A 56,925-nucleotide genomic window follows, 5' to 3' on the forward strand; every position below is an offset into this window, starting at 1 on the left:
CGTAGGCGAGGCCGAACAGCGCTGCGGTCAGCAGGGGGAAGGCGAGCAGGACGAGCACGCTGGTGACGGCGATGTTCCAGGTGAAGATCGGCATCCGGAACATGGTCATACCGGGGGCACGCAGGCAGACGACGGTGGTCAGCATGTTGACGCCACCGAGGATGGTACCGAGGCCCGACACCGCGAGGCCGAGGATCCACAGGTCGGCGCCGACACCCGGCGAATGCAGAATATCGGTCAGCGGGGTGTAGGCGGTCCAGCCGAAGTCCGCGGCGCCACCCGGGGTGATGAAGCCCGCGGTCGCCATGGTGCCGCCGAACAGGTACAGCCAGTAGCTGAACGCGTTCAGCCGCGGGAAGGCGACGTCGGGTGCACCGATCTGCAGCGGCAGCACGATGTTGGCGAAGCCGAACACGATCGCGGTCGCATAGAACAGCAGCATGATGGTGCCGTGCATGGTGAACAGCTGGTTGAACTGCTCCGGCGAGAGGAACTGCAGGCCGGGACGCGCCAGCTCGGCGCGCATCATCAGCGCCATCAGACCGCCGACAAGGAAGAAGCTCATCGCCGTCACCAAGTACATGGTGCCGAGGACCTTGGGGTCAGTGGTGGTGACCATCTTGTAGAGGAACGAGCCCTTCGGCCCGGTCCGAGCCGGATACGGCCGAGTCGCTTCCAACTGAGGGACTGGCTTTGGCTCTACGGCAGTCACTGATCCTCCTGAAAGGTGCCTTTAGGTCGCTCCGCAGGCTCCGCTTCATGCGCCGATCTCGGTACCGAGACAGACGACGGTTCGCTTGCGCTCATGGAATCGTAAACGGTGCTGCCGCAGCCGTCCGCACGGGTCCTACTCTCTGTCGTATTTCGTTGATCCGCCCACGCGCTGCCCTGCGCCGGAATCTCGCTCTACCCGCACTGCCGCGCCGATGAATTACGGATGCGGCGCACGTCTGCATCAGTGACAGGTGTTCCTACCCGCTGGCCAGGAGATCACTCATGACAGACAACGCGACCACCAAGCCCGGCGACCCGACCTGGGTCGACCTGGACTCGCCCTATGAACGCATGGTCGGGGTCGCCGATCCGACCGGCGCTCGATTCAGCATCGGCGGCGAAACGGCCTGAGCGCGAGACACTCGGCCCCCGGCCGTAGGAATCCGTGCCGCGGTTTCCTGCGGCCGCGTCGCGTGGTGGCCTTCGCACCGCACCGACGCCGACGCATGTACCCTCACCCGCATGCCGGTGAGCGCCCTTGTTCGCACCCGAAACCACATGGACTCGACCCGATACGGCACACTCGGTCGCCGAAGTGCGGCCGTCGCCGCGCTGTGCACAGCCGTCCTCGTGGCAGGTTGTAGCAGCCAAACCGACGATGCCGCCTCGATCGTGCGCACCACGACGAACATTGCGGGCGCGGGTGTGGTGGGGCTGGAGCGCGACACCACCATGGCCTGTCCACTGCCGAGCGCGCCGGATACGGCGAGCGGTACCCGCACCGTCACCCATGCCGCGGGCATCTCCGAGGTGCCCGCGGACCCGCAACGCATAGTGGTGCTCACCACCTCGGCCCTGGACGCGACCTGCGCACTCGGTCTGTGGGAGCGCGTCGTCGGTGCGACCACGGATGACGGACCGACCCCGCACCCGGCCTATCTCGGCTACGGCGTCAACAAGATTCCCAGCGTCGGCACCGCCGCGCAGCCAGATCTCGCCAAGATCGCCGAGCTGCGCCCCGACGTGATCATCGGCGACCTGCTTTCGGGCACAGCCGGTTTCGACGCATTGCAGGCCATCGCACCCACCGTCCTGGCCGGCACCACCAGCGGCTGGCAGGCCGAATTCACCGGGCTCGCAGCGGGTCTCGGCCGTAGCAACGCCGCGAACATCGCGTTGGAGAACTACCGCACCGAGGCCGTCGACACCGGTAAAGCGGTCATCGCCAACCAGACTCAGGCCTCGGTCGTCCGGTTCACCGCCGACCAGGACCAGGTCCAAGGCGCCAACAGCTTCGCGGGCGGAGTCCTCGCCGACGCGGGTGTGCAGCGCCCGACCGTGCAGCGCGGCCCCTCCTTCGACATCGGCGCCGCCGATCTCGACAAGGTCGAAGGCGATCTCATCTACGTGATCTTCGCGGGCGAAGCAGGCAAGAAGCACGGGGAAACCGTGTTGCGCGGCGACGCGTGGAAAGAACTCGGGGCCGCCACCGACCACCGTGTCTTCGCCGTCGAGGACTCCGTCTGGTACGGCAGGGGCCTGAGCGCCGCCCGCGCGCTGCTCACCGACATCCGCGGCACGCTCAACGGATTCGTCACCGACTGACCGAGCCCGACTCGATCTCGCTCAGACTCGATCGCCGAACAATCGCCGTATCGCGGACACGAGCTAGTGACGGTGCCGAATCCTCGTTGCACGCAAGTCAATACGCTAACCGAGTAACTCAATCCATCTCCGCCCGGTGAATATCGAACTCGATCCGATGCTCACCGGGGGCCACACACCGCGCCGAATGAATATCCCCAACCTCGAGAAGTTTTGCGGGAATCGGCTCCGGCACACTGGATGCCTGGCGTGGGTCGCCACCGAAAAGAGTCCCCAGACATGAAAAAGGGGGCATCGGCATGGGTAATATCTCTCCGGCCACCGACGAGCTCCTGGAGGTAGTGGCCCGACTCGGAAAGGCCACGGAGTCTGCGGCACATGGCGTCAGCGACCGCTTGAGACGAACCGGCGACCATGCACAATCGGCTGCCGTGAATACGGTGTGGGGGGATGCGGCCGGCATAGGGCCGATAGGTTCGCATCACTTCGACGGCGACCGTGCAGATTCCGGTTCGCACGGTCAGTTGTTCGGCCTGGACTTGACCGGCCAGTGGCGGCGATTCGAAGCCGATGATGTGCACTCGGTGCAGCTGAACGATGCCGAGGGCAATCCAATCGGCGTGAGTTTTCCGTTGGAGGCCGACGATGCCGTGAAGATTACCGACTGGGCAAAAGCCGAGCACCGGGACGACTGGCGGGTCTATGCCGCGGAAAGATCGGGTACGGATTGGCGACATTCACGCGAACAGGAGGCGCCGTGGGCGAAGGACGTCGAAGCCGGCAGGCCGCCCATTTACGTCAATGCCCACTCCAGTGAGGAATATTTCGTGGTCCAGGCCACGATCGGGCCACCAGGGTCGAAGAAGACAATCCTCGTATTGAACGGCGAGACCTACGGCAAGCTCGTCGCAGCCAATAGAAATTTCAGGAGGGCGGCCGACCTACAACCGGAGAGCCCGCTTGTCATGATCTCGTGCAATGCGGCCGCCCACGGAGCTGACGCGGCACGCACCGCCGCGCGCTCGCTGCATGAGGCCGGCCACGCGAACCGAGACATCCATGCGCCGACCGCAGGCTTCAATACCAATACATCAGCGGATGGTCGCTCATCCAAAATAGGGATACTCCCCACCTACGACGCGGCGGGAAACGAGCAACCACGATTCAAGACCTTTCCGGCGCCATCCCGATCAACTACCGCGCCCGATTCGGCAGCGCCGCCCTGATCCCCCCGGCCAGGAAGCCGATTCGCGCGTCACTCCGTGCGGGCGGGCAGGCGAACCGACGAAGTACGGACCCCGCGCTCCCTCAATCGGTGCCGCGCAGCGCGGCACCGACCAGACGGAACTGTGCTCGACCTCCGGGGTTGATCAGGATGTCAGTACCCTCCGGCACGATCTCCGACAGCTTGCTGCCGACCACCGGCCACGAACGATCGGTGGTCAATCGAGACCGGTGCACCTCGGCAGTCACTATTTGCACACATGGAACCCCGTCGGGCGACAACACGATCACTGGGTCGTCGTTCTCGTCGCATCCGATCTGCACAACGGTGTCGCGGATGGTGGGAACGATCTGATCGCCGACATCTTCTCCCCGAGCCGCCAGCCGCAACAGCGCGTCGAGCGGATCAGTAGGGGTCGACTGGTTGCGTGGCACATAATTCGGATTCGGCTCGAAAGGCCCGACTGCACCGTCGGCATCGAGCATCCAACCGCCGACGATGACCTCTGGTGGCGGCACGCTGTCCGGAGTGCCTGCCGTCCAGCCAGGATCGAGTAGTACGAACCAGTTGCCCTGTCGGACCGCACCCGGCATCGGCTCCGGCATCAGCACTCCCTCTCTTCGGGTTTCGATTATCGCACCGGCTCGCAGATCTCGAGATCCACCGACCTGCTGATCGCACTTGCGGCCGAAACCCGGGACATTCCGCAAGCCGACGGTCCGCTCCTTTTCGTCCGGGGTCAGGTGCTGAACAAGTCTTGAATAGCGGCAGGAGATTCCCCCGACTTCGTAGTTGGTCATATCCCCCGCATCACACCCGAAACGGGCGAGTAGACCGTCTCACAGCGGACTCCCAGCAGGAACCCAGACACTCCCGAGCACCCCTCCATAACCTCGCACTGGACAACATGTTGTGACGATGGAAGGACACTCAGTGAGCGCACACCATCCGCGCCGCGGCGACGGCGTCGAAGTGCACGAGCACGATCTCGGGCTTGGGCACGATATGAAGGTGATGTCGCGCCGCAAAGCACTGACGTTCTTCGGTGTCGCAGGAGCGGCGACGGTCGCGGCGGGGTGCGCGTCGACAACCACTCACACGACCGCTGTCGGCACTGCGTCCACGACCGTCGCGGCAACCGGGACCGCGTCCGCGATTCCGCAGGAGACGGCGGGCCCATATCCGGGCGACGGATCCAACGGGCCCAATGTGCTCGTTGAGTCCGGTGTTGTGCGCCGCGATATCACCGGCAGCTTCGGATCGTATTCTGGTGTCGCCCATGGTGTTCCGATGACGCTCGAGTTGACGTTTCAAGACCTGGCAAAGAACGGCGCGGCGGGCGACGGCATGGCCGTGTATCTGTGGCACTGCGACCGGGACGGCAAGTACTCGTTGTACAGCGACGGCGTCACCACGCAGAACTATCTACGCGGTGTCCAAGTGGCGGACGCTACCGGCAAGGTTACCTTCGAATCCGTCTTCCCCGGTTGCTATTCCGGTCGGTGGACCCATATCCATTTCGAAGTCTACGACTCGCTCGCGGTGGCCGTCGCTGGCGATAATGCCCGCCTCACCTCGCAGATCGCTCTCCCCCAGGACGCCTGCGCCGCAGTGTACGCCTACGACTCCGGCTATGCGAAGAGCATTCCCAACCTCGCCAACACCTCGCTGGCCTCGGATAACGTCTTCGGTGACGGCTGGGACGCCGAACTTGCCACCGTGTCCGGTACACCCTCGTCCGGGATGTCGGTCGCGCTCACCGTGGGTGTCGCCGAGAAGTCGCAGAGCACTCGGTCCGACAACGGCCCGGGTCGGCCACCGGGCGGCCCTGGTGGCCCACCGCCAGGAGGTAGGTGAGAGACGACTCGGCCCCTGGGTCCCGTACTGGATAGGACTCAGGGGCCGAGGCCGCGAAACCGGGCGGCGTCTGTATCAGTCGGCGCCGAGCTGGCGGGCCAGCGCCCAGATCACCAGGATGTCGATGGCGATGATCACCAATGCCCAGAACGGGTAGATAGGGGCGAACAGGAAGTTGTCCAGAATGCTGACCGACGCCATCCCGATGCCTGCGAGGTAACCCCAGGTCTTACCGGTGACGACGCCGACGCCCGCGACGATGATCAGCGCCGCGATCACCAGGTGGACCCATCCCCATGTGGAGACGTCGACCAGGAACACTTGGTCTTCGGTCACCACGAAGATGCCGCGCCCAGCGATGGCAGCGATCGCTGTCAGCAGGTGCAGCAGGCCGGTGATCAGGATCAGGGTGCCAGCGAAAATCGTCATGTCATTGAGCACCGGACGTATCGGGGTCGAGGTGGGACTGGTCATAACACACACTCCTTCCGAAACGCGTGGCAATCGCCTATCCGCCACAACGTATCCGGTGCGCGGCCGAAATCTGCGCAGGCCATGAGGCGAGTTCGGCGCGAGCGACCCAGCTGTGCGGCTACTTGCCGACGCTGACCACCGATTCGGCCACCGTTTCTGTTCGCGGACGTGCCAGGGCGCTCGGCCACCAGATGCGGTCGCCGATATCCAGGGTCAGCGCGGTCACCAGGATCGAGCGGACGATCACCGTGTCGAGCAGAACACCGACGGCGATGACGATGCCCATCTCGGCGAACGTCACCACCGGCATGGTCGCGAAGACCGCGAACGTGCCGGCCAGCACGAGCCCGGCCGAGGTGATCACCCCGCCGGTCGCCGACAAACCGATCAGCGCACCGTGGCGCGTGCCGTGCTTCTTCGCCTCTTCGTGGACCCGCGACATCAGAAATATGTTGTAGTCGATGCCGAGGGCCACCAGGAACACGAACGCGAGCAATGGCAGCCCGGCATCGGTGCCCACGAACCCGACCAGGTCGAAGATCCAGCGGCTCGACCCGAGTGCCGCGAAGTACGACAGCACCACGGTCGCGGTCAGCACGATCGGTGCCAGGACCGCGCGCAGCAGCACCATCAAGATCACCATCACGATGGCGAGCACCACCGGCACGATGACCCGATTATCATGGGCCACTGCACGTTTGATATCCAGCACCACTGCGGTGCCACCGCCGATCTTGGCCTGGTCGTCCACCGTGTGCACGGCGGCGCGCACGCGGTCGACAGTCGCGTCGGCGGCCTTGGTGTCCGGCGGGTCGGACAGCGTGCCTTCCAGATAGACCAGATCGTCCTTGACCATCGGCGGCGTCGGCGCGGCGATGCCCGGTGTAGCGCGCACCGCGGCGGCGACGGCGTCGGCCCGCGCGGATTGCGCGATGACGATGACCGGCTGACCGGTGCCCGCGTCGAAATGGCGTTCCAAGACTTCGGTTCCGGTGACCGCATTGGACGAGCCGACGAACGAATCCTTGTTCGCGATGCCGTTGGACTGCAGGCCTACGACACCGAATGCGAGCCCGACGAGCGCCAGCGCGGTGACAATCCAGACCGGACGCGGTCGATCCGTGATGAACAGCCCGATACGCGCCCAGAGACCGGATTCGGTGTGGTCGGCGGTGCCGAAATCGGGGTGGCGCGGCCAGAAGATCCACCGGCCGACGATGACCAGCAGTGCGGGCAGCAGCGTCAGCATCGCCGCGAGCGCGACCGCGACGCCGATCGCGCAGACCGGACCGATGCCCTTGGTGGAGTTCATTTCCGCGACCAGCAGCGCCAGCATCGCGATGATCACGGTGGAACCGCTGGCGAGCACCGCGGGCCCGGCCCGATGAAGAGCGACGGCCATCGCCGCGTGTTTGTCCGCGTGCCTGCGCAGTTCCTCGCGATAGCGCGCGACCAGCAATAGGGCGTAGTCGGTGCCCGCGCCGAATACCAGGACGGTGAGGATGCCCTGGCTCTGCGCATTGACGGTCAGGCCGAGTTGGGTCGCGCCGTACACGGCGCTCTGCGCGATCGTCAGCGCGAACCCCGCGGCGATCAGCGGCAGCGCCCACAGCATCGGCCCGTAGGTCAGCAGCAGAATGACGATGACGACCGCCGCGGCGGAGTACAGCAGCAGGCCGTCGATGCCCTTGAACGCCGCACCGAATTCCGCCGCGTATCCGGCGGGCCCGGTGACGTAGAAGGACAATCCCTCCGGCCGATCACCCGCGCCGTCCTTGATCTCGGTGACCACGTCGGTCAGCCGGGTCCAGCCTTCGGTGCCCATGTCGATCGGCAGCAGGATCTCTACGGCCTGGCCGTCTCCGGAGGGGATCGGGCCGAGCACATTATCGACGACGACGTGCTCGAGTCGCTTGAATCGTGCCGCGTCCGCGCCGACCGCGACCCGGTCCGCATCGGTGATACCGCTGGTCCGCTCATAGACCAGCACGACTGGCACATGCTCGCTGTTGCCGAATTTTTCGGCCAGCTTGAATGCCTGTGTCGATTCGGCGCTGTCGGGCAGCCAGGTGACGCTGTCGTTCTTCTGCGCGCCGGTGAGCTTTCCCGCGAAGGAGCCCAACGCGATCAGTGCGATGATCCAGACCCCGAGGACCACCCACTTGCCGCGGCGACCGCTCGGTATTCGCGCAAGCTTCCCGACCAGGTCGGTCATATCGGGATCATTCGGTGCAGACGGTGTCGGTGCGGACATCGGGCCCCCTCGGTCACCACACGTTGGCACCGATGCTACTGCCGGGGTATTCCGGAGTCCATGGCGCCGGGCGTGATCGGCGATCGGCGAATGCGGCACCGGCGTTCGCCGATCGAAGGACAGCTAACCGCACGACCGGGGCGCAGACCATGCGATCCGTCACGACTCGGCACCGGAACACTGCGGTAGGCAAACCACCGGCGATCGATCGGAACGCGCCGGGTCCGATGCGCTCGAATCACGAGTCATGACGGACAATGGGTCGCGCATGCGGTGGTCATGGGCGTATCTGCGCCGCAGTGACATGCACCGCTGCGACACAAGGTGTTGTGCTGCATGGACTTGTCACCCACTAGGAGTAGTGTTCAATGGGTAGCAATTCTGTGACGGCAGCGTGCTCGGGAAGGGTGTGGAGGCAGGATGAAACTGATCGATCGGGTGTCGGCGATCAACTGGAATCGGGTGCCCGACGAGAAGGATGCCGAGGTCTGGGATCGACTGACCGGCAACTTCTGGCTGCCCGAAAAGGTGCCGGTGTCCAACGACATTCCGTCGTGGAACACCCTCACCGCCGATGAGAAGCAATTGACCATGCGCGTGTTCACCGGTCTCACACTGCTGGACACCATTCAGGGCACCGTCGGCGCGGTGAGCCTGATTCCGGACGCACTGACCCCGCACGAGGAGGCGGTGTACACCAATATCGCGTTCATGGAGTCGGTGCACGCCAAGAGCTACAGCTCCATCTTCTCCACGCTGTGCTCCACGCGTGAAATCGACGACGCGTTCCGCTGGTCGGAGGAGAACCGAAACCTGCAGCGCAAGGCCGAGATCGTGCTGGAGTACTACAACGGCGACGATCCGCTCAAGCGCAAGGTGGCCTCCACTCTGCTGGAGAGCTTCCTGTTCTACTCCGGCTTCTACCTGCCGATGTACTGGTCCTCGCGGGCCAAGCTCACCAACACCGCCGACCTGATCCGGCTCATCATCCGCGATGAGGCCGTGCACGGCTACTACATCGGCTACAAGTACCAGAAGGGCCTCGAGCTCGTCGGCCAGGCCGAGCGCGACGAGCTGAAGAATTACACGTTCGAGCTGCTCTTCGAGCTGTACGACAACGAGGTCGAGTACACCCAGGACCTCTACGACGAGGTGGGGCTCACCGAGGACGTCAAGAAGTTCCTGCGCTACAACGCCAACAAGGCCCTGATGAACCTGGGCTACGAAGGTCTGTTCCCCAAGGACGAGACGGACGTGAATCCCGCTATCCTGTCGGCACTTTCGCCCAATGCCGACGAGAACCACGACTTCTTCTCCGGCTCCGGTTCCAGCTACGTCATCGGCAAGGCTGTCAACACCGAAGACGCCGACTGGGAGTTCTGACCGCTACCCTGCCGCTGCGATTCCAGCAGCGGCAGGGCGCCGGCACACTCGATCCCTGAATTACGTGTCGCCGTTGGGCTTCTGCAGAATTCGCAGAATTTGAGCAACGTCGGTCTTCAACCCACCGACATCAACCTTGATAGTGCTGACATCTGCCTCTACCGATATCAGCCTGCGATCCATCGCGTCTTGGCGCAACGCCATCGCCTCCAAACCGGAAGCCATCACGTCTTGACGCGACGCCATCACTTCCAAACCGGAAGCCATCTCATCCTGACGCAACGCCATCGCCTCCAAACCGGAAGCCATCTCATCCTGACGCAACGCCATCACTTCCAAACCGGAAGCCATCTCATCCTGACGCAACGCCATCTCATCCTGACGAGATGCGATACTGCCGATGTCGACGCCCATCGAAATAAGCCGTGAGGCGACCGAGCGTCCATCCAGATCACCGATATCGGTGTGGATGTCGGCGATGCCGGTGTGGATCGCGGCTAGCTGCTCGTGAATTTGCGTCACCGTCACAGTATCCCGGGTGATCTGGTGATCACGCCATAGTTCTAGTTCGTACACACGCTGTTCAAGTGGTTTCCCGCTGCTACTCATGGGTCGAGCCCTCCCCTTCTTCGCTACGGCATCGAAAACGTGTTCGACACTAGCCGACAACACTGGCATATGCCAGTGTTTTGCCGTTGCGAACCAGAACAGCTGCCGCCGGGTGCACCATGACGAGACCCTCAGGGCCCCTTCACAATTCGGTCAGATGCCCAGAACGATTTTGGCCGTCGTGAAGTAGATGATCAGGCCGGTGGCATCGACCAGAGTGGTCACCATGGGGGCGGAGACCACGGCCGGGTCGATGCGCAGGCGCTTGGCCAGCAGCGGCATGGTGCCGCCGATGGTGGCGGCCCAGCCGCAGATCAGGATCAGGGTGATGCCGACGACGAGCGCGACCTTCGCGCCGACGAACAATGCCCCGATGATCACGCCGGCGCCGGCGAGCATGCCGCCGAGCACCAGGCCGACCCGGCATTCCCGCCAGATCACCTCGAGCAAGTCCGAACCGCGTACCTCACCGACGGCGAGCGCGCGCACACACGAGGTGGCCGCTTGCGCGCCGGCATTCCCGCCCGCACCGATGAGCAGCGGAATGAACAGCGCCAGGTGCGCGGCCTGCTCCAGAGTTCCGGAGAAGAAGTCGGTGACGCTGACAGTCAACGTCGCCGCGAGCAACAACAACAGCAGCCATAGCGCGCGGTAGCGAGCGAGCTGGAATACCCCCGCCGCCATGTAGTGACCTTCCCACGGCGCGGATCCGGCCTGCTTGGCCACGTCCTCGCTGTCGGCGGCCTCGATGACCTCGACCGCGTCGTCGATGGTGAGCAGGCCGACGAGCCGGTCCTCGCTGTCGACGACCGGCAGGTTGATGTCGTTGGTCTCGCGCATCAGCCGCGCCGCCTTCTCGGCGGAGTCGGTGGCCCGCACGAAGGCGGGCTCGGTGACGACGAGTTCGGAGACCATCGTGTCCGGCCGGCTCAGCACCAGCTCGCGCAGCTCCACGATGCCGGTGAGGCGGCGGCCGGAGTCCACCACCGGCAGCGTGTACACCGTCTCGGCGTTGATGCCCTTGATCCGCACCGTCTGCAGCGCATCGGCGACGCTCAGATTGCGCGGCAGCGCAACAACTTCCGGCGTCATGTACAGCCCGACCGAGCCCTCGGGGTAGCCCAGCAGCGCCGCGGTCATCCGGCGCTCGCGCTGGCTCAGCCCCGCGAGCACCTTCTTGGCGACCTTGGCCGGCGCCTCACGCAACATCCTGGCCCGGTCGTCGGGGTCCATGCCCTCGACGAGCTCGCGGAAGGTCTGGTCGCGCAGGCCCTGCAGGATCTGCTGCTGGTCCACCGGTTCGAGTTCCTCGAACACCGCGAGCGCCAGATCCTTGTCCAGCAGTCGGAAGGCCATGCCCGCCTGGACGGCGTCCATACGGGCGAGCTGGTCGGCGATGACGTGCGGTGGGTGGTTGTCGAGCCATTCGAGCGCGGCGTCGACGCGGTGGGTGTCGACGGCATCCTGCAACGAAACGTCGGGCAACGCGACGTCGGGCAGCGATTCGGACAGCGTCGAGCGTGCATCGATGAGTTCGGTCTGCGACATGGGGAAGTCCTCAGCAGAGCGGAAGGTGAATGAGACGCGTGTGATTCACACCGCGGGCGCCGGTCCCTGCTGTCGCGTACGAGCTATGAGTGCGAAAGGGCGGCGCCGCGCGGCCTTCGACTCGGAGGTTCGCTGCGCATGGCAACCCCACCTCCTTCTAGTCGTTGCCGCGGATCTCTGCGTCCACGCCATCTACCGAAAACACCGAAAGGACACGATTACGTCCTTGTGCAGGATACATGCCGGGGTAGAACAACTCACCACGAGTGATCGCCGCCACCGCAGCCGCCATTAGACGCACCCGGCGTCGAACTATTGCTCGACCACATCCGGCCGAGGACAGTGTGTGCCAGGTCCGCACCCGCCGCCGGACCGGCATCCGGACCGCGAGGAATCACCATGGGCACCACCTATCAGCCGCGTTCGGGATCTCAGGCCGTCGAGCGGGCCATCCATCTGCTGAACTGCTTCGAAGGTGACGATCCCGAGCTCTCGATCAGCGAATTGGCGCATCTGGCCGGTGTTCCGGTCAGCACCGCGCACCGCCTCGCCCAGGCTCTGGTGCGCGGCAGGCTGCTGGAGCAGGACCCGGCCACCGACCGCTACCGGGTCGGGCAAGGCCTTGCGACGTTGGCGCGGCCGGCGCTGACTCGGCTCGGCATCGATTCGGCCGCACCACATATGTACGCCCTCGCCGCCGGGATCAAGATCACCGCGAGTCTCAGCGTCGCCGATTCGAGCGACGCCGTCACCGTCTTCCACGCGCGTCCGCCGGTGCTCTTCTGTTCCCATCAGCTGCCGCGCCTGCGGCAACCGCTGCGATCCAGCGCGGCCGGGCGCGCCCTACTCGCCTACACGCCTGCGGACCGACGTCTCACCGAAGACTTGAATCTGGTGCGGCGCAAGGGTTTCGCGCTCGAGGAGCTCGAGAGCGATGATCCGGTGCGCTCGATCGCGGTGCCGGTGTTCGGGGCCGACAAGCAGGTCTGGGGCGCGCTGAGCGTGCAGGCGCGCTCGGCGCGACTCAACGACGAACTGGTCCGCGAAATCCTGCCCGCCATGCGTCAGATCGCCGTGCGCATCGGCGGGGTCGTGCAGAACGGCGCCGGCTCGACGAGCTGAGCAGCGGACACCCGAGCAGCGGAAGTACCACTGTGCCGAAAATAAACTCACGCCGATTTTCACAATGTGGAATGGCCGTTGTTTCCCCGTCCGCAGGGCCACACCATTGAAAGTCACAGCCACCGCCCGACCCGCACCAGAACTCGAGAAAGTCTCGACGTGTTGATACCCACAGCGCTGATCCGCCGCCGCGCGATCGACCTCATGCGGGTTCCGCACGGGATCTGTCGCCCCTGACGCAGCGACGAGCCCGGCGGAACATGTTCCGCACCGGTCCGGTTCGCGCTTTCGGAGATTCCGACACATCCTCGAGTCGCGATATCAGCGACTCCACTGTCGCTGCCGCATGCCTATTTCGTTCCGCGCAGCGCATTTTCATCGAAGGAAAACACCATGCCGTCCTCCGCACCCCCGCGCCGCCGAACCCGAGCGTTCGCCGCCGCCCTCACCCTGCTCACCGGTATTTCCGTTCTCACTGGGTGCAGCAAGTCCGAACCGGGCACAACTGCAGACGGCAAGGCCGTCATCCGTTATCAGGGCACCACCGGTCAGGTCACCGCGTACGAGCTGGCGGAGGACCTCGGCTACTTCAGCAAGATCGCACTGCACTGGGAGGGCGACACCACCAGCGGGCCCGCCAATATTCAGGCGGCGGCGACCAACCAGGTCGAGGTGGGCAGCGCGTTCAACGGCGCCGTCGTGAAGCTGATCTCCGGTGGCGCCAAGGTCACCTCGGTGCTCAGTTCCTATGGCGCGGACGAGAAGTCGTTCAGTGGATATTTCGTCCGCGACGATTCCGGTATCACATCGGCACGCGACCTCATCGGCAAGAAGGTCGGCGTCAATACCCTCGGCGCGCACCACGAGTTCATCACGCGGGAGTGGCTGCATCAGCAGGGCCTCACCGACAGCGAGGTCAAGCAGGTCCAACTGGTTGTGCTGCCGCCCGCCAACACCGAGGACGCACTGCGCAAGGGCCAGGTAGAGGTCGGCACCCTGGGTGGCGTTTTCCGGGAAACCGCCGTCGAACGCGGCGGCATCCACCCGCTCTACACCGACAAAGCGCTTTTCGGACAGTTCGACTACGGCACCTACGTTTTCCGAAACGACTACATCGCCAAAAACACCGAGGCGGTAGCGGACTTCGTCCAGGGGACCGCGCGGGCAACCCGCTGGCTGCAGGTCACTCCGCGCGACGAGGTGGTCGCGCGATTCAGGACGATCATCGAGAAGCGCGGCCGCAATGAGAATACCGACCTGCTGAAGTACTGGAAGAGCTCGGGAATTCCCGTGCCCGGTGGCGTGATCGCCGAAAAGGAACTGCAGATCTGGATCGACTGGCTGGCGCGCAATGGCGAGCTCAAAGAAGGACAGCTGAAGGTCACCGATCTGTTCACCAATAAGTACAACCCGTACTCCAACGGCGCCTTCCCGGCGGAGAGCGGACCGACCGGTGAAGCGGTGGCAGCGAAATGACAACAACCACAGCGAAACTCTCGCTCACTCACGTCAACAAGCAATTTCCGATCCGTGGTTCACACGAGAAATTCACCGCCATCGAGGACATCTCGCTGGACCTGCGCGAGGGCGAGTTCCTCGTCCTGGTCGGGCCGAGCGGCTCCGGTAAATCGACGCTGCTGGATCTGCTCGGTGGATTGAGCAAGCCCACCTCCGGTGAAATCCTGTTGGACGGCAAACCGATCGACGGCCCAGGACTCGACCGGGGCATCGTATTCCAGCAATACGCGCTGTTTCCCTGGCGCACGGCGCGCGCGAATATCGAATTCGGCCTCGAGGCAAAGGGTTTGCGGCGCAGCGCCCGGCGCGAACGCGCCGAGGAGTATCTGGAGTTGGTCGGACTCGGCGGGTTCGGTGACCGCTTCCCGCACGAACTGTCCGGTGGCATGAAGCAACGCGTCGCCATCGCCCGCAGTCTCGCCTTCGACCCGGAGGTACTGCTGATGGACGAGCCATTTGCCGCGCTCGACGCGCAGACCCGGGAGTCGTTGCAGGACGAGCTTTTACGTATCTGGCAAGCAACCGGCAAGACCATCCTGTTCATCACCCACGGCATCGATGAGGCGGTGTACCTCGGCCAGCGGGTCGCGGTGCTGACCGCGCGACCGGGCCGCATCAAAGCGGTGCTCGATGTCGACATCGACAGGAACGCCGCAGCAGACATTCGGTCGACCGAGCTCTTCCGCGGGTATCGGCACCAGATCTGGTCGCTGCTGCAGAGCGAGATCGCGCCCGAGCACACCCCCGTCGTATCCGACACCGAGAGGCTGACCCATGTCTAGCGCAGTGGAACTCATCGCTCCCCCGGCTCGACTCCAGGTGGCCGTGCCACCCCAACTCGCCCCGGCCGACGCGGCCGCGGCCGGGCCCTCGATCGGCTGGCGGGCGCTCGCCGCAACGGGCAAGCTCGGCTGGCGCGTGCTGAAGCCGACCACCGCGTTTGCCGCATTGCTGCTGATATGGCAGTTCGCACCGGCTTGGGGGCTGGTCGACGAAATATTCCTGCCACCGTTCACCACGGTCGCGCAGGCATTCATCGACCTGGTGCAGAGCGGCGAGATGTGGACACACGTGTCGACCAGCCTCGGTCGCTCGCTGACGGGCTACTCGATCGCGCTGACCTTCGCGGTGCCGCTCGGGGTCGCGATCGCCTGGTACAAGCCGGTTTCCGACTTCCTGAACCCGATACTGGAGCTGTTCCGCAACACCGCCGCGCTGGCGTTGCTTCCGGTGTTCGTGCTGATCCTCGGTATCGGGGAAACCTCGAAGGTAGCGCTCGTAGTATATGCGAGCTCCTTCCCGATCCTGCTCAACACCATCACCGGTGTGCGCACCGTGGACCCGCTGCTCATCAAATCCGCAGTATCGCTGGGGCTGTCGCCGCTGCGGCTGTTCCAGAAGGTGATCCTGCCCGCCGCGCTCCCCTCCGTCTTCACCGGCCTGCGCATGGCCGCGGCAGGCTCGATCCTTGTGCTGCTCGCCGCCGAAATGGTCGGCGCCAGAGCTGGACTCGGCTATCTGATCACCGCGGCGCAGCAGAACTTCCAGATCCCCGACATGTACGCGGGAATCCTCGCCATTTCCTTGTTAGGCCTCGTCTTCAACGGTGTCCTCGTCGCCCTCGAACGCCATTTCTCGCGCTGGCGTATCGAATCGAACGCCTGACCCGGCCATCCGAACCCGTACCAAAGGAACAATCACCGATGTCGGCATCTCGTAAACAATTCCACCTCAACGCCTTTCTGATGGGAGTCGGGCACCACGAGGCGGCGTGGCGACACCCGCGCACCGAAGAGCACCGGGTGCTCGACGTGGAGCACTTCCAAGAGCTGGGGCGGATCGCCGAGCGCGGCAAGCTCGACTCGGTGTTCTTCGCCGACAGCCTCGCGGTCGGCCCGCGCATCAAGCGCAATACGCTGGCGGTCTTCGAGCCGGTGACGCTGCTGGCCGCCATCGCCGCGGCCACCTCGCGGGTCGGGCTGATCGCCACGGCTTCCACCACCTACAACGAACCGTTCAATCTGGCCCGCAAGTTCGCCTCGCTCGACCACATCAGCAGCGGAAGGGCGGGCTGGAACATTGTCACCTCGGGCAGCGAGGAGGAGGCGTTCAACTTCGGCTTCGAAGCCATCCCCGAACATGCCCGCCGCTATGAACGGGCGCAGGAATTCGTCGACGTCACGATCCAACTGTGGGACAGCTGGGAATCCTCGGCGATCGTCCTCGACCCGAAGGAAGGGGTCTTCGCCGATCCCGACAAGGTACACACCGTCGACTACGACGGTCCCCGCTTCAAGGTCCGCGGGCCGCTGAACTCGCCGCGCAGCCCACAGGGGCGGCCCCTGCTCGTGCAGGCCGGATCATCGGAGAGCGGTAAGGAATTCGCCGCGCAATACGCCGAAGCGGTGTTCACCGCGCAGCGGACACTGGCCGAGGGACAGGCCTTCTACCGCGATCTCAAGTCTCGGCTGCCGAAATACGGACGCTCCGCCGACGAGTTGAAGGTGCTGCCGGGACTAGTGCCCTACATTGCCGACACCACGGCGGAGGCCGAGGCACTGGAGCGGGAATTCACCGACCTGATCTCACCCGACTATGCGCTCGGTCAGCTGTCACGGCTGCTCGGCATCGATCTCACCGAGCACGCACTCGACGCACCGCTGCCACCGCTGCCGTCGGTGACCGAAATCGAGGGCGGCAAGAGCCGGTTCACCCTGGTGAAGGAATTGGCCGAGAACGAGAACCTCACGGTGCGCCAGCTGATCGGCAAATTGGGCGGTGGTCGTGGCCACCGCTCGTTCGCGGGCACGCCGACGCAGATCGCCGACGAGCTGCAGACCTGGTTCGAGAACGGCGCGGCGGACGGCTTCAACATCATGCCGCCGTATCTGCCAGGTGGACTCGAGGTCTTCGTCGAGCGGGTCGTGCCGATCCTGCAGGAGCGCGGCCTCTTCCGCTCCGACTACGAGGCGGATACGTTGCGTGGGCACTACGGACTCGAATCGGTGGAAAGCCAGTTCGCCGAGGTGCAGACCGAAGCGAGCGCATGACCTCCGATCTGGAATCGGGGCCGGCTGCCACGGACTCTCTTCGGCCCCTGATGTTCTCGGTCTACCTGCCGACCTTGGCGCGCGGCATCGGCATGGGGGCGGGCGCACCGGTCATGACGCTGACCGCGCTCGACCTCGGCGCCTCCACAGCCGTCGCGGGACTGGCGGTGGCGCTGGTCGGGCTCGGTCAGGTGCTCGGCGATCTTCCCGCAGGTCAGTTGGTGGCCAAGGTCGGCGAGCGGACCTCGATCATCGGCGGCACCGCGGTCGGGATCGTCGGCGTGCTGGTGTGCCTGCTCGCGCAGAACATTCCGATGTTGTGCGCGGGGTTGCTCATCGTCGGACTCTCCAATGCCATCTGGGGTCTGGCGCGGATGACCTACCTGGCCGAGGCCATTCCGTTCGAGCGCCGCGCGCGCGTGATGTCGCTGTTCGGCGGCTCGATGCGGCTCGGGTTTTTCGTCGGACCATTCCTCGGCGCGTGGGCCATCCTCGGCCTCGGCACCAGGGGCGGGTTCGTGGTCGAGCTGGTCGCCTTCGCCGTCGCGGGTGCGCTGATGGTGCGGACCGTGCCGGGAACCGTTGTGCAGGAGCAGGAGCCGCCGCTGTCGCTCGTCGGAGTCGCACGCCTGCACCGGCGAGTGCTGTCGACCTTGGGCGCGGGTGTGCTGCTGCTCGGGGTGGCGCGGACATCCCGCGATGCGATCTTGCCGCTGTGGGCCGATCACATCGGGATGAGCGCGGCGACAGCCAGTTTGATCTTCGGTATCGGCGCGGCACTGGAGGTGGTCTTCGCCTATCCCGCCGGGCATGTGATGGACCGCTTCGGCCGCGGCTTCATCGCGGTTCCCTCGCTCGCGATCCTGGCAATCGCATATTTCACCGTGCCACTGACACATTCGGCACCGTCACTGGGGATTGTCGCGGTGGTGATGGGAATCGGCAACGGGATCAGCAACGGGCTGATCATGGTCCTCGGCGCGGACGTCGCGCCCCCCGCGATCCGCGCCGAGTTCCTCGCAGCATGGCGTCTCAACCACGATGCGGGTGCCTTCGCGGGGCCGCTGCTGATCGCCACACTGGCGACCGCTGCCCCACTGGCGGTCTCGGTCCTCACGATCGGCGGGATTTCCGCGCTCGGCGCGACGGTAATGGGCCGGTATATCCCGCAGTATGTCCCGTGGCCGCGTCCCGCCGGGGACCGGGACCTGCACCGCAGCCACGACTCTTCGGAACAACCTGGGCTCCGGCAATCGGATCTCCTGCAGCAGAAGGTGACATCATGACCGAACTCGATGTTCTCGTCCTCGGCGGCGGACCGGCAGGCACCTGGGCCGCACTGAAGGCCGCGGCCACAGGTGCCTCGGTCACACTGGCGGACAAGGGATTCTGTGGTAGCAGCGGCGCGACGGCTGCCGCGGGGACCGGAATCTGGTATGTCCGGCCGGAGCCGGAGCTGCGCGAGCAGGCGATGGCCGGCCGCGAGGCTCTCGGCGGTTATCTCGCCGACCGGGGCTGGATGGCGCGGGTGCTCGACGAAACATACTCTCGAGTGAACGAACTCGCCGAGATCGGCCGCTATCCGTTCCCCGTCGGCCGCGATGGACAGCCGCTGCGGACGGGCGTGCAGGGCCCGGAATACATGAAGCGCCAACGGCTTCGGGTGCGGCGCGCCGGGGTGAGGATCCTCGACCACACGCCCGCAATCGAACTGCTGATCGACGCCGACGGCGCCGTGGCCGGAGCCCGCCTGCAGCGGCTGTCGGACGGCGCGCACATCGATATCGCCGCCCGCGCCGTCGTGCTGGCGACCGGCGGGTGCGCCTTCCTGTCGAAAACGCTGGGCTGCAACGTCAATACCGGCGACGGCACCTTGATGGCCGTCGAGACGGGCGCCGAGCTCTCCGGCATGGAATTCTCCAATGCCTACGCCATCGCCCCGGAATTCACCTCGGTGACCAAGACCGCGTACTACTCCTTCGCGACCTTCTATCTGGGCAACGGAGAGCCGCTGACGGGTGCGTCGAGCAAGGGCGGTCGCTCCGCGATCGCGCGAGCACTGTTGAGCGAGCCGGTGTACTGCACATTGGACCAGGCCGACCAAGCTCAACGCCGGGCGATGCGACTCGGGCAGCCGAACTTCTTCCTCACCTTCGACCGGCTCGGCATCGATCCGTTCACCGAGCGCTTCCCGATCACACTGCTACTCGAGGGCACGGTGCGCGGCACCGGCGGCGTGCGCGTCGCCGACCACGATTGCTCGAGCAGCGTTCCCGGTCTCTACGTGGCAGGCGATGTCGCGACCCGCGAGCTGATCTGCGGCGGGTTCACCGGAGGCGGCAGCCACAACGCCGCATGGGCGATGTCCTCGGGCAGTTGGGCTGGTGCCGCAGCGGCGAACTACGCACTACACCAGGGTAATTCGGTCGACGATCGGCGACGGTTCGGCGCCGGCGGTGTCGGGCTGCGGCCCACCGGCCGACCCGATGCCGGACTCCGACCGGCCGAGGTCGTCACCGCGGTGCAGCGGGAGGTGCTGCCCTACGACAAGAACTACCTGCGCCACGGCGACCGGCTGCGGCCCGCGCTCGCGACGCTGCACGAGCTGTGGCAGCAGGCGCGTACGGGCCTGTCCGGCGCCGACACCGCCAAGGTCCGCTCGGCAGCGGCGATGACCGCGCACGCGCGGTGGATGTACACCGCGGCGCTCGCACGCACCGAATCCCGGGGCATGGCGCGCCGCCAGGAGTTCCCCGACCTCGATCCGGCCCAGCACCGTCGACTGATCACCGGCGGGCTCGACGAGGTGTGGACCGCGCCCGAGCCCGCCTTCCTCGCCAGGTCCCGAGCACAGTTGGTATCGGCATGATCGAGGTGGTTTCGGTCGACCGGTGCATCGGATGCGACAAGTGCATCGAGGTGTGCCCCACCCACGTCTTCGACCGAGGTGCGGACGGGATCCCGTTGCTCGCACGGCAATCCGATTGCCAGACGTGCTTCATGTGCGAGGCCTACTGCCCCGTGGACGCGTTGTTCGTCGCGGCGCGCACCGAGCCACTGCCGCCCGACGATATCCAGCGCGACGAGACGTATCTGATCGAACGCCAGCTCTTGGGCAGCTACCGCAAGGCGCTCGGCTGGGGTGGTGGACGCCTCGGCGCCCGCTATGCGATCGGACCGGAATTGCCGTGACGCCCTTGACGAAACGGCGCGTCATCGACTTCATGCGTGTGTGCCGCAGCGCCTGTCGCGTGGGAGATCGACCCGAGCCATCCCATCCCGACTCACAGAGCGAGTTCCCATGACTGCCGTGCACGACACCACAACCACCACCACCGACACCGTGCAGATCGCGCCGGTCGCCGGACACATCGGCGCCGAAATCTCCGGCGTCGACTTGCGCGAGACCCTCACCGACCAGCAGGTCGAGGACATCACCGCCGCGCTGCACAAGTACAAGGTGCTGTTCTTCCGTGACCAGCACATCGGCCACGCCGAGCAGATCGCCTTCTCCCGGCGATTCGGCGCGGTCACCCCCTCACATCCCTACGACGACGACGCGCCGACCGAGTACCCGGAGATCCTCGCGGTCGACAGCCGACTGTACGAAAAGCGTTTCGGCGTACGGAAATTCAGCTACACCAACTTCTGGCACACCGATGTGTCCCCGCTGATCAACCCGCCCGCGGCATCGATCCTGCGCGCCGACATCGCCCCCGTGCACGGTGGTGACACCCAGTGGACGAACCTCGTCGCCGCTTACGAGAACCTGCCGGAATCGCTGCGGCGTTTCGTCGAGGGCCTGCGCGCCGAGCACCGGTTCGGTGGTAGCAGGCCGGCGTGGAACACCGACAGCGACTACGCGAAGAAGGTGGCCGCCGCGCCGCTGGTCACCGAACATCCCGTGGTTCGAGTGCATCCGGTGACCGGGGAACGGGCGCTGTTCGTCAACCCGGGCTTCACCACCCGCGTCATCGGGCTGAGCCCCAACCAGAGCGACGCGCTGTTGAAGCTGCTCTTCGACGAGATAGCGCAGCCGGCCTACACCGTGCGATTCCGCTGGGAGCAGGGCAGCATCGCGTTCTGGGACAACCGGGCCACCGCGCATCTCGCGCCGAGCGACCTGGATCATCTCGATGTCACCCGGGTGCTGTACCGCACCACGCTCGAGGGTGATATCCCGGTCGGCGTCGACGGGGTGGCCTCGACGTCCATCTCGGGCGCACAGTTCACCGGCGCCTGAGCCGACGCCGGTCAGTGGAGCCGGTCGAGTGCTGCAGGGGCACTCGGCCGGCTCCGCGCTGTGACCGCACCGACATTGGACGCATGTGGCGTCGAACTCTTGATCGGCCGCCGGTAACCCGGGACAGTGGGCCGGGTCCGGCGCGCGTTGCGTTGGCGTCGGCGGACTTGCGCGGCCGCCACACCGTCGGCCGGTGTCCGACGGTGGGTGACCGATCGCGGCTAGATTTTCGGGTAAACACATGAAGGAGATATCTGTGCGCTTCGGCATCTTCATCCCGCAGGGTTGGCGACTGGACCTGGTCGGTATCGACCCTGCGGCGCAGTGGGGGGTGATGCGCGATCTCGCCCAACGAGTCGACGCCGGTGACGTCTGGGAGTCGCTGTGGGTGTATGACCATTTCCACACCGTGCCGACGCCGACCGACGAAGCCACCCATGAGGCGTGGACGTTGATGGCGGCGTTCGCGGCCTCGACGTCGCGGATTCGGCTGGGGCAGATGTGTACCGCGATCAGCTACCGCAATCCGGCCTATCTGGCGAAGGTCGCCGCTACGACAGATCTGATCTCCGGCGGCCGGGTGGAGATGGGCATCGGCGGCGGCTGGTACGAACACGAATGGCGCGCTTACGGCTACGGATTCCCGTCGGCGGGTGAGCGTCTCGGACGCCTCGATGAGGGGGTGCGGATCTTCCGGCAGGCGTGGACCGAGGGCACGGCCACCCTCGACGGCAAGCACTACCAGGTCGACGGCGCCATCGTGCGTCCGCTGCCGTTGCAGGAGGGCGGGATTCCGCTCTGGATCGCAGGCGGTGGCGAGAAGAAAACGCTGCGGATCGCGGCGAAGTACGCCGACTACACCAATTTCAGCGGCAATCCCGAGGAGTTCACCCACAAGTCGGAAATCCTGCGCGCCCATTGCGCCGACGTCGGCACCGATTTCGACGCCATCGTGCGGAGCTCCAACTTCAATGTCGCCATCGGGTCCACCGAGGCCGAGGTCGAAGCACGCCTCGCCACCTTGCAGGCCCGCCTGAGCCCGTTCGTCGGCGCGGATCAGGCCGCCGCTCATGTCGACGACCTCTACCGGGGCACCGCCGCGGTCGGCACGCCTGAGCAGATCATCGAGAACCTCACCAAGGTCCGCGACCTCGGGCTCGGGTACGCCATCTTCAACTTCCCCGAAGCCGCCTACGACACCTCGGGCATCGAACTGTTCGAGCGCGAGGTCGTGCCCGCGCTGGCGTGAGCGCTCGGAGGGATGGTCTCCAACGCGGAGACCATCCCTTCTCTTGCCGTCACTCTCGGGGCGGTTCGCAGATCTGGACCAGCTCCGGCTCACGGGTCCGAGTGATGAACGTGCCGCGGCCGGGCGGCATCGGGGAGGGGCGAACGTCACCGATCAATTTGCCCTCGTCTCTGGACCCGCTCATGAGCAACGCGTCCGCGCCGAGCTCGCGCATTCGGCTGAGCACCGGGTCATACATTGCCCGGCTGGCGCCTGCCGTGCGCCGAGCCACGATCACACGGACACCACAGTCGCCGGCCTGCGCGAGCACATCGACCAGCGGCGTCAGCGGATTCGCGGAACTGGTCACCACGATGTCGTAGTCGTCGACGACAACGAATATTTCGGGACCGGTCCACCAGCTGCGCTCACGAAGTTGCTGTGCCGTCACCCCCGGCCCCGGCAGCCGGCGATCAATGACATCGGCGAGCTGAGCCGCCGTGTCGGCCACTTCCAGAGACGAATTCGAGTACCCGGACCGGAATTCGGTGTCGACGGCATCCAGCATCGTTCGCCGCGGGTCGATGAGGACAATGCGCACCTGTCCTGCGGTGGCCCGTTCGGTTATCCCGGCGACGATGTTCCGCAGGAGTGTCGTCTTGCCCGCTCCGGCGTCGGCGAAGATCAACAACAGCGGTTGGTTCTGGAAGTCCAGCACCAGCGGCTGGAGGTCGGACTCCCGCACGCCGACGACGACGCGGCTCCCACTCTGTTCGATCCCCAGTGCGTCGGCAGCCGCCAGCACCTCGGATCGATCGATTCGCGCCGGAAGCATCCGAATTTCCGGTGCGCGTCGGCCGGGATAGGCGTCGCTGAGTTTCCGGCCTGCCGAACCGATACCGAGAGACAATGTCTGGACGTCCGTACTCGAGCCGAGGCGTGGCAGCGCCATCAGAATGTGCTGAGCTCCAGCGGGCCCTCGAATCAGCGCGCGCCCGGGCACGTGCGGCACGAGCGCGGCCGCGCGCCTGCTGATACCGGAATCGTTCGAGTCGCTGAGCCGTAACTCCACCTCCATACCGATTCGCTCCTTGACAGCCGGGCGGATGTCCACCCACCTGGCGGCCGACAGGATCACGTGAATGCCGTATTGGAGGCCACGAACAGCAAGGAGATTCAACTCGGGTTCTAATGCCTCGAACTGCTGGAGCAGTTCTCGCCAGCCATCGATCACCAGGAACACGTCCCCGAACGGTTCCCGCAGAATCGGGTAGGCGGCCTGATGTCCGAGCGGCAGCGCGTCGACATCGGCTCTGCGACTACGGAACTCGACCATCGACTCGATGTTGTGTGCGGCGAAGAACTCCTCACGCCGATGCAGCAATGCGGTCAGCTCCGCTATCGTGCGCCGTACTCGATCCGCGTCCGTCCGGCTCGCGACGGATCCCACATGTGGTATGCCCGCGAGACCGGCGAACAACCCACCACCGAAATCGAGCACATAGAACTGGACCTGCTCGGGGGTATGCGTCGCGGCCGTCGCGATGACAACGGCCGCCAGCGCGGTCGACTTGCCGGCCCCCTGGCCGCCGAACACCGCGACATTGCCGTGCTCGCCGTCCAAGGACAACGTCAGCACGTCCTGTCGCTGGGCGAACGGATCGTCGATGACGGCGACCGGCACGCGAAGTCGGCCGTGCGGAACGCCGGAGTTCCGCACCAACGTGCCGATCGTCGCCGGTACTGTCAACGGCGGCAGCCATACCTGGTGCGCACGTGGCGCTCTCGTGCGCAAGTATTCGACCAGAGCATCGAGCAACGTACGCTGTACGTTCGCACCGATGCTTGCACCGTGTACATCACGTTCCGGCCGCGCCACATACGGCGCCTTGAAGCGGACGGGGTCGGAAGAATCGTATTTCAGATAGCCGAGCCCCGGCGTGCTCGGCAATTGGTACGCATCCAGTGTGCCCAGCACGGAACGGGATTCATTGGCCGAGAAGGTGCGCAAGGCGATCCGATAGGACAGCTGGTTCTCGATCGCACCGAGCCGATACCCGTCCAGACGTTGGGTCGCCAGCAGCAGATGCATCCCCAACATCCGGCCCAGTCGGGCAACCATACCGAGGGCATCGCCGAATCCCGACTTCTGCAAAAGGAGTTCGGCGACCTCGTCGACAATGATGACCAGAGCGGGCAACGGATCCTGCGGCACCGGGTCAGACGGTGAGCCCGTCGCCCGTGCTCGTTCGTACTCGTCGATATTGTTGGAGTTTCCCGCCGACCGGATCAGCTGCTGTCGGCGTTGTACCTCGCCGGTGATCGCTTCGCCGAGCCGATCGACCAGCGAGAGATCTGCTTCGAGATCGTCGACCAACGCCGAAACATGTGGCAGGTCTGCCAAGCCATCGAACGTCTCCGCGCCCTTGAATGAAATCAGCAGGAAGTTGACGACATCCGGTGAGTGGCGCACCGCGAGTCCGGCGACGATATTCTTCAGCAGCGTCGACTTGCCCGATCCGACGGCGCCGACCACCAAACCGTGTGGTCCCATGCCGTTTTCAGCGGACTGCTTGAGATCCAGCTGCACGGTTTCACCGGTGTGCGTGACCCCGATGGGAATTCTGAGCCGGTCGCGACCGGTCCGGGACCCCCACGCCTCATCGAGAACGATCCGGTCGTCCTGGCCGATGCCGAAGAGTGCGGCGAAGTCGACCTCACCGTCCAGCGGCGAACGCTGCGGACCGGACGCACCGGCCGGAGTCGGCCACGCGCCGACCACTCGACTCACCAACTCGGCCGCGCCATCGGTCATATCCGACATGCCTACCGAATCGGGTTGCAGTTCACGCAGATCCGGCATGGCAATGCGAAATGGCCGCTGGCCGTAGAGCGCCCAGCCGGGACCGTCGGGCAGCCGCGCGGCACGCTCGGGGTTGATCCGCGACTGGGCCGGGCGGTGCAACCGCAGTTCGACATGTGCGGGCAGCAGATCGCCCAGCCAGTCCGGGGCTTCACTCCAATCGCGGACCGTCGCGACCACGTGCACGCCGTACTCCGGGCCAGCGCTGGCCACCTGCCGGATCGTGGTGTCGAATTCCGGTATGTGCTGGCGGAAGTCGCCCCACCGATCGATCAGCAGGAACACATCGGCGACCGGCCCCTCGGTCAGCAGCGACCGCGCGGCGCGCAAGCTGGCCGGGGAATCGATGCTGTTGTCCCGGTATAGCTTCTTGCGACTGCGGATGGCGCCGGTGATCGTTTCCAGCAGCATCCGCACCTGCTCGGGTTCATCGTCGCCCGCCACACCCGCGACGTGCGGCAGCGCGCTCATCGAGCCAAGGCGGTTACTCGACTCCAGCACGTAGATCTGCGCCTCGTTCGAGGTGTGGGTCAGGGCAAGCGATCCGGCAAGCGTGCGCAGCAGCGTGCTCTTTCCCGAGCCCGCGCGGCCGACGACGAGAAGGTTGCCGTCTGCGCCGGCCAGGTCCAGCCACACCGTCTCGCCTGGAGCGCCGTCCGCACGCCGCTCCTGACCGATCGGCACCTTGAGTCTTCCTGTCCCCCACCAGTTCTCCGCGCGCAGGCCGGTGGCCGGATCGCGTTCGAGCCGACCGAGCAGAGCACCGAGCTGCACTCGGTCGCCTACCTCGAGAACGGCGGAGTACTTCCGCCGGACCCGGGCGACGTAGACCTCGTCCTTGAAGACGCCGTAGTGGTTCGGGGTCTGTCTACTCGTCCGGCTGCGCACATCGGCGCTGACATAGGTCCACAAGTCGTGCGTGCCGATCAGCCCGCTACCGTTGTCGGCAAGTCCGGTGCCGATACCCTTCACCAGGGCCGAAGTGAACACCGAAAGCGGCGCGGACTTATCCGAGCCGGTGTGCCCGTCCTCGGCCGTCTCGACGGCGCTGGAGGCGGTCAGCACGCAGATACCGTCGCCCGCGGCGAGTTCCCGGCCGACGTCGTCGATATTGGGTGCGGACTTGACCACGTCCGCGCCGAGGAACGCGCCGCTGTAGCAGCAGTCCAGCAGAATGATCTTCGCCGCGGCGGCAGACTCCCTGATCAGTTCTCGAATGAATGTCGAGGACACCGCGGTGCTGCTCAACAACTGCGGGTCGGTGTTGCTGGTCGCCAGATACAGGTTCTGTCTGGTCCGCAGACCGTGGCCGGAGAAGTAGAGCAGGACAACATCCTCCGGCTCCGCACCGCGGAACAGTCGCTCGATACTGCGTTCGATCTCGGCCTTGGATTCGTTGGTCAGTATTTCGGTCGGCCGGAAGCCGCCGATTTCGGGGTCCCGCAGCAACTCTCGCAGCTGTTCGGCATCGGAGACCGGCGCGTACAGCCGAGGCAGACCCTCGAAATGGTAGGTGTCGTTGGCGATGAACAGCGCCAACCTCCGACCGGTCGGACTATTCATCGTCGAGCACGGCGCGGATCCGATCGACGATCTCGTCGACCTGGCCGTCCTTCGGTCGAAGGATAGTGACCTCCCGGTCACCGCGTTTGACGGTGACCGACGTCGCCCTGGTCCGATCGAGGAACTTGATGACTATGTCCCGGACTGCCCACGCCGTGGTTCCGATCGCCCCGCCGGAGGCAACGAGCTGGCCGATCTGCTCCAGCGCACCGGACTTCGCGCCCGTTGCGGCGGACGTGGTCGCCTTTCGAACGGCCAGTCCCCTGATCTGGCGCAGATCCTCCTGTAGCTCGTCGGCCAGTTGGTCCAGCCACTCAGGATCTCGACGCCGCTCGGAATTGATCACCAGCACAACGTCACTCATCACTGCCCCTCCAGTCGCCCCGCACTCACCGTAGTGCGACCACTCTAACCACGAGACAGGGGATTCGAACGCGAAGCGACGGCCGACCCGAAGAACGCAAAAGGGCGGTCTCCCATGGAGACCACCCTTTCGGCAGCGCGACTACAGCATGCAGGAAACGCAGCCCTCTACTTCGGTTCCCTCCAGGGCCATTTGGCGCAGGCGGATGTAGTAGAGGGTTTTGATGCCCTTGCGCCAGGCATAGATCTGGGCGCGGTTGAGGTCACGGGTGGTTGCGGTGTCCTTGAAGAAGAGCGTCAGCGACAGGCCCTGGTCCACGTGCTGGGTGGCCGCGGCGTAGGTGTCGATGATCTTCTCGTAGCCGATCTCGTAAGCGTCGTCGTAATATTCGAGGTTGTCGTTGTCGAGATAGGGCGCCGGGTAGTAGACGCGGCCGATCTTGCCTTCCTTGCGGATCTCGATCTTCGAAGCCACCGGGTGGATGGAGCTGGTCGAGTGGTTGATGTAGGAAATCGAGCCGGTCGGCGGGACCGCCTGCAGATTCTGGTTGTAGATGCCGTGCTCCATGACCGAGGACTTCAGCTCACGCCAATCGTCCTGGGTCGGGATGTGCACGCCCGCGTCGGCGAAGATCTGTGCCACGCGTTCGGTTTTCGGCCCCCACACCTGATCGGTGTACTTGTCGAAGTACTCGCCCGACGCGTACTTGGATTCGGGGAACCCGCCGAAGTAGGTCCCGCGCTCCTTGGCGATCAGGTTCGACGCCCGAATCGCGTGGTAGACCACGGTGTAGAAGTAGATGTTGGTGAAGTCGATGCCCTCGTCGGAACCGTAGTGAACCCGCTCGCGAGCCAGGTACCCGTGCAGGTTCATCTGGCCTAGGCCGATGGCGTGGGACTGGTTGTTGCCCTGCTCGATCGAGGGCACCGAATAGATGTGCGTCTGATCCGACACCGCGGTCAGCGCCCGGATCGAGGTCTCGATGGTCTGTGCGAAGTCGGGTGAGTCCATCGTCTTGGCGATGTTCAGCGACCCGAGGTTGCACGAAATGTCCTTGCCCACCACGGCGTAGGACAGGTCGTCGTTGAACACCGACGGCGTGGAGACCTGCAGGATCTCCGAGCACAGGTTCGAGTGGGTGATCTTGCCCGCGATCGGGTTGGCCCTGTTCACCGTGTCCTCGAACATGATGTAGGGGTAACCGGATTCGAACTGCAGCTCGGCGATGGTCTGGAAGAACTCGCGCGCCTTGATCTTCGACTTGCGGATCCGCTTGTCGTCGACCATCTCGTAATACTTCTCGGTGACATCGATATCGGCGAACGGTTTGCCGTAGATGCGCTCCACGTCGTACGGCGAGAAGAGGTACATATCCTCGTTCTTCTTCGCCAGCTCGAAGGTGATGTCCGGAATCACCACACCGAGCGAGAGGGTCTTGATGCGGATCTTCTCGTCCGCGTTCTCGCGCTTGGTGTCCAGGAACCGGTAGATGTCGGGGTGATGCGCGTGCAGGTACACCGCGCCCGCACCCTGACGCGCACCGAGTTGGTTGGCGTAGGAGAAGGAGTCCTCGAGCAGCTTCATGATCGGGATGACACCCGAACTCTGGTTCTCGATCTTCTTGATCGGCGCGCCGTGCTCGCGAATATTGCTCAGCAGCAAGGCGACACCGCCGCCACGCTTGGACAGCTGCAGCGCGGAGTTGATGGAGCGCCCGATGGACTCCATGTTGTCCTCGATGCGCAGCAGGAAGCAGGACACCGGCTCGCCGCGCTGCTTCTTGCCCGAGTTGAGAAAGGTCGGGGTGGCGGGTTGGAAGCGGCCGTCGATGATCTCGTCGACCAGCTTGCCCGCGAGCACCTCGTCACCGGCGGCGAGGGTGAGCGCGACCATACAGACGCGGTCCTCGAACCGCTCCAGGTAGCGCTTGCCGTCGAAGGTCTTCAGCGTGTACGAGGTGTAGTACTTGAACGCGCCGAGGAAGGTCGGGAACCGGAACTTCTTGGCGTAGGCCTGCTGGAACAGCGACTTGATGAACGGGCGGCTGTACTGGTCGAGAACCTCTGCCTCGTAGTAGTTCTCCTCGACCAGGTAGTCCAGCTTCTCGTCCAGGTTGTGGAAGAAGACGGTGTTCTGGTTGACATGCTGCAGGAAGTACTGGTGTGCGGCCTCGCGGTCCTTGTCGAACTGGATCTCGCCGTTCGGGCCGTACAAGTTCAGCATCGCGTTGAGGGCGTGGTAGTCCATGACCTCGCCGGCTTCAGTGCCCCGTACCGGGGGCTGCTCTAAGCGAGCTGTTTTTCCGGCCGGTGCTGTCGTTGCTGTTGCCAAAACAATCCCAATCCCTCGCGGACGCGCTCGACGTCCTCAGCGGTTCCCATGAGTTCGAAGCGATACAGGTACGGCACCCCGCACTTGCGTGAGATCACCTCTCCCGCATAGCAGTACGTATCGCCGAAGTTCGTGTTTCCCGCCGCGACGACACCGCGCAGCAGGGCGCGGTTGTGCGGATCGTTGAGGAACTTGGCGACTTGCCGAGGCACGAAATCCTTGTCGGATCTGTTTCCCCCCAGTACGTGCCGACCGCCCCCATAGGTGGGGACGATCAGCACGTAGGGTTCGTCTACGCGCAGCGAATCGGCGGTGTGCAGTGGTATACGAGTTGCCGGGATACCCAGCTTCTCGACGAAACGATGTGTGTTCTCCGAAGCGCTGGAGAAGTAGACGAGCGCTGTCCCTTCGGACATGGCCGACTCCCTTCTTCCATCATTCGGATGAACGGAAAACGATCGGTAGCGTCAGGCCGCGACAGTGGCGAGCGACTTGATGCGATCCGGCCGGAAGCCCGACCAGTGATCCTCACCGGCAACGACGACCGGCGCCTGCAGGTAGCCGAGGGCCATGACGTAGTCACGCGCCTCGTCGTTCTCGGAGATGTCGATGACCTCGTAGTCGACCCCGACCTTGTCGAGGGCCTTGTAGGTCGCGTTGCACTGGACGCAAGCGGGCTTGGTGTACACGGTGATGGTCAATGGTGTCCCTCTCTCCTATGCCTGATCCACAGCCTGTGATCCGTATGCAGTGCATGATCCGACGTACGCTGCGCAAACTCCTGGATCCGATCTCGAAAGCCCTGCTCAGCCGGTTCGCACCGATGCTTTTCGCCTCGGGCCTCGCGCCGTTCTCCAGTACGAAAGACACTACACCTAGTGGCCGACAGATTCATACAACACGACATGTTGCGAACCACATTGATGAAATTCCTACGCGGTAAGTACCAGGACACTCGATTCGCAACCCGACACGACCGTGGCGCAGATCACAATTTTGCACCGTAGCTCTCTTTCAGCAAACATTTCTTTACACACCGAAAGGCCACCCCCCACCGAGTGGAGGGTGGCCTTTCGGGAAGCTTGCGGACTTACCGCAGCTCAGGCGGAAACCAGCACACCGCGTGCGGCGACGACGAGCTCGCGCACCGTGCCGGCCAGCTGGGTCAGCGCCTCGGCATCTTCGCGCGGGTGCGCATCGCCGAACCGCTGGCCGAAGGTGCCGAAGTGCAGGTGTGCGGATTCCACGACCTTGGCGCCCGCGACGCCGAGCGCCTTGACCGCGTCACCGTGCGCCCGCTGCCCCGCGTTCGGGCTGATCGATCCGCTCACCACGGCCACCGGCCGATCCTTCAGCGCACCCGCGCCGTACGGACGGGAAGCCCAGTCGATCGCGTTCTTCAACACGGCCGACAGCGTGCCGTTGTACTCGGGCGTCACCAGCAGCAGGCCGTCGGATGCGGCGACCGCGTCACGCAACGCCTGGGCAGCGGCGGGCACCGAACCGGGAACATCGAGATCTTCGTTGTAGAAGGGGATGTCGGCGAGGCCCTCGTAGATGGCGACCTCGACACCCTCGGGCGCGGTCTGCACCGCAGCTTCGGCGAGCTGCCGATTGATGGATGCGGCACGAAGGCTGCCGACCAGAGTAAGGATCCGGGTCTGACTCATGACGACTCCTGGTGTACTGAATGTTGGTGTCCGGGCTTTCATGAGACACTAACCGGACCACGGTCCGATTTCATTCCTTTGGAGACGATGAGGGTTTTGTGAGCTACAGCACACACCCGCCGGGCGGGTCGATGCCCGAGCGTCCGCTGCTCGGCGTCGGCGCGCCCCTGCTCGGCACGCTCGAGCCGACCGAACGCGCCGATGCCGCCCGTAACCGGCGACTACTGCTGGACGCGGCACAAGAACTGGTGCGCGAACAAGGGGTGGACAGCCTCACCATGGACGCGCTCGCCAAACGGGCGGGCGTCGGAAAGGGCACCGTTTTCCGTCGGTTCGGCAACCGGGCGGGGCTCATGACGGCCCTGCTCGACCATTCCGAGGTCAAGTATCAGCAGGGATTCATGTACGGGCCCCCGCCCCTCGGGCCCGGCGCACCACCGCAGGACCGGTTGATCGCCTTCGGCCGGGCTCGACTACTCGACATCGAGGTCGAGGGCGAGCTGTATCGCGCGGCCGAGACCGGCGAACGGTTCTCCGGACCGCCCTACCTGTTGCTCAAGGCTCACGTGTCGATGCTGCTGCGGCAGGCCGAGGTCACCGGCGACATCCCATTGCTCGCCGACGCGCTGCTCGGTGCGCTCAGCGCGGCATTGGTGATGCACCAGATGCACGCCCTCGGCTACTCGCGCGAACAGATCGGCGACAACTGGGCAGCGCTCGTTCGGCGTGTTGTCGCACCGCAATCGCCAGTACAGTGAGTTGCCATGCAGTCCTTGCGTGAACAGATCATCGCTGAACTAGGCGTCCAACCGAGCATCGAACCGAAGATCGAGGTGCGCCGCCGCATCGATTTCCTCAAGGACTACTTGCGTGTCACCCCCGCAACAGGTTTCGTGCTCGGCATCAGTGGCGGCCAGGACAGCGCGCTGGCCGGGCGGCTGTGTCAGCTGGCCGCCGAGGAGCTGCGCGCCGACGGCATCGAGGCCACTTTCGTCGCGGTGCGGCTGCCCTACGGTGTACAGGCCGACGAGGCCGACGCCAGGATCTCGATGAAGTTCGTACAGCCCGACCGCTCGGTGGCGGTCAATGTCCGGCCCGGCGCGAATGCGGTCGCCGCCGAGACCGCGCGCAGTCTCGGTGTGCCCGACCTGCGCGATTTCGTCCGCGGCAACATCAAGGCGCGCGAACGCATGGTCATCCAGTACGCCATCGCGGGCCAGCAGAACCTGCTTGTCGTCGGCACCGACCACGCGGCGGAAGCGGTCACCGGCTTCTTCACCAAATACGGCGACGGCGGCGTGGACATCACCCCACTCACCGGCTTGACCAAACGCCAGGGCGCCGCTCTCCTCCAAGAGCTCGGCGCACCCGCCGGCATCTGGTCCAAGGTCCCCACGGCCGACCTGGAAGACGACCGCCCCGCCCTCCCCGACGAGGAAGCGCTCGGCCTGCGCTACACCGAGATCGACGACTACCTCGAAGGCAAAGACGTCACCCCCGAGGTCGCCGCCAAACTGGAAACGATCTTCCGCAACACCCACCACAAGCGCACCGTCCCGGTCACCCCCCTCGACACCTGGTGGCGCTGACAACGACACCGCATGCTGCGGCTCCGACACGGGCGCGGCCGCCATCGAAATCGGGGAATGGCCGATGGGATGCCGGGTCGAGAAGGTCCGAGAACGCAACCACAGCCAGTCCGCACGCCGGAAGTCTGGGCAGACAGGCAACAGCTTCCAACGTGAAGACTGGCTGTGGTTGCGTTCCAAGCATTTTCGGTGACGAGGTAGTCGAATGGCGATTGGTTCGGGGTGGACCCGCCATATCACTGCGCTCGCGTGAGCTGTGAATGTTGTGGCGGGGATGACGTGGATGGGGACGGGCTGGGGTGCGAGTGGGGGCGGGGTTTCAGCCGCCCGCGAACGGGGGGAGGACATCCACGCGAGGGGTGAGGGGGGTGGAGGGGTCGCGGGTTAGTTCGTCGCCTATCAGGTAAGCGCAGACGGCGAGCATTTTGTCCAGGTTGGGGCCGTAGGACTCGGCCAGGGTGGTGCGCAGGTCCGCGATGGTTGCGTCAGCGGGGAAGTCGAGGGTTTCTTTGTCTTTGCCGACGGCGTCGGCGATTGCGGCGAAATAGCGGATCTCAACCACCGATGGCTCCCATCGTGCGTTCCGGAGGGACGAAGTCGGCGGCGTCGATGCCGTGGCCTGCCCATTTGTTCCACATGGCGCCGCGCCAGATGGTGGCGATCTCGCTGTCGTCGGCGCCGGAGCGCAATGCCTCACGCAGATCGAATTCCTGGTCGCTGAACAGGCAGGAACGGAGCATGCCGTCGGCGGTGAGGCGGGTGCGGTCACAGGTGTCGCAGAACTTGCGGGTGACGGTGGCGATGATGCCGACCGTCGCGGGGCCGCCGTCGACCAGCCAGGTTTCGGCGGGAGCCGACGGGTCCGACCGGCCTGCCGCGGTGAGGTCGAAGCGGGCGCCGAGCACATCGAGGAGTTCGGCGGCGGTCACCATATTGGCGCGCGCCCACTCGTGGTCGGCGTCGAGCGGCATCTCCTCGATGAAGCGCAGCTCACATTCCTCGTCCAGACACCAGCGCAGCAGATCGGCCGCACCGGGCAGGGTTTCGCGCATCAGAACAGCGTTCACCTTCATCGGTGCCAGGCCCGCGTCCCGTGCCGCGCGAATGCCTGCGAAGACCGACTCGAGGCGGTCGCGGCGAGTCAGCTTGGCGAAGCCGAGCCGGTCGACGGTATCCAGCGAAACATTCACCCGACTCAGCCCGGCCGCCGCCAGACCGCGCGCGCGATGGGCGAGACCGACACCGTTGGTCGTCATGGCCAGCGGGGTCCCGGGTAAGCGTTCATGACAACCGGCGATGATCCGTTCGAGGTCGCGCCGCAACAGCGGCTCGCCGCCGGTGAAGCGCACCTCGCGCACCCCGAGTTCCCGCACGGCCAGCGCGACCAGCCGCACGATCTCCTCGACGGTCAGCAACTCCTCGTGCGGAATCGCGGGCAGCCCCTCCTCGGGCATGCAATATGTGCAGCGCAGTGAACATTTCTCGGTGATAGACACCCGCAGATCGCGGGCGGTACGACCGAATCGGTCCACCAGGAACGGCGTGTCGGGGCGTCCATCGAGCGAGGGCCGCCCAGACCGCACGGCGGGAATCCCCATCTGGACCAACGTCACCTCTCTATTATGACCGCTCTACCAGCGTCGCCTAGGGCCGGACCACACCAACTCGACCTCACAAACACCGAGATCAGCGCGTGAGCGTTCGTGCGAAGCGACAAGAGAACTCGAAGGGGTCGGCGATTAGGCTGACCGCATGACCTCTCGGCCCGCCACGTCCCAGGTCCGGTCCGTCGACGACTACCGGGACGCCATCGAACAGCTGCTGCGACCGCTGGCGGCGCGCACGGGCGAATCCGCCCCGGTGCCCGCGGCGCTGGGCAGGCAGTTGGCCGCGGATGTCCACTCGCCGGTCGACCTGCCGGTCTTCCGCAACTCCGCGATGGACGGGTACGCGGTGCGGTCGGAGTCCGTCGTGGTCGCCCCGGTGGTACTGCCGGTCGCGGGTGTCGTCGCGGCAGGCAATCCCGGTGCGACGCCGTTGCCACCCGGTGCCGCGATGAAGGTGATGACGGGTGCGCCGATTCCGCCCGGCGCGGACTGCGTGGTTCCAGTGGAGGACGTGCACGCCGACGGCGCGACGGTGACCATCGAACGCGGCCGCAGCGCAGGCGAATTCGTGCGGGAGCCCGGCACCGACGTGCGCACCGGCGAGCTGCTGGTTGCGGCCGGAACCAGGCTCGCACCCAGGCATATCGCGGCACTTGCCGCCGTCGGTCTGCCTTCGGTGCCGGTATTACGGCCCATCCGCGCGGCGGTGCTGACCACCGGCGACGAGCTCGTCCCCGCCGGGACACCACTGCAGCCGGGGCAGATCTACAACTCCAATGGCATCGCACTCGCCGCGGCGCTGACCGCGAACGGCGTGCTGGTCACCGCCGTCGAGCACAGTACCGACGACCCCGGAGCTTTCCGCCGATTGCTTACTGCCGCAATGGAATCCGCCGATATCGTGTTCACCTCCGGCGGCGTGTCCAAGGGTGATTTCGAAGTGGTCAAGGAGGTGCTGCAACCGCTCGGCGGGCAATTCGGCTCGATAGCGGTGCAGCCGGGCGGCCCACAGGGCCTGACCGTCGTCGACGGCGTTCCGGTACTGAGCTTCCCCGGCAATCCGGTCAGCACCATGGTGTCCTTCGAGGTGTTCGCCAGGCCGATCCTGCGCAGGCTTGCAGGACTACCCGAGGTCTGCACCCGTGAATTGCCGCTGCTGGAACCGGTGAAATCGCCGTCGGGGCGGCGGCAGTTCCTGCGTGGCCGGGTGACCGACGCGGGCGTCGAGGCCGTCTCCGGTCCGGGATCGCACCTCATCGCCGGAATGGCATGGGCGGAGGTACTGATCGATATCCCGGCGGAGGCGACCTCGGTCCCGGCCGGCACGACCGTGCTCGTCCGATCGCTGTGAACGCCGACGCCCGATCACGTGACGGTGGCACGGAGGTCCCTTCGCCCGCCGCGGCACCGCTGTGCCAATGTGGACATCATGAGTGAGTTGTCGCATGTCGACCGCGAGGGTCGCGCCCGCATGGTCGATGTGAGCGCGAAGGCCGACACCACCAGGATCGCCGTCGCGGCCGGTGAGCTGCAGACCACTGCCGAGGTGGTGGCGCTGGTGCGAGCCGACGACATGCCGAAGGCCGATGTGCTGTCCACGGCCAGGATCGCGGGCATCGCGGGCGCGAAGAAGACCTCGGAACTCATCCCGCTCTGCCATCAGCTCGCGCTCTCGTCGGTCAAGGTGGAGTTCGCATTCACCGACACCACCATCACGATCGAGGCCACCGCGAAGACCAAAGGCCCCACCGGCGTCGAGATGGAGGCCCTCACTGCGGTCGCCGTCGCCGGGCTCACCCTGCACGACATGGTGAAGGCAGTCGACCCCGCCGCGACCCTCAACGGCGTGCGACTGCTCACCAAAGAAGGTGGGAAGCACGGACATTGGGTACGTGCCGATGACGAAGCGGCGCAATCCCGTGCGGCAGGACCGGTTCCGCCCGCTGAAAGCGACCTGCAGCAGGTGTCCAGCAGAGCCCACGCGACAGAGATTCCGAGTGACACAGCGCAGCAAGCTATTTCGGATGCCGAGCCTCGCTCGGCCGTGGTAGTGGTCGCCTCGACCGGCGTCGCGGCGGGCAGCCGAATCGACACCACCGGGCCCGTACTCACGCAATGGCTCACCGAACTCGGCTTCGCGGTACGCGGACCGCTGGTCTACGCCGACGCCGAAATCGCCGTCGGCCTCGCCGACGCGCTGCGTCTCGCGCCGGCGCTGGTGATCACCACCGGTGGAACCGGCGCCTCCCCCACCGATGCGACGCCGGAGGCGACGCTGGCCGTCATCGATCGCGAGCTCCCCGGCGTCGCCGAGGCGATCAGGCAGCGCGGCACCGCGAAATTCCCCCTCGCCGCGCTCAGTCGCGGCGTCGCGGGATTGGCGGGCCGCTCGGTGATCGCGAACCTGCCCGGTTCGCCCGGCGGAGTGAAAGACGGTATGGCGGTGCTCGAGCCGCTATTGGATCATCTGCTCGCGCAAGTAGCAGGAGGCGGCAGCCATGACAACCAGTGAACACGCGGCCGTGCGCCTCGCGGCCATCAGCGATCAGCCGCTGAATCCCGCGGAGGTCGAGGCGGCGGTCACCGGACCCGAGCACGGGGCCGTCGTGGTGTTCACCGGCAAGGTCCGCAATCACGATGGCGGACAAGCCGTTTCCGCGCTGGAATACTCGGCCCATCCCGAAGCCGAACGGTTCCTGCGGAACTGCTGCACCGAACTGGCCGCATCCTCCGGCCTTCCGGTCGCCGCCGTGCACCGCATCGGTGCACTGACCGTCGGCGATCTCGCGATCGTCGTCGCAGTCGCGGCGCCGCACCGCGCCGAGGCGTTCGCCGCCTGTGCGGAATTAGTGGACCGGATCAAACACGAGGTACCGATCTGGAAGCGCCAGTTATTTGCCGACGGCCTATCGGAATGGGTCAACGCCTGCGGGTAAGCGGTCCCGGATTTACCTCTTCGTCATGCGATTGGCGATGCCGAATCAACATGCCGGCGATAGCGTTTCCACTGTGGGTGACGCTGCGACAGCAGGAACTAGATAACAGACGTATTCGACGCTGGATTTGTTCGGGCGAATGAGGTTGGCACCCAGCATCCCAACCTTTCCAACCCTTCGAGGGAGCCGGGGCGGCGGATGACGTTTCGTCAGCCTGGTCGACAAGTCGGCGCGGGCGTTGACGGAATTTCATCCACGATGAACATCGAGGGGTTGGGTTGACGCTGACGCCTTCCATCTCGGGCGGACCGGGGGTATGCGGGGCGGATGAGGAATACGGCCCGGCAGACATCCGCTCTGTGCAGTTCTTGCTCTCAGCGTTCCTGCGGAAGCGAAACATGGGAGTTGAGAGCAAGATCGGCGCGTGTCCGGGCGTCGGCGGACCAGTGCGCGGCGTTCCACTGGTCGGCGATGACGGCGGCCCTGGCGAAGTGGGCGGCGGCCTCGTCGCCTCGGCTCGGGCCGAGCGCCTCGTGGAGAGCGCGCACGTCGGCCAGGTGGTCGCCGAGCGTGCCGTCGTTGAGCCAGGTCGCCGCCAGCGCGAGGCGGAGGAAGCCCGCGGCGTGCACCGATCCGGCGCGTTCCATGCGTTCGGTGGCCTCGGCGTAGAGGCGCTCGGCGTCGGCGAACCGGCCCTCGATGAGCACCAGCGACGCCAGCGCGATCTCGGCGGCGCCGGTCGCCTCCGGCATCCGGTAGGCGCGGGCGAGGTCGAGCACCTCCCCGGTCAGGCGGCGCATGGTCGCCGGGTCGTTGGCCGCAGCGGCGTTCGCGGCCTGGTTGAGCAGCCCTGTCACGCGGTAGACGGGCAGGTCGTGCTCGACACCGATCTCCACCAGCTCACGGGAGTACTCCTCCCGCCCGGATTCGCGCGCGAGGACCAGCAGCGCCGCGGCCCGGAGACGGGGAGCGGTGGCGAGGTCAAGCGCTTCCCGCGCCGCCGCCACGACTGTCGGATCGCCCTCGCCCACCAGCTCGTGGGCGTACGCGATGAGGAGGTGGGACCGCACGTCGGGAGCGAGGCCGGGCCGCTCGAGCAGGCGGTTGAGGCGGTCGACGATGGGACGGTCGACCATGCCGTAGGTGCGGGCCTGCCAGGGGGTGGGTTCGGTCCAGGCGGTGAACGCGGCGATCATCAGGTCGTCGCGCCCGATCGAGTCGGCGTACTCCACGGCCTGCTCGCGCGTGTCCCTGGCCGCAGCGATGGCCCCGGCCCTGACCTGCGCGCGCAGCAGCCTGCCGAGCAGGCCGACGCGCTCGTCCGGTTCGGTGGAGTTGGTGACGGCGTCGGTGAGGAGCGCGGCCGCCACGTCGTGGGCGTAGCGTGCCTCGGCCAGCTCGGCGGCCCGCACGCAATAGCCGACGGCCTTCGGTGATCCCGCTCGCGCATAGTGGTGGGCGAGTGCCGCGACGTCGCTGGTGCCCTCCAGGGCCGCGGCGATCCGGGCGTGCATCCTGGTGGTCCGCACCCGGCTGACATCGGTGACCAGCGTGTCCCTGACCAGCGCGTGAACGAACCGGACACGCCCGGGCCCTGGCTCGTCGAGCAATCCGGCGATGACGCCCGCATCCAGCGCGTCGAGCACGCCGTCCTCGTCGGTGTCGGCGGCCTGTACGAGCACCTCCACCGAGCTTTCCCTGCCGGCCACCGCCGCCAGCCGCAGGACGGACACGCCGCTCTCGGGCAGCCGTGCGAGCCGACGCCGCAGCACGTCCCGTACGCCCTCGGGGACCTCGGAGAGCGCGATCAGCGCGCCCTCGCCGTTGAGCAGCCGCGCGCTCTCCCGCACATAGAACGGGTTGCCGCCGGTCCGCTCGGCGATCCCGGCCACGGTCGCGTCATTGGCCTCGCACTCGGCGCGTACGAGCTCCGCGACGGCGTCGCGATCGAGTCCGGGCAGGTCCAGCCGGAGGGGCGCGGTGCGGGCGAGGGACCCGAGCGTTGCGGTGAGGCGCTCGCTTTCGTCCACGCGGTACGCCGCGACGAGCAAGATTGGGGCCCGCGCGTCGACGCCGCCGCCGAGCAGTTCCAGCGTGGCGGCGTCCGCCCAGTGCAGGTCGTCCAGAACGACGGCGACCGGACGGTCGTCGGCGGCCGCCGAGAGCCAATTCCACACGGCCTGCCGCAGCCGGAACCGCCCGGCCGCCGCGTCACCGTTCACCGTCGCGGAGTCGGAGAGCAGTGGCGCCAGGTCGTCCGCGAACTCCCCCGGCGGAACGCTCACGGCCACCTTTCGCAGGGCCTCGACCCACGCCCACGCGGGCGGGGCGCTGTCCACGTCGGGACAGCGTCCGGCGGCCACGAGCCACCCGTCCTGTCCGAGTCGCGCGCCGAGGTGCTCCAGCAGCGTCGACTTACCCAGGCCCGCCTCCCCGGTGACGAGCGCGACACGTGCCCCATCAGCGACGGCCTCCCCGGCGGCTGCCATCAGCGCCGAAAGCTCGCTCTCCCGCCCCACGAACGTTGTCGCGCCGGACTGGTTGTTCGGGGGCGGCGGCACGGTGGCCAGGGACCGGGGTGTAACTGCAAGGGGCGGGGGGACGGCCGCGCGGAGGACGTCCGTGCGTTGGGTGAGGATCGCCGCTTCCAGGGCCACGAGGTCCGGGCTGGGGTCGAGGCCCAGCTCGTCGGCGAAGGTGGCGCGGGCGCGGCGGAGCGCGGTCAGGGCGTCGGCCTGGCGGCCGCTGCTCCACAGCGCGAGGGCGTGCAGGCGCCAGCCCTCCTCGCGCAGGGGATCGTCGCGAGTGAGGCTCTCCGTCTCGGGCACCACCGTCGCGGGATGGCCGAGCCGCAGGCCCGCCGCGATGTGCAGTTCGCGGGCGACCAGACGCAGCTCGTTCAGCCGGGCGGTCTCGGCGACCACCCACGGCTCGTCGGCGAATTCGGCGAACGCGGGTCCCCGCCACAGCGCCAGCGCCTCGTCCAGCCGGGCGCGGGCGTCACGGGGATCGGCGAGCGTGCGGGCCTGGTCGAGCAGCTGCTCGAAGCGCCATGCGTCCACCGCCTCCTGCGGCAGCCGCAATGCGTAGCCGGGCGACGCGCTCACCAGCAGGCGGGCCGGGGTGCGCGGCGGGCGGGCGGGTTCCAGCAGGCGGCGCAGGTTGGACACGTACGCCTGCAACGACGCCAGGGCGCGCGCGGGCGGTTCGCCGCGCCACAGGTCCTCGACCCCGCCGCCGCTGGCGAGCGCGTGTCCGCAGCGAGCCGCGTCCGCCGTGGCCGACGTGCCCGCGGACGGGAATGTATCGCCGAATGTGGTGGCGCGCAGACATGAACTCAGTGCGGCGTGTAGCGCCAGACGCCGAGCATGGTCTGTGGGTCGAGCGGCTCCGCGGCCGTGTGCACCGTCTCACGCAATCGCCGTAGCGCCGTCTCGGTGGGCAGCCCCGCGCCGATGAGCACCAACTGGGTGGTGCGCGGCTCGCCGCGACGCCAGTTGTCCGGTTCGAACACGATGTGGTTGCCCACCATGTGCAGGACGAACTTCCGGCGCTCCGCGGCGACGCCGAACGCGGCGAAGCCCTTCGCGCGGAACAGGCCGGGCGGCGGGTCCTCCAGGAAGCCGATGAGGCCGCGGGGGTCCAGTTCCCGTTCGCTGGTGAAGCTCACACTGGTGTAGTCGTCGTGCAGATGCCGGTGGTCGTCGTGCGCGTCGTGGTCGTGGTCGTGGTCGAAAAGCAACTCGTCGAAGCTCAATTGCTCGGCGACGCGCGGCGCTTCGCGCATCGGCTCGTCGAACAGCAGCCCGGGATCGATGCGGCCGTGGGTGGTCGCGTATACCGGCACCTGCCCGATCTGCTCGGCGATCTCCTGCCGCAACCGCTCCAGGTCCGCCCGTGGCACCCGATCGGCTTTGTTGACCACGACCAGATCGGCGAGCCGCAGATGTGCGGCGAGTTCGGGGTGTTGTGCCCGGCTGGCCGGAAACTGTTCGGCATCGACGACCTCGACGAGCCCGCCGTACCGGATACGCGCGTTCTCACTGCCGACCACCATCCGAATGAGGTTGCGCGGTTCGGCGAGACCGCTGGCCTCGACCACGATCACATCGATCCGGGCGCGCGGCTCCGCCAGCCGGGTGAACAGTTCGTCGAGCTCGCTGACGTCCACCGCACAGCAGACACATCCGTTGCCGAGCGACACCATCGCGTCGACCTGTCCGGCGACCAACATCGAATCGATATTGATAGCGCCGAAGTCGTTGACCACCACGCCGATCCGCGTGCCCCGATTGTTGCGTAGCAGGTGGTTGAGCAGCGTCGTCTTCCCGGATCCGAGGAATCCGGCGACGATCAGAACTGGAATCCGGTCAGCCACCCGGCTCACCTTAGTGCGCGCCCGCAACACATCACCGCACGACCGAACGCCACCCCCGGCAAGTGGCGGGGGTGGCGTTCGGCTGCGGTATGCGGACTATTTGGACGGGCCGAGCAGCGCACTGGCCAGGGTGTAGGCCAGGTTGATCAGCTCCGAGGTGACCGCCGTGTTGTCCATACCGAGCGACCTGGCCAGCGGAAGCAGCATCTGCATGACCGTGCCGACGAGCCCGCTCATCGAGGTGGTGGCACCTGGCGCTGTCTTGCCGGGCGCGGTGCCCTGCGCTTGTGGCGCGGTCGGTGACTGCGGCGATGTCTGCGACTGCAGCGAACCAGGAACGGCCTGTGGTGCGTTCGGCACAAGTGCGGGCCGTATCTTCCGTACCCTTGGGTTGGCCTGAGCCTGCGGTGCGGCTTGAGCCTGCGGTGCGGCCTGAGCCTGCGGTGCGGCTTGAGCCTGCGGTGCGGCTTGAGCCTGCGGTGCGGCCTGAGCCTGCGGTGCGGCCTGAGCCTGCGGTGCGGCCTGAGCCTGCGGTACGGCCTGAGCCTGCGGTACGGCCTGAGCCTGCGGTACGGCCTGAGCCTGCGGTACGGCCTGAGCCTGCGGTACGGCCTGAGCCTGCGGTACGGCCTGAGCCTGCGGTACGGCCTGAGCCTGCGGTACGGCCTGAGCCTGCGGTACGGCCTGAGCCTGCGGTACGGCCTGAGCCTGCGGTGCAGCCTGAGCTTCCGGCGCGGACTGCGGCACCGCTTCGACCTTCGGCGCGGATTGCACATGCGGCGTGCTCGGCGAGAGCACCGCGGCCGGACGATCGACGGCCGAGCCCGTCTGCCCCACCGGCGACGGCGCACCGAGCAGATAGCCGACCAATCCGGTGGTGATGGTGATGGCGTGCTTCAGCTGCCCGTCCGAACTCTCCAGCAGCGCAGCATCTTCGGTATTGCCGCCGTTGCCCATCTCGACGAACACATCGGGCACCGTGGTCAGCGCGGGACCCGCCACGTCCGCGCGGGTCTGCAGACCATCCTGCACACCCGCGTAGGCGGCGGAGGGGAAACCCTCCTTCAAGTACGCGTCGCGCACCGACTTCGAGGCTGCCAGACCCGGGCCCGCCTGGACTTGATCCGCCTTCGCGTCGGGAATCGGCAACTCCGGAATGATTACGTGGAAGCCACGGAACTGCGCGGGGGCGCTGTCGGCGTGGATGCTCACCGCGACATCGGCGCCGGATTGATTGGCGGCCTTCGCCCGTTCGTCGACACAGCCGCCCCAGCCGGTGTCGTCCTGACGGCTGAGCACCACCCGCGCGCCGAGACTCTCCAGCGAGGTTTTCACCAGCTGCGCCACGTTCCAGTTGATGGTGTGCTCAGGTATGCCGTTCACCGTGGTCATGCCGGTGGTCTGGCAATCCTTGGTGCTGCCGCGGCCGTTGTCCACCTGCCGCGCCAAGTTTTCCGAGTGATTCGGCCCCTGATGGCCCGGGTCGAGAAATACCGTCTTGCCTGCGAGCTTGTTGGCCATTTCCGGTGACACCGGATCGGCGTGTGCGGTGACCGGGACCAGCCCGGAGAGCGTCACTGCCACCGTCGCGGTGACGGCGCTGCAGAAACCGGCCTTGATGATGCTTGGCTTCATGTTCGGTCGGCGCTCCGGAATGGAGCGCCCCTCCCTTCCCACTAGTAACACCAAACCCAGTGGTTTACTCTTGCAACGCCAGCGCCAGCAAAGCAAGCTCCGTTACCGAAATGTGACCATAGCGGCAGGCAATCGCACCTGATCAGACCGCCGCAACCAGGCCGAGCCGCGACCGCGAGAACTCGCACAGCGCCCGCTCAGGCAACGATCGGCAACCGCCGCAGCGAGCGCAAGGCATAGTGCACCCGAGTCTTGACCGTGCCGACCGGTACGCCGATGTCGTCGGCCACGTCCTGATACGCCCGGTCGCGCAGGATCACCTCCACCACCGCCTCACGCTGCGACTCGGGCAGCCGCGAGAGCAATTGCGCAACCAGCAGCCCATCGACAATGCCCTCGGAGAAGTCGGGGTCGGCGTAGCGGATATCGCTGAGCTCCGCGACCTCGTCCCATCCGGTGTCGCCGGGACGGGCCGCGCGGGCACGGCCGATATCGATCATCACGTTGCGCTGGATCGCGAGCAGCCAGGTGCGAACAGTGCCTTTACCCGCGTCGAACTGGGCACATGAACGCCACGCCCGCAGCAGCGTCTCCTGGACGGCCTGTTCGGCAAGGCCGGAGTCGCCGAGTCCGCGCATCGCCCGCCAGTGCAGCAGCGCTCGATCCGCGGTCAATATCGTGGCAATGCCGTCATTCGTACACAGCCGCGCACAACGGTCCCCACAGACGGGGCGCCGGTCCGCGATACCGGTGACCGGGCGAATACTTCTCATACAACAGATATCGCGGCGACGACGCCGAGTGACAACGCCCGTCGCATGTGGATTCCGCGCAATTCCGCCGTCACCGGGTGATGTGCAGAGTGGTTGTCGCCGTGATGGAAATCTCCGATTCAACCGAAATCCATCACCGACTCTGGTAGATCTTGCCCAGGAGATTCGGGGATCCCCGCAGGTCAGCTGCTCACGGGCGGCGAGAGCACGATTCGAGGAGAAATCGCCATACGTGCAAGCACGCTCATGATCGCAGGAGCCATGGCCTCTGCGGTGACACTGCTGGGCTCGGGCACCGCCGCCGCCGCTCCAGCCACCACCATGCCCAGGGACGGCCTCTACCTGGTCGGCGTCGACATTCTTCCCGGCATCTGGGAGGCCCCCGGCACCCCGGACCAGGCCAACGGCTGCGATTGGCGGCGGTTGCGCAAGGTGGAGGGCGACAACACCGACCAGCACTACATCATCAACAACGACTTCACCCGGCTCACGCCGGTGCGCGCCGAGATCAAAGCTACCGACGTCGCCTTCAAGACCGTGAGCTGCGGCCCATGGCGCATGCTGCCCCAGCAGGCACGGACCGGTTCGTTCGGCGGCTGAACCGGCGCGACCTATCGACGGCCTGTCGACTGGCCTGGCTAGGGTCGGCATCCATGACGAGGAGCAAGATTCTGATCACCGGCGCGAGCGCCGGGCTCGGCGCGGCGATGGCGCGGGACTTCGCGGCCAAGGGACGCAACCTGGCACTGTGCGCGCGGCGAGTCGACGCGCTGGAGTCGTTGCGCGACGAGCTCGTCGCGGCACATCCAGGGATTACAGTCGCGGTCCGCGCGCTGGATGTCGATGATCATGCCGCGGTGCCGCGGGTGTTCGGCGAGCTGCGCGATGAACTCGGCGGCCTCGACCGGGTGATCGTGAATGCGGGCATAGGCAAGGGCGCGGTGATCGGCAGCGGGCGCGCCGACGCCAACCTCGCCACCGCGACAACGAATTTCGTCAGCGCGCTCGCCCAGTCCGAGGCGGCGCTCGAAATCTTCCGCGCGCAGAACACCGGACACCTGGTGCTGGTGTCTTCGATGAGCGCGGTGCGCGGGCTCCCGGGAAAGAAGGCCGCCTACTCGGCGAGCAAGGCGGGACTGGCGGCGCTCGGCGAGGCGCTCGTGGTGGACCTGGCGAAATCACCGATCGCCGTGACGACCCTGCTGCCCGGCTTCATCGCCACCGACATGGCCGCCAAAGCGGGCGATGCCCGGATGGTGGCGCCACTGGACAAGGGCGTTGCGGCGATGGTGAACGCGATCGAGCGAGAAAGGACCCGGGCCTGCGTGCCGGGATGGCCGTGGCGCCTGATCGATCTGGTGTTGCCACGTCTGCCGAGTTCAGTGGTCGCTCGAATCGGCTGAACTACTCCGATACGCCGATGCCCGGCGGGTGACGCCCACTTCCCCGCCGGGCATCGGCGTTGGTGTCACACACGCCTGACCTGCAAGGCACGGTGATGTCGTAATCCCGCCGGAAATCGTCGGCCGCGATCGCTGAACTGGATCGCATGTCCACCGTCCTGGTCTCCCCCGAACCCCGCGCCACGACAATCCGATCGCCGTTGCTGCGCTGGCTCGCGGTCTTCGCTGTCATGCTCGGCATCTTCTCGATCGTCACGACCGAGATCCTGCCGATCGGATTGCTGACCTCGATCGGCACCGACTTCACCATCTCCGACGGCATGGCCGGGCTGATGATGACCATGCCCGGCCTGCTCGCCGCCGTGGCCGCGCCCCTGATCACGGTGGCGGCGGCGCGCATCGACCGCAAGCTGCTGCTGTGCGCCTGCACGCTGCTGCTGGTGCTGGCCAATGCCGTCGCCGCGATCGCGCCCGACTTCTGGCTCGTGCTGGTCTCCCGGGTGCTGATCGGCATCACGATCGGCGGGTACTGGTCGATCGCGGCCGGGCTCGCCGGACGGCTGGTGCCACCGGAGTCGGCTGCCCGCGCAACGGCGGTGATCTTCTCATCGGTTCCGCTGGGTTCAGTGCTCGGCGTGCCCGCGGGCACCCTCGTCGGCAGCCTCGCCGGCTGGCGCGCGGCGTTCGTGGTGCTGGGCATCCTGTCGGCCGGAGTGCTGTTGTTGCTGCTGATCGCCTTGCCACCGCTGCCTGCCGTCCAGGCCGTTCACCTGTCGACATTGCGGGCCGGGCTCCGTGGCAGCGGTATTCGATCCACCCTGCTGGCAACATTTTTCGTGGTACTGGCGCAGTTCGGCACCTACACCTACGTGACGCCGTTTCTGGAGCAGGTCACCGGTGTCGGTGCGGGCACCATTACGATGCTGCTGCTGATCTACGGCGTCGCGGGCATCCTCGGCAACTTCCTCGGCGGCGCGCTGGTCGCCCGCCGCCCACGCACCACGCTCGGCGGTGCGGCGACGCTGATGGCCTGCGCGACGCTGGCGCTGCCGCTGCTGGGGCGATGGGAAACAGGTGCGGCGCTACTGCTGATCCTCTGGGGTATCGGGTACGGCGCGGTGCCGGTGGCCTTGCAGACGTGGTTCGCCACCGCGGTGCACAGCACAGCGGAAGTGTCCTCGGTGCTGTTCACCGCTTCTTTCCAGGCGACATTCTCCCTTGGCGCGCTGGTCGGCGGTGTGATCGTAGACCGCACCACACCGTCGACGGTGATGCTGCTCGGCGGTGCGACCGCCCTGCTCGTGCTCGTCATTACCTCAGGGGTAATCGACGCAAGACGGACCCGTCGGGCAAGCTGAGAACCATGATCGATGAGACGGGCACCAAGCTTTTCCATCAGTCCATGCCGTTCACCGAACGGCTGGGGGTCGAAGTGCTCGAGCACGGGCCGGGGCTGGTGCGCAGTCGGATCGCATGGGACGAGTCGCTGTGCACGCTGGGCGGTGTGCTGCACGGCGGTGTGCTGATGTCGCTGGCGGACTCGACCGCCGCAGTGTGCGCATTCCTCAATCTGCCCGAGGGCAAGCAGGGGACGACGACCGTCGAGTCGAAGACGAACTTCCTGCGGGCCGTGCGATCCGGGCATGCGATCGCCTCCGCCCGGCCGCTGCACGCGGGGCGTTCGTTCATCGTGGTCGAGACCGAAATCCACGATGCCGCAGACAAACTCGTCGCGAAGGTGACACAGACCCAAGCGGTTCTGTGATCGGTGCCGCGGGCCGATGCCCGCGGCCTACTTCACCAGCGTGAACTGCATGACGTCGAGATTCCCCTTACGGAAGTACACCGCACACCCGGTGAGGTACTTCATATACCGCTCGTAGACCTCCTCCGACGCGATCCGCACCGCATCGTCGTGGCGGTGTCGTAGCGCTTGCGCCCACAGGTCGAGGGTGCGCGCATAGTGCAGCCGTAGCGCATCGATCCGCTCGGTGCCGAGCCCGGCCCGGCCTGCGAACCGGGTCACCTCGGGGGCCTGCGGCAACTGCCCACCGGGGAAGATGTGTCGCTTGACGAAGATCTGGAACAGCGCATCCTCCCGCGTCACCGGAATCTTCATGCGCCGGAGGTCGGCAAGGGTGTGCCCGATGATGGTGTGCAGCAGCATCCGGCCGTCGGGCGGCAGCATTCGATGGCACACCTCGAAGAACGCCGGATACCGCTCGCGGCGGAAATGTTCGAACGCGCCGATGCTGACGATCCGGTCCGCGTTGCCCTCGAATTCCTCCCAGCCCTGCAGCCGAATCTCCACGTCCGCGAGGCCCCGCCGGTCGATCTCCGATCGGACATGCTCGAACTGGTTGCGGCTCAGCGTGAGCCCGACGACCTTCGCGCCGTACTGCTGCGCCGCACGAAACATCGTTGCGCCCCAGCCACATCCGACGTCGAGCAGCGTCATGCCGGGTTCCAGACCCAGCTTGCCGAGCGCGAGGTCGATCTTGGCGAGCTGGGCCTGCTCGAGCGTCAGGTCGTCGCGCTCGAAATACGCACAGCTGTAGGTCATCGATGGGTCGAGAAACAGCTGGTAGAACTCGTCGGATACGTCGTAGTGCGCCTGAACTTGCTGGTAGAACGGTTTGAGTTCGGTCATCGCGTATCTCCTGCCATCTCCGGTCACAGGCTAAAGCGCGACACGCCGTCGAGCCGTTCCCAGCATTCGGCGAAAGTTGTGAATCCGTGCCCGAGCAGACCACCACGGGCGCCTTCCGCAGCCGGGCTGTGACTTTGATCAATTGCGCACAGACATTCCAGAGTGTACAGTCACCGATGTCTCTGCAGTGGATGTAGGAGTACCTCCCACCGAGACATTTTGAGATTCCTTTTCTGTATCGGCCCATTCGGCCGCCTCGAAATCGTTTCCCTCGGAAGCAAGCGATCTTCCTCGCAGCGTGCATTCGACCGCTGCCTGTTACGGCTGTTCGCCGTACCCACACACCATTCAGAAAGAAACACCATGAACAACAACACTTTTGCACCCGACGGGATCGCGGTGAGCGAGCCCGGACAGCAGCAACGACGCCCCGTGCGCGGCATCCTCGACATCGTCGACAACCGCAACGCCGCCCTGCGTGTAGACGGCTACCTGTCGGGACCACGCGATATCCACGTCCCGCCCCGACTGATCCGCGAATATGGTTTGCGCCGTGGCGATTTCATCATCGGTACCGCTCAGCCCGGCACGCGCGGCGATAAACTCGACCCCCTGCAGCTGATCGAGACGGTCAACGGGCAGGACCCGCGCCGCGCACAATCTCGGCCGGACTTCGCCGATCTGGTCCCGATCTATCCGAATCAGCGTCTGCGCCTCGAGACCGAACCGCATGCCATGACGACCAGGGTCACCGACCTCGTCATGCCCATCGGCAAGGGGCAGCGCGCACTCGTCGTCGCACCGCCGAAGGCGGGCAAAACCTCTGTGCTGCAAGCCATCGCGCACGGCATCGCGAAGAACCATCCGGAGTGCGAACTGATGCTGGTGCTGGTCGGCGAGCGTCCCGAGGAGGTCACCGATCTGACCAGGTCGGTGCCCGCCGAGGTCGCCGCCGCCACCTTCGACCGCGCGCCCCGCGAGCACATCGCGCTCGCCGAGCTCGCCATCGAACGAGCCAAACGGCTGGTCGAGATGGGCCGTGACGTGGTCGTCCTGCTCGACTCGCTGACCCGCCTCGCTCGCGCCTACAACAACGCCGCCCCGTCCTCGGGCCGCGTACTCTCCGGCGGTGTCGACGCCGCCGCGCTCGCTCCGCCGAAACGATTCCTCGGTGCGGCCCGCAATATCGAGCACGGCGGCTCGCTCACCATCATTGCCACGGCACTGGTGGAAACCGGATCGCTGGCCGACACGGTGATCTTCGAGGAATACAAGGGCACCGGCAACGCCGAACTGAAACTGGACCGCGCCACCGCAGGCCGCCGTGTCTTTCCCGCCATCGACATCGCCCAGTCCAGCACCCGCAAGGACGAATTGCTGCTCACCCCAACGGAATTGATGGCCACCCAGCTGCTGCGCAGGACCCTCACCGCGGTAGACGGCCAGCAGGCCATCGATCTGCTGCTGGAAGGCTTACGCAAGGCCCCGACCAACGCCGAGTTCCTCACCCAGCTCAACACTCCCCGCCGCTGACGGCGCCTTTTAAGGCTCCTTTAAGCGCATGTCAAGCCCCCCGAGGCATTGTTTGTCTCAGCCCGGTCGGGCCTGCATTCGGAGGGGGATGCAGGGACGGCCGGGCATTTACGTTTGCGACCCGCGACTGCACACCGGTCCCCGCCGCCGCGCGAGCCCCAGGCCAGACGCGAGCCAGGTCGAGCAAGTGCCGTAGCTCGGTATCGAAGTCTTGGGCGGTCAGTAGTGGCCGGCGTACATTTCCCGAATGCTCCGCCGTGAGCCCACTTCGCCTGGCGTGCATCGCATGTGCGAGACGGTGGGCGTACTGGATCGGCTCCGACTCCGATCCGGACTCGCAGGTGCGCGCGAAGTCCGTGGCGTCGGACGCGGCAGCGAGATACGGCCCGAGGTGCATCAGGGCATCGCGTATCTCAACGGTCATGCGGAGCAGGCGAGCATCGGCATTCGTCGACGTATCCAGAGCCGAGGACAGCACGATCTCCGGCACGGCCGCGGTGAGATCTCGCCACAATGGCTGCAGCCGACGGCAGGCTCGCGCGGCAGGATCCAGGCCTGCCCTCGCGATCAGCAGAATGACCAGCGGGACGGCGGTCAACGTGGCGTAGTACGCGACGCACAGGGTGACTGCCGCCTCGATCCGCGGCATTTGCGGACCGAGGGCAGGCCATCCGGTGCTCGTTTGGGCGATCGAGACCGCCTCGGTGAGCCACATGTATATGACGCCGACACCCAAGGCGTAACCGATGACGGTCGCCCGCGCGGACAGATCGCCGCGCCGAAGCTCGCGGATGCCCGCCCGGAAGAACACGAAGGTGTTGATCGTCAGCGGAATCCCGAACGCGTATCCGACGGCAATGCCCTCCCCGTCCATGCGCAGGTCCAGCAACCGGCCGTCATGGCGTGCGGAGGTCCCGGCCAGCAGTATCACGACGGCGGCGGCGACCGCGACGCCACTGTAGAAGCGTTGGCGCCGCCATACGGTGCTCGGATCGCCGCCGGTATCGCCGAACTTGCCGATACCGTGCAGGTTCGTCATCGCGAGGAGAGTGCAGCCGAGCGCCAGCTGATTCGCCAGACTGGCGATCTGGGGCGTTATCGTGCACCGGTACAGCAGCAGTCCGGCGAGGCTCCACAGGAACGTGCGATTCATCAGTCGATCGATGATCGTTTCCCGGACGAACAACAGCCGACCCACCAGAACGGCGGTGACGTAACCGATCACCGGCCAGGCAACGAATCCGGTGACCGGAATCCACATCGTTGTACCTCCCGGTCCAGCGGAACCGATGCTCGTGCAGAATACCGGCCGCGCCGCTCTGCGCGTTCGATGGAACTCGGGCAATCCGGTCCGCAGATGCGAAGATTTTCCGGCGGCGATGACAATACCGCTGGTCCAGTCTCATTGAGCCGCACATTGTTCCGAATCCGGCCGATGCGGGAACCATTGACCGCCCGGACGCGTCAGACGAACATGGACATCCACGCCTACCCCACCAAGGCCAGCACGCCGGTGGATCCCACCGAGGCCGAGCGCATCGCCGATCACTATCTGTCCGGCGATGACGATGCCGAGCGGGGCATCACGAACCTGCTCACCGAATTCGACTGTTGCTACACCGTTGTCGCGATCGTCCCGCCGCCACCCGGGACCGACCCGCACACGCCCCCGCTGCCACCCGCCATCGGCGGCTCGGTCAGCGTCATCGACAAGTCGACCGGCGCCGTCTCCTACTGGCCGAGCTACCCGGCGGATCTCGTCGCCGAGCAGTACGCCGAGGTGCTGCGCAGCGGCCGGCTGATCATCGAGCCGGACTGGCCCGCGGAGGACGACATCGATTCGCCAGAGGACGAGTAGACGCGTGTATCCCGAACCTGGTCAGGTACTGCACTTCTCCGAGGATCCGACCATCCGGCGATTCGTTCCGCGCAGCGCGGCGACTCCGCAACCCGAGGCGTATGTCTGGGCAGTCGACGCGCCCAACGCGCCGAGCTATTGGTTTCCACGCAACTGCCCGCGAGCTATGGCGTGGACGACGCCGGCAACAACCGACCTCGACCGTGACCTAATCCTCGGCCCCGGCCGCGGCACCCGCGTGCACGCCATCGAATATTCGTGGCTGGACGCCCTGCCGAACACGGCGCTCTACGCGTATCGCCTGCCCGCCGAGCCCTTTCGGCCCATCGGCGGCGCGCAGCCACATGCCTGGGTCGCCACCGTTCCCGTCGATCCGCTCGGACCGCCCGAACCGGTCCACGACCTGATCGCCCTGCACGAAGCGGCAGGCATCCAGCTCCGCGTCCTCACCAACCTATGGCCGTTCTGGGACGCCGTGATGTCGAGTTCCGTCGGCTTCAGCGGCATTCGGCTCCGCGGCGCGCGGCCACGCCCGTGAGCGGTGTCCGACGAGCTGGGACATGATACGGCGGTGATCTTTTTCGGTGGCCGGAAGTTGCGCGACCAGTAGCACATCGGGATTCTCGACCAGACGCAGCTGAAACAGCTCGAGATCGTTCTGACCCGCGTCGGGATGGTCTATGCCGATGGTGGCGTGACGGAATTCCTGCATGACATACCGGCCATCAGGTGCGGAATTCGATACTCGCCTCGGTCGACCCGGCGACGATCGCGGCGGGGCTGTCCAGGATCGAGCAGCAGCGCCCGCGCGAGCGCATCGACTACCTGCGGACTCGCCACGGCTTCTTGTTGACGCGCCAGTCGGATTCATGGCGCGCCGGAGGGGGTTTGCAGTCAGGCGGAAGTGCCAGCGTCCACCTCGACCTGGCCGCGGACACCGACCTGAACCAATGCCAGCTGCGCGCGCTCCCGATCGGAACGAAACCAGCACCCACGCAACCTGACCCGCGCTGGCGCGTGCTACTCGATTCAGCAGGCCACCCGTTCCGCATCGCGACCTACACCCCACCGCCATTGGCGCCGGCCCGCACCTCAGCTCACCGACAGCGCCCCACGCTCGACGACAACCATATAGGGAGACCCCCGGCTCCTGAAACCCGGAGCGGCCCTACATCTGCTGGGTTGAGGGGCTATTCGGGCCGTTGCGGGAGAGCCCCGCGATCCAGTTCGTGGGGCGCTGCGCGACGGACGGCTGGGTCGCGGGAGTGATCGTCCGGGGCTCAGGCAGCCGCCGTGCCATTCGCGCCAGCAAAACCATACCGGTGACAAGCGCCCACCCTGATGCCGAGGTACCGAGCGTCGACAGGAGGAATCCCGCGAGCAGTGCGCCGAGTGCCGAGCCGCCATGGGTTATCAGCTTCGTTGCGCCGAAAACTCTACTGACAAGATCCTCTGAAAAAGCGCGGACTCGATACAGGGTCAGCGCAACGCCCACGATCGGCGCGGTGAAGCCGACACCCATCCAGCACACCGCAAGCACCGCAGGATTGGAGCTGACCGCGATGGGCACGCAGAGCACGACCCACGTCCATAGCGTGCCGGTGAGGACGATCCGGGGGCTGATACGACTGGCGAGCCCGGCCGCGGGAGCGGCACCGAACAGTCCGCCCAGACCTGTAACGCCCAACACCAGACCGACTACCCAGGCTGGGTGGCCGGCGTCTCTGATCTTCACGGTCGTCAGCAATATAAGAACCTGGAAGATTATGTTCGTTGCCCCGATAATGGCCGTCGCGGGTCGTACGAACGGTTCAGCCCACACGCTTCGTACGCCGCCCCAGGCGTGGTTCCAATCCCAAAAACGAGCGGGCTTCGGGCCATTGACGTCCGGCGTCTCCGGAACCCTGTCACGCATCTTGGACAGGGTCCACAGACAGAACAGATAGGAGGCGGCGTTCGCGAGGAATGGCAGACTGCGAGCAATGCCGAAGGCCGCCGCGCCGAGCGTGCGGCCCACCATGTTTGCGATCGGTTGCTCGGCCTCGAGGAACGCGAACGCTGCTGGACGCTCGTCCTCGCTGACAATGTCACGGACCAGGCCCAGCTCACCGATGTTGAAGAAAACGTATGCCGTTCCTTCGATGAACGCCGCTACAGCGAGGAACAACGACAAACCTGGCGGCCGTACGACGATCACCGCCGCCACCAGCAAAGTTGCGGCCAACCCGATCCGTTGGCACATCATAAGCATCCGCCGACGATCCCAATAGTCCGCCGCGACGCCTGCGGGGACCTCGAAGATCAAGCTCGGCAAGGTAAGCGCGAATCCCACCCAACCAGCTGAGATGGGTGAACCGGTGAGCCCCAGCGCCAACAGCGGATAAGCGAGGCGGACACCCTGTAGGCCGATATGCGAAACGGCATTGCCGGACCACAACAACAGAAAGCCTCTGTTGTTGTGAATGCTCGAATTGCGCACGGTTACATGAGCCCGGCAAGGGCGGTGACGACACGGCGCAGGCTGCCGCGCCACGATTTCACCACTGTCAACGCAGCCGACCCGAAAGCGACTGCGGACGACGCGAACGCCCACGGGGTCAGTTCGGTTACCGGGAGTGCCGCCTTCTGCCCCGGCCAGGGGTAGGCGGACGTGCCCCGGAGAGCGCCAACCACCAGTCCTAACTGTGGGCCCAGCTCATTGCTCATTCCAAGCGACGCCTGCACCTGGGGTATTTTGCTGTCGAGAGTGAGCACATCGGTCAACACGAGCGCCGCGACCACTATTGCCGCGATGGCAGTGATACCACCGGCCGTTTCACTGCCGTGCAGGATTGTCTGGATTGCCGCAGCTACCATGACGAATATCGCGACCGTGGCAAAAATCGCCAATTGACCGCTGACCCGAGCACCGGATGGTGCCGATAGCGCCCAGAGATTCAAATGGCTGGTCGTTCTCTTGACGCTGCCGAAAGCGTTGACGGTGGCCGCGCCATCCCAATTCGAGGCTTTCATCCAAGGCAGCCACATCATGCAGAACAGCAGTAAGCCCCCCGATGCCGCCCAAGCATAGGGCCATGTCTCCTTAGCCGGCGGGGCGGGCCGTAGCTTCGGACCGGGCCGCGGTTGAGCATCGACTTGTTGCGATGGTGATAGTTGCGCCATCAAAACAGCCCACGAACGCGAAGCGGTGACATCGCCCCTGCCGGGCACTGTGCGATAACGCAGACGCTGGCAGCCAACATATTCTTCGGCATGGGCGCAGTCTTCCATGCCCAACACCCAAATCTCTTCCCAGAGACGGGAATTCGCGTGGATAGCGCATGAAACCATCGCGTTGATGTTTCTGAACGAAGTCTCGGCTCCCGGGTATCTGGAGTACATTTCCGGCTCCGGGCCACCGGTCATTGAGATCCGCCGGGGCGCATCCGCTGACCTGCCCGGGGTGGTCCGCGCGCTCGCGGTGGGCTCAAAACACGCGTTCCGCAATTTCGCGGGCGACGTCGACGGATACGTTCGCGATCTGGCACTGCGCAATTTCGAGCAGCTGGGCCGCCGGACCACTTGCGAAGAGTCCAAATTCCTTGTCGCCGTCACCGCGGACAACGAGGTCGCGGGGTACATCCTGACCACATTCGAATCCAGGGGAGAGGTATCGATACTGGGGTTGTACGTGCATCCCAACTGGCACCGTCAGGGGATCGCCAGCGATCTCCTGCGTGCCGTTCTCGACCTGCGGAATGCGGCGGGCATCCACATGGGCGACGCCGGTGTCCGTGTCGGCACGACCATCGGCACGGATGCCTTGCAGTGGTACAAAAACCGAAGCTTCCTAGAGGTCGGCGATCCCACCGAAACCCCGCCGGCCATGCAGAGATTCGGTCTGCATCGCCCCGCGCCGGACAGCGCGCAGCGGGGCGAGGCGCTGGGCGCTCCACAGCAGAGCCTGTATCTGCCTGCACGATCAGCCACTTGATGCGGCGGACGCCGCGCCCGCCTACGCGGACGAGCGCACGACATCGACAGAGCAAATCAGCTCACAGCCGACGGATTCGAGCGAGCCATGCACCTACGTCGACGAGGCCCTGCACAGGCCACCCTTTGGCACGAGCCTGATCGGCAATGGACTCGGTGATCCTGCCCCGGTAGCGGGCCCGGCGCAGTTCTTCGAGGTCCCATTCCGCACCGAACGCGTCGCGGATGATCAGGTCGCTGACGTGCGGTCCGAACGACAGGATGTGGATCAGTCCGCCCGGCTTGCATCCGGTGTGCAGGCTGTGAACATAGGCAGCCCGATGATCGGCATCGAAAACATGGAATAGGGCGCTGTCCAGGATCGTATCGTAGGTGGATCCGCCGAGCCGGAGGGCGTCGCCGATCGTGAATCGCGCAGGTGATACTCCGATATCGCGGGCTTTACGGCGGGCGGTGTCGATCGCCAGTGGGGAGACATCGATGCCGTGCGCATCGTAGCCCAGTCCGGCGAGGTGGATCACGTGTTCGCCTGTACCGCAACCTATGTCGAGTACCGCACCCTTGATGCCACCGGCACGTTCCAATGCGACGATTTCCGGCTGCGGCTCGCCGATAACCCACGGAGCAGATTGACTGCTGTACAACGAATTCCAGTAGTCGGCGACGTCTGCCATCTGGTTCCTCACCCCTGTCCGATCACTATCAGTTATCGAAACCGACACCACTGCTGAACATCTCACAAAGTCCCAGCGGTCGGCAACGTCTGCCATATGGCTTCCTCACACCCCCTTCGATCACTATCAGTTATCGAAACCGACACCACTGCTGAACATCTCACAAAGTCCCAGCGGTCGGCAACATCTGCCATACGGCTTCCTCACACCCCCATCCGATCACTATCAGTTATCGAAACCGACACCGCCGCAGTGCATCTCACATATTCCCAGAGTCGGGAGGCTGAATCATCTTG

General features: G+C 65.8%; 51 protein-coding genes and 1 pseudogene (1 of these 52 only partly in view). 29 read left to right on the top strand and 23 right to left on the bottom strand.

Features of this window, described 5'->3' with window-relative positions; translation table 11 throughout:
* Window positions 1-712: the 5' portion of an aa3-type cytochrome oxidase subunit I gene (gene ctaD / locus OHQ90_RS33675; RefSeq protein WP_328404462.1), read on the bottom strand. The gene continues 1,031 nt to the left of window position 1, outside the view; 712 of the gene's 1,743 nt are visible here — the first part of the coding sequence; the start codon lies at window positions 710-712; its stop codon lies off the left edge, out of view.
* Window positions 713-996: 284 nt separating this feature from the next.
* Here ctaD and OHQ90_RS33680 point away from each other — a divergent pair, with 284 nt between their 5' ends.
* From OHQ90_RS33680 to OHQ90_RS33690, 3 genes are all read left to right on the top strand, one after another.
* Window positions 997-1,125 (top strand): hypothetical protein, encoded by a 129-nt coding sequence (locus OHQ90_RS33680; protein WP_328404464.1) that lies wholly within the window; start codon window positions 997-999, stop codon window positions 1,123-1,125.
* Window positions 1,126-1,236: 111 nt separating this feature from the next.
* Window positions 1,237-2,319: an ABC transporter substrate-binding protein gene (locus OHQ90_RS33685; RefSeq protein ID WP_328404466.1), complete on the top strand. Its 1,083-nt coding sequence runs from the start codon at window positions 1,237-1,239 to the stop codon at window positions 2,317-2,319.
* Between the two features lie 539 nt (window positions 2,320-2,858).
* Window positions 2,859-3,545: a hypothetical protein gene (locus OHQ90_RS33690; RefSeq protein ID WP_328404468.1), complete on the top strand. Its 687-nt coding sequence runs from the start codon at window positions 2,859-2,861 to the stop codon at window positions 3,543-3,545.
* An 82-nt stretch (window positions 3,546-3,627) separates the two neighbouring features.
* Here the strand turns inward: OHQ90_RS33690 and OHQ90_RS33695 are convergent, their stop codons facing one another.
* A complete protein-coding gene (locus OHQ90_RS33695; RefSeq protein WP_328404471.1) occupies window positions 3,628-4,344 on the bottom strand; it encodes a type VII secretion system-associated protein in 717 nt (238 codons plus the stop codon).
* A gap of 205 nt (window positions 4,345-4,549) precedes the next feature.
* Between OHQ90_RS33695 and OHQ90_RS33700 the strand changes: the two genes are divergently transcribed.
* Window positions 4,550-5,401: a dioxygenase gene (locus tag OHQ90_RS33700; protein WP_328413294.1), complete on the top strand. Its 852-nt coding sequence runs from the start codon at window positions 4,550-4,552 to the stop codon at window positions 5,399-5,401.
* Window positions 5,402-5,476: 75 nt separating this feature from the next.
* Here OHQ90_RS33700 and OHQ90_RS33705 read toward each other — a convergent pair whose 3' ends face one another.
* Both OHQ90_RS33705 and OHQ90_RS33710 read right to left on the bottom strand, forming a co-directional pair.
* A complete protein-coding gene (locus tag OHQ90_RS33705; RefSeq protein WP_328404473.1) occupies window positions 5,477-5,875 on the bottom strand; it encodes a DUF7144 family membrane protein in 399 nt (132 codons plus the stop codon).
* 118 nt (window positions 5,876-5,993) lie between these two features.
* Window positions 5,994-8,090: an MMPL family transporter gene (locus tag OHQ90_RS33710; RefSeq protein WP_328404475.1), complete on the bottom strand. Its 2,097-nt coding sequence runs from the start codon at window positions 8,088-8,090 to the stop codon at window positions 5,994-5,996.
* A gap of 459 nt (window positions 8,091-8,549) precedes the next feature.
* On the opposite strand from OHQ90_RS33710, the gene nrdF reads away from it, so the two are divergent.
* On the top strand, window positions 8,550-9,512 hold the full coding sequence (nrdF, locus tag OHQ90_RS33715) for a class 1b ribonucleoside-diphosphate reductase subunit beta (protein ID WP_328404477.1): 963 nt from the start codon (window positions 8,550-8,552) through the stop codon (window positions 9,510-9,512).
* 60 nt (window positions 9,513-9,572) lie between these two features.
* Here nrdF and OHQ90_RS33720 read toward each other — a convergent pair whose 3' ends face one another.
* Both OHQ90_RS33720 and mgtE read right to left on the bottom strand, forming a co-directional pair.
* Entirely contained in the window at window positions 9,573-10,034 is a 462-nt protein-coding gene (locus OHQ90_RS33720; protein ID WP_328404478.1) for a hypothetical protein, read from the bottom strand.
* Window positions 10,035-10,274: 240 nt separating this feature from the next.
* Entirely contained in the window at window positions 10,275-11,669 is a 1,395-nt protein-coding gene (gene mgtE / locus OHQ90_RS33725) for a magnesium transporter (protein ID WP_328404480.1), read from the bottom strand.
* A gap of 399 nt (window positions 11,670-12,068) precedes the next feature.
* Here mgtE and OHQ90_RS33730 point away from each other — a divergent pair, with 399 nt between their 5' ends.
* The 10 genes from OHQ90_RS33730 to OHQ90_RS33775 all read left to right on the top strand — a co-directional run bounded on the left by OHQ90_RS33730 (window position 12,069) and on the right by OHQ90_RS33775 (window position 22,851).
* Window positions 12,069-12,791 (top strand): IclR family transcriptional regulator, encoded by a 723-nt coding sequence (locus OHQ90_RS33730; protein ID WP_328404482.1) that lies wholly within the window; start codon window positions 12,069-12,071, stop codon window positions 12,789-12,791.
* Window positions 12,792-13,184: 393 nt separating this feature from the next.
* A complete protein-coding gene (locus OHQ90_RS33735; protein ID WP_328404484.1) occupies window positions 13,185-14,267 on the top strand; it encodes an ABC transporter substrate-binding protein in 1,083 nt (360 codons plus the stop codon).
* Window positions 14,264-15,091, top strand: coding sequence for an ABC transporter ATP-binding protein (locus OHQ90_RS33740; RefSeq protein WP_328404486.1), 828 nt, complete (start codon window positions 14,264-14,266; stop codon window positions 15,089-15,091). The genes OHQ90_RS33735 and OHQ90_RS33740 overlap by 4 nt, the downstream gene beginning before the upstream one ends.
* Window positions 15,084-15,974, top strand: coding sequence for an ABC transporter permease (locus OHQ90_RS33745; RefSeq protein WP_328404488.1), 891 nt, complete (start codon window positions 15,084-15,086; stop codon window positions 15,972-15,974). The genes OHQ90_RS33740 and OHQ90_RS33745 overlap by 8 nt, the downstream gene beginning before the upstream one ends.
* A gap of 38 nt (window positions 15,975-16,012) precedes the next feature.
* A complete protein-coding gene (locus OHQ90_RS33750; RefSeq protein ID WP_328404490.1) occupies window positions 16,013-17,359 on the top strand; it encodes an LLM class flavin-dependent oxidoreductase in 1,347 nt (448 codons plus the stop codon).
* 50 nt (window positions 17,360-17,409) lie between these two features.
* On the top strand, window positions 17,410-18,645 hold the full coding sequence (locus OHQ90_RS33755; RefSeq protein ID WP_328404493.1) for an MFS transporter: 1,236 nt from the start codon (window positions 17,410-17,412) through the stop codon (window positions 18,643-18,645).
* Window positions 18,642-20,228: an FAD-binding protein gene (locus OHQ90_RS33760; RefSeq protein WP_328404495.1), complete on the top strand. Its 1,587-nt coding sequence runs from the start codon at window positions 18,642-18,644 to the stop codon at window positions 20,226-20,228. Before OHQ90_RS33755 ends, OHQ90_RS33760 begins: the two co-directional genes overlap by 4 nt.
* Window positions 20,225-20,551, top strand: a complete 327-nt coding sequence (locus OHQ90_RS33765) for a ferredoxin family protein (protein ID WP_328404497.1) — start codon at window positions 20,225-20,227, stop codon at window positions 20,549-20,551. Before OHQ90_RS33760 ends, OHQ90_RS33765 begins: the two co-directional genes overlap by 4 nt.
* A 109-nt stretch (window positions 20,552-20,660) precedes the next feature.
* Complete coding sequence (locus OHQ90_RS33770; protein ID WP_328404499.1) at window positions 20,661-21,602, top strand: TauD/TfdA dioxygenase family protein; 942 nt, start codon at window positions 20,661-20,663, stop codon at window positions 21,600-21,602.
* A gap of 256 nt (window positions 21,603-21,858) precedes the next feature.
* Window positions 21,859-22,851 (top strand): LLM class F420-dependent oxidoreductase, encoded by a 993-nt coding sequence (locus OHQ90_RS33775; RefSeq protein WP_328413296.1) that lies wholly within the window; start codon window positions 21,859-21,861, stop codon window positions 22,849-22,851.
* Between the two features lie 49 nt (window positions 22,852-22,900).
* Here OHQ90_RS33775 and eccCb read toward each other — a convergent pair whose 3' ends face one another.
* The 6 genes from eccCb to OHQ90_RS33805 all read right to left on the bottom strand — a co-directional run bounded on the left by eccCb (window position 22,901) and on the right by OHQ90_RS33805 (window position 31,621).
* Window positions 22,901-27,256 carry a type VII secretion protein EccCb gene (gene eccCb / locus OHQ90_RS33780; protein WP_328404501.1) on the bottom strand — a complete coding sequence of 1,452 codons (4,356 nt, stop codon included), beginning with the start codon at window positions 27,254-27,256 and terminating at the stop codon, window positions 22,901-22,903.
* The gene (locus tag OHQ90_RS33785) at window positions 27,249-27,620 is read right to left on the bottom strand and encodes a hypothetical protein (RefSeq protein ID WP_328404503.1); all 372 of its coding nucleotides are present in this window, start codon (window positions 27,618-27,620) and stop codon (window positions 27,249-27,251) included. Before OHQ90_RS33785 ends, eccCb begins: the two co-directional genes overlap by 8 nt.
* A 141-nt stretch (window positions 27,621-27,761) precedes the next feature.
* Window positions 27,762-29,867, bottom strand: a complete 2,106-nt coding sequence (gene nrdE, locus OHQ90_RS33790; RefSeq protein ID WP_328404505.1) for a class 1b ribonucleoside-diphosphate reductase subunit alpha — start codon at window positions 29,865-29,867, stop codon at window positions 27,762-27,764.
* 38 nt (window positions 29,868-29,905) lie between these two features.
* Window positions 29,906-30,367: a class Ib ribonucleoside-diphosphate reductase assembly flavoprotein NrdI gene (gene nrdI, locus OHQ90_RS33795; protein ID WP_328404507.1), complete on the bottom strand. Its 462-nt coding sequence runs from the start codon at window positions 30,365-30,367 to the stop codon at window positions 29,906-29,908.
* Window positions 30,368-30,418: 51 nt separating this feature from the next.
* A complete protein-coding gene (nrdH, locus tag OHQ90_RS33800; protein ID WP_328404509.1) occupies window positions 30,419-30,652 on the bottom strand; it encodes a glutaredoxin-like protein NrdH in 234 nt (77 codons plus the stop codon).
* A 399-nt stretch (window positions 30,653-31,051) separates the two neighbouring features.
* A complete protein-coding gene (locus OHQ90_RS33805; protein ID WP_328404511.1) occupies window positions 31,052-31,621 on the bottom strand; it encodes an NAD(P)H-dependent oxidoreductase in 570 nt (189 codons plus the stop codon).
* Window positions 31,622-31,752: 131 nt separating this feature from the next.
* On the opposite strand from OHQ90_RS33805, the gene OHQ90_RS33810 reads away from it, so the two are divergent.
* The gene (locus tag OHQ90_RS33810) at window positions 31,753-32,379 is read left to right on the top strand and encodes a TetR/AcrR family transcriptional regulator (protein WP_328413297.1); all 627 of its coding nucleotides are present in this window, start codon (window positions 31,753-31,755) and stop codon (window positions 32,377-32,379) included.
* 6 nt (window positions 32,380-32,385) lie between these two features.
* On the top strand, window positions 32,386-33,210 hold the full coding sequence (nadE, locus tag OHQ90_RS33815; RefSeq protein ID WP_328404513.1) for an ammonia-dependent NAD(+) synthetase: 825 nt from the start codon (window positions 32,386-32,388) through the stop codon (window positions 33,208-33,210).
* 319 nt (window positions 33,211-33,529) lie between these two features.
* Here nadE and OHQ90_RS33820 read toward each other — a convergent pair whose 3' ends face one another.
* Both OHQ90_RS33820 and moaA read right to left on the bottom strand, forming a co-directional pair.
* Window positions 33,530-33,772 carry a MoaD/ThiS family protein gene (locus tag OHQ90_RS33820; RefSeq protein ID WP_328404515.1) on the bottom strand — a complete coding sequence of 81 codons (243 nt, stop codon included), beginning with the start codon at window positions 33,770-33,772 and terminating at the stop codon, window positions 33,530-33,532.
* The gene (moaA, locus tag OHQ90_RS33825) at window positions 33,765-34,823 is read right to left on the bottom strand and encodes a GTP 3',8-cyclase MoaA (protein ID WP_328404517.1); all 1,059 of its coding nucleotides are present in this window, start codon (window positions 34,821-34,823) and stop codon (window positions 33,765-33,767) included. Before moaA ends, OHQ90_RS33820 begins: the two co-directional genes overlap by 8 nt.
* 139 nt (window positions 34,824-34,962) lie before the next feature.
* Between moaA and OHQ90_RS33830 the strand changes: the two genes are divergently transcribed.
* The 3 genes from OHQ90_RS33830 to OHQ90_RS33840 all read left to right on the top strand — a co-directional run bounded on the left by OHQ90_RS33830 (window position 34,963) and on the right by OHQ90_RS33840 (window position 37,753).
* On the top strand, window positions 34,963-36,168 hold the full coding sequence (locus tag OHQ90_RS33830) for a molybdopterin molybdotransferase MoeA (RefSeq protein WP_328404519.1): 1,206 nt from the start codon (window positions 34,963-34,965) through the stop codon (window positions 36,166-36,168).
* 78 nt (window positions 36,169-36,246) lie between these two features.
* The gene (moaCB, locus tag OHQ90_RS33835) at window positions 36,247-37,329 is read left to right on the top strand and encodes a bifunctional molybdenum cofactor biosynthesis protein MoaC/MoaB (protein WP_328404521.1); all 1,083 of its coding nucleotides are present in this window, start codon (window positions 36,247-36,249) and stop codon (window positions 37,327-37,329) included.
* Window positions 37,316-37,753 (top strand): molybdenum cofactor biosynthesis protein MoaE, encoded by a 438-nt coding sequence (locus OHQ90_RS33840; RefSeq protein WP_328404523.1) that lies wholly within the window; start codon window positions 37,316-37,318, stop codon window positions 37,751-37,753. Before moaCB ends, OHQ90_RS33840 begins: the two co-directional genes overlap by 14 nt.
* Window positions 37,754-38,127: 374 nt before the next feature.
* On the opposite strand, the gene OHQ90_RS33845 is transcribed toward OHQ90_RS33840, so the two are convergent.
* The 4 genes from OHQ90_RS33845 to OHQ90_RS33860 form a co-directional block, all read right to left on the bottom strand.
* A complete protein-coding gene (locus OHQ90_RS33845; protein ID WP_328404525.1) occupies window positions 38,128-40,923 on the bottom strand; it encodes an ATP-binding protein in 2,796 nt (931 codons plus the stop codon).
* 167 nt (window positions 40,924-41,090) lie between these two features.
* Window positions 41,091-42,131, bottom strand: a complete 1,041-nt coding sequence (locus tag OHQ90_RS33850; RefSeq protein ID WP_328404527.1) for a CobW family GTP-binding protein — start codon at window positions 42,129-42,131, stop codon at window positions 41,091-41,093.
* 96 nt (window positions 42,132-42,227) lie between these two features.
* Window positions 42,228-43,766, bottom strand: a complete 1,539-nt coding sequence (locus OHQ90_RS39645) for an N-acetylmuramoyl-L-alanine amidase (RefSeq protein ID WP_442941237.1) — start codon at window positions 43,764-43,766, stop codon at window positions 42,228-42,230.
* Window positions 43,767-43,963: 197 nt separating this feature from the next.
* Complete coding sequence (locus OHQ90_RS33860) at window positions 43,964-44,440, bottom strand: sigma-70 family RNA polymerase sigma factor (protein WP_328404529.1); 477 nt, start codon at window positions 44,438-44,440, stop codon at window positions 43,964-43,966.
* Window positions 44,441-44,800: 360 nt separating this feature from the next.
* On the opposite strand from OHQ90_RS33860, the gene OHQ90_RS33865 reads away from it, so the two are divergent.
* The 4 genes from OHQ90_RS33865 (at window position 44,801) to OHQ90_RS33880 (ending at window position 47,707) form a co-directional block, all read left to right on the top strand.
* Entirely contained in the window at window positions 44,801-45,139 is a 339-nt protein-coding gene (locus tag OHQ90_RS33865; RefSeq protein ID WP_328404531.1) for a hypothetical protein, read from the top strand.
* Between the two features lie 53 nt (window positions 45,140-45,192).
* Entirely contained in the window at window positions 45,193-45,942 is a 750-nt protein-coding gene (locus tag OHQ90_RS33870; protein WP_328404533.1) for an SDR family oxidoreductase, read from the top strand.
* Between the two features lie 146 nt (window positions 45,943-46,088).
* The gene (locus tag OHQ90_RS33875; protein WP_328404535.1) at window positions 46,089-47,300 is read left to right on the top strand and encodes an MFS transporter; all 1,212 of its coding nucleotides are present in this window, start codon (window positions 46,089-46,091) and stop codon (window positions 47,298-47,300) included.
* 5 nt (window positions 47,301-47,305) lie between these two features.
* Complete coding sequence (locus tag OHQ90_RS33880) at window positions 47,306-47,707, top strand: PaaI family thioesterase (protein ID WP_328404537.1); 402 nt, start codon at window positions 47,306-47,308, stop codon at window positions 47,705-47,707.
* Between the two features lie 27 nt (window positions 47,708-47,734).
* Here the strand turns inward: OHQ90_RS33880 and OHQ90_RS33885 are convergent, their stop codons facing one another.
* Entirely contained in the window at window positions 47,735-48,592 is an 858-nt protein-coding gene (locus OHQ90_RS33885; protein WP_328404539.1) for a cyclopropane mycolic acid synthase family methyltransferase, read from the bottom strand.
* Between the two features lie 426 nt (window positions 48,593-49,018).
* Between OHQ90_RS33885 and OHQ90_RS33890 the strand changes: the two are divergent.
* Window positions 49,019-50,125 (top strand): annotated as a pseudogene (locus tag OHQ90_RS33890) (transcription termination factor Rho, short form); the annotation flags it as partial.
* Window positions 50,126-50,156: 31 nt separating this feature from the next.
* On the opposite strand, the gene OHQ90_RS33895 reads toward OHQ90_RS33890, so the two are convergent.
* Window positions 50,157-51,386: an MAB_1171c family putative transporter gene (locus OHQ90_RS33895; RefSeq protein ID WP_328404541.1), complete on the bottom strand. Its 1,230-nt coding sequence runs from the start codon at window positions 51,384-51,386 to the stop codon at window positions 50,157-50,159.
* A gap of 174 nt (window positions 51,387-51,560) precedes the next feature.
* Between OHQ90_RS33895 and OHQ90_RS33900 the strand changes: the two genes are divergently transcribed.
* The 3 genes from OHQ90_RS33900 (at window position 51,561) to OHQ90_RS33910 (ending at window position 53,252) form a co-directional block, all read left to right on the top strand.
* Complete coding sequence (locus OHQ90_RS33900; protein WP_328404543.1) at window positions 51,561-51,983, top strand: hypothetical protein; 423 nt, start codon at window positions 51,561-51,563, stop codon at window positions 51,981-51,983.
* Window positions 51,984-51,987: 4 nt separating this feature from the next.
* Window positions 51,988-52,521 (top strand): DUF6886 family protein, encoded by a 534-nt coding sequence (locus OHQ90_RS33905; RefSeq protein ID WP_328404545.1) that lies wholly within the window; start codon window positions 51,988-51,990, stop codon window positions 52,519-52,521.
* Window positions 52,522-52,712: 191 nt separating this feature from the next.
* Entirely contained in the window at window positions 52,713-53,252 is a 540-nt protein-coding gene (locus OHQ90_RS33910) for a VOC family protein (protein WP_328404547.1), read from the top strand.
* Here the strand turns inward: OHQ90_RS33910 and OHQ90_RS33915 are convergent.
* Window positions 53,152-54,462 carry an MFS transporter gene (locus tag OHQ90_RS33915; RefSeq protein WP_328404549.1) on the bottom strand — a complete coding sequence of 437 codons (1,311 nt, stop codon included), beginning with the start codon at window positions 54,460-54,462 and terminating at the stop codon, window positions 53,152-53,154. The genes OHQ90_RS33910 and OHQ90_RS33915 overlap by 101 nt on opposite strands.
* A gap of 2 nt (window positions 54,463-54,464) precedes the next feature.
* Entirely contained in the window at window positions 54,465-55,262 is a 798-nt protein-coding gene (locus OHQ90_RS33920; protein WP_328404551.1) for a hypothetical protein, read from the bottom strand.
* A gap of 58 nt (window positions 55,263-55,320) precedes the next feature.
* Here OHQ90_RS33920 and OHQ90_RS33925 point away from each other — a divergent pair, with 58 nt between their 5' ends.
* A complete protein-coding gene (locus OHQ90_RS33925) occupies window positions 55,321-55,956 on the top strand; it encodes a GNAT family N-acetyltransferase (RefSeq protein WP_328404553.1) in 636 nt (211 codons plus the stop codon).
* Window positions 55,957-56,017: 61 nt separating this feature from the next.
* Here the strand turns inward: OHQ90_RS33925 and OHQ90_RS33930 are convergent, their stop codons facing one another.
* The gene (locus tag OHQ90_RS33930) at window positions 56,018-56,629 is read right to left on the bottom strand and encodes a class I SAM-dependent methyltransferase (protein ID WP_328404555.1); all 612 of its coding nucleotides are present in this window, start codon (window positions 56,627-56,629) and stop codon (window positions 56,018-56,020) included.
* Window positions 56,630-56,925 lie beyond the last annotated feature (296 nt).

It is taken from the genome of Nocardia sp. NBC_00403, assembly GCF_036046055.1.
Lineage (GTDB): Bacteria > Actinomycetota > Actinomycetes > Mycobacteriales > Mycobacteriaceae > Nocardia.

What these genes read in the sequence shown, in the direction of transcription:
- OHQ90_RS33680 (WP_328404464.1), top strand. Translation starts at nt 997, where the DNA reads ATGACAGACAACGCGACCACCAAGCCCGGCGACCCGACCTGGGTCGAC.
- OHQ90_RS33685 (WP_328404466.1), top strand. Translation starts at nt 1,237, where the DNA reads ATGCCGGTGAGCGCCCTTGTTCGCACCCGAAACCACATGGACTCGACC.
- OHQ90_RS33695 (WP_328404471.1), bottom strand. Translation starts at nt 4,344, where the DNA reads ATGACCAACTACGAAGTCGGGGGAATCTCCTGCCGCTATTCAAGACTT.
- OHQ90_RS33700 (WP_328413294.1), top strand. Translation starts at nt 4,550, where the DNA reads ATGAAGGTGATGTCGCGCCGCAAAGCACTGACGTTCTTCGGTGTCGCA.
- OHQ90_RS33705 (WP_328404473.1), bottom strand. Translation starts at nt 5,875, where the DNA reads ATGACCAGTCCCACCTCGACCCCGATACGTCCGGTGCTCAATGACATG.
- OHQ90_RS33710 (WP_328404475.1), bottom strand. Translation starts at nt 8,090, where the DNA reads ATGACCGACCTGGTCGGGAAGCTTGCGCGAATACCGAGCGGTCGCCGC.
- nrdF (WP_328404477.1), top strand. Translation starts at nt 8,550, where the DNA reads ATGAAACTGATCGATCGGGTGTCGGCGATCAACTGGAATCGGGTGCCC.
- mgtE (WP_328404480.1), bottom strand. Translation starts at nt 11,669, where the DNA reads ATGTCGCAGACCGAACTCATCGATGCACGCTCGACGCTGTCCGAATCG.
- OHQ90_RS33730 (WP_328404482.1), top strand. Translation starts at nt 12,069, where the DNA reads ATGGGCACCACCTATCAGCCGCGTTCGGGATCTCAGGCCGTCGAGCGG.
- OHQ90_RS33735 (WP_328404484.1), top strand. Translation starts at nt 13,185, where the DNA reads ATGCCGTCCTCCGCACCCCCGCGCCGCCGAACCCGAGCGTTCGCCGCC.
- OHQ90_RS33740 (WP_328404486.1), top strand. Translation starts at nt 14,264, where the DNA reads ATGACAACAACCACAGCGAAACTCTCGCTCACTCACGTCAACAAGCAA.
- OHQ90_RS33745 (WP_328404488.1), top strand. Translation starts at nt 15,084, where the DNA reads ATGTCTAGCGCAGTGGAACTCATCGCTCCCCCGGCTCGACTCCAGGTG.
- OHQ90_RS33750 (WP_328404490.1), top strand. Translation starts at nt 16,013, where the DNA reads ATGTCGGCATCTCGTAAACAATTCCACCTCAACGCCTTTCTGATGGGA.
- OHQ90_RS33755 (WP_328404493.1), top strand. Translation starts at nt 17,410, where the DNA reads ATGTTCTCGGTCTACCTGCCGACCTTGGCGCGCGGCATCGGCATGGGG.
- OHQ90_RS33760 (WP_328404495.1), top strand. Translation starts at nt 18,642, where the DNA reads ATGACCGAACTCGATGTTCTCGTCCTCGGCGGCGGACCGGCAGGCACC.
- OHQ90_RS33765 (WP_328404497.1), top strand. Translation starts at nt 20,225, where the DNA reads ATGATCGAGGTGGTTTCGGTCGACCGGTGCATCGGATGCGACAAGTGC.
- OHQ90_RS33770 (WP_328404499.1), top strand. Translation starts at nt 20,661, where the DNA reads ATGACTGCCGTGCACGACACCACAACCACCACCACCGACACCGTGCAG.
- eccCb (WP_328404501.1), bottom strand. Translation starts at nt 27,256, where the DNA reads ATGAATAGTCCGACCGGTCGGAGGTTGGCGCTGTTCATCGCCAACGAC.
- OHQ90_RS33785 (WP_328404503.1), bottom strand. Translation starts at nt 27,620, where the DNA reads ATGAGTGACGTTGTGCTGGTGATCAATTCCGAGCGGCGTCGAGATCCT.
- nrdE (WP_328404505.1), bottom strand. Translation starts at nt 29,867, where the DNA reads ATGGACTACCACGCCCTCAACGCGATGCTGAACTTGTACGGCCCGAAC.
- nrdI (WP_328404507.1), bottom strand. Translation starts at nt 30,367, where the DNA reads ATGTCCGAAGGGACAGCGCTCGTCTACTTCTCCAGCGCTTCGGAGAAC.
- OHQ90_RS33805 (WP_328404511.1), bottom strand. Translation starts at nt 31,621, where the DNA reads ATGAGTCAGACCCGGATCCTTACTCTGGTCGGCAGCCTTCGTGCCGCA.
- OHQ90_RS33810 (WP_328413297.1), top strand. Translation starts at nt 31,753, where the DNA reads ATGCCCGAGCGTCCGCTGCTCGGCGTCGGCGCGCCCCTGCTCGGCACG.
- nadE (WP_328404513.1), top strand. Translation starts at nt 32,386, where the DNA reads ATGCAGTCCTTGCGTGAACAGATCATCGCTGAACTAGGCGTCCAACCG.
- OHQ90_RS33830 (WP_328404519.1), top strand. Translation starts at nt 34,963, where the DNA reads ATGACCTCTCGGCCCGCCACGTCCCAGGTCCGGTCCGTCGACGACTAC.
- moaCB (WP_328404521.1), top strand. Translation starts at nt 36,247, where the DNA reads ATGAGTGAGTTGTCGCATGTCGACCGCGAGGGTCGCGCCCGCATGGTC.
- OHQ90_RS33840 (WP_328404523.1), top strand. Translation starts at nt 37,316, where the DNA reads ATGACAACCAGTGAACACGCGGCCGTGCGCCTCGCGGCCATCAGCGAT.
- OHQ90_RS39645 (WP_442941237.1), bottom strand. Translation starts at nt 43,766, where the DNA reads ATGAAGCCAAGCATCATCAAGGCCGGTTTCTGCAGCGCCGTCACCGCG.
- OHQ90_RS33865 (WP_328404531.1), top strand. Translation starts at nt 44,801, where the DNA reads ATGGCCTCTGCGGTGACACTGCTGGGCTCGGGCACCGCCGCCGCCGCT.
- OHQ90_RS33870 (WP_328404533.1), top strand. Translation starts at nt 45,193, where the DNA reads ATGACGAGGAGCAAGATTCTGATCACCGGCGCGAGCGCCGGGCTCGGC.
- OHQ90_RS33875 (WP_328404535.1), top strand. Translation starts at nt 46,089, where the DNA reads ATGTCCACCGTCCTGGTCTCCCCCGAACCCCGCGCCACGACAATCCGA.
- OHQ90_RS33880 (WP_328404537.1), top strand. Translation starts at nt 47,306, where the DNA reads ATGATCGATGAGACGGGCACCAAGCTTTTCCATCAGTCCATGCCGTTC.
- OHQ90_RS33885 (WP_328404539.1), bottom strand. Translation starts at nt 48,592, where the DNA reads ATGACCGAACTCAAACCGTTCTACCAGCAAGTTCAGGCGCACTACGAC.
- OHQ90_RS33895 (WP_328404541.1), bottom strand. Translation starts at nt 51,386, where the DNA reads ATGTGGATTCCGGTCACCGGATTCGTTGCCTGGCCGGTGATCGGTTAC.
- OHQ90_RS33900 (WP_328404543.1), top strand. Translation starts at nt 51,561, where the DNA reads ATGCGGGAACCATTGACCGCCCGGACGCGTCAGACGAACATGGACATC.
- OHQ90_RS33925 (WP_328404553.1), top strand. Translation starts at nt 55,321, where the DNA reads ATGTTTCTGAACGAAGTCTCGGCTCCCGGGTATCTGGAGTACATTTCC.
- OHQ90_RS33930 (WP_328404555.1), bottom strand. Translation starts at nt 56,629, where the DNA reads ATGGCAGACGTCGCCGACTACTGGAATTCGTTGTACAGCAGTCAATCT.